The organism is Rhodococcus wratislaviensis, assembly GCF_041228765.1.
GTDB classification, from domain to species: Bacteria; Actinomycetota; Actinomycetes; order Mycobacteriales; family Mycobacteriaceae; genus Rhodococcus_F; species Rhodococcus_F wratislaviensis.
In genome coordinates this window covers 6,617,989-6,675,659 of sequence record NZ_CP150488.1, presented here as the reverse complement: position 1 = coordinate 6,675,659, position 57,671 = coordinate 6,617,989, and the positions used below count along the sequence as shown (strand labels likewise).

Genomic DNA, 57,671 nt, shown 5'->3' with positions numbered 1-57,671 from the left:
GACGACGTGGGCAGCGGTTTCAACCCGCACCTCCTGTCGGACCAGTCGCCGGCGAATTCCGCGGTCAGCGCACTCGTGCTGCCGAGCCCGTTCCGGCCGGTGCCCGATCCCGCCCGCCCGGGCGGAAGCAACTGGATTCCCGACTCCTCGCTCGTGGTCTCCGCGGACGTCACGTCGCAGGAGCCGTTCACCGTCACGTACCAGCTGCGGAACGAGGCGCAGTGGTCCGACGGTGCGCCCATCGCCGCCGAGGACTTCCGTTACCTGTGGCAGCAGATGATCAGTGCCCCCGGCGTGGTCGACCCCGCCGGCTACGAACTGATCGAGGACGTCAGGTCGTCCGGTGGCGGCAAGACGGTCAGCGTCGTGATGAAGGCCGCCTATCCGGCGTGGCGTGAACTCTTCACCGACCTGCTGCCGTCACATCTCATCAAGGATTCTCCCGGTGGCTTTGCGACCGGACTGTCCGAGAACATCCCGGTGTCCGGCGGGCACTTCCACATCAAGTCGATCGACCGCGGACGCGACGAGATCCTGCTCGAACGCAACGACCGGTTCTGGGACAAGCCGGCAACTCCCGACCAGATCCTGATGCGCCGCGACGGCACGCCGTCGCAGCTCGCCGACTCGATGCGCAACAACGACACCCAGATCGTCCAGATTCACGGGGGCACAGCCACTTCCGCCCAGCTCGCGGCGATCCCCACGGTGCGGACCGGTGCGTCGTTCCAGCCGCGCGGACTCGACCTCACACTGAACGGCCGGGTTCCCGAACTCGCGGACGTCCGGGTGCGGAAGAGCCTGCTGGAGCTGCTGGACACCGAACTGCTCGCCGTCGTCGGCGCCGGCAGCGAGGCGGCGGCGGTCCCGGCACGCTCGCAGGTCTACGCCCCCTCCGATCCCGGTTACACCGCCACCGCCCCCGCGCGGCCGAGCCGCGAACAGGTGCTGGCGCAGCTGGCCGAATACGGATACGTCGCCGAAACACCCACGGACACCGTCGTTCCCGCAGGCGCGGCCCCGTCCACCCGGCTCGTCCGCGCCGACGTCCCGCTGACGCTCGTCATCGGGACACCCGAGGGTGACGACACCGCGAGTGCGGTCGCCAACACGGCAGCCGACCAGTTGCGCGGCGCCGGCGTCGACGCCACCGTGACGTCCCTGCCCGCCGAGGAGCTGTACGGGGAGTCGCTGAGCAAGGGCGACATCGGAGCAGTCGTCGGATGGTCGCGCGCCGGGTCCGACCCCGCCACGGCGCTCGCGTCCCGTCACAGCTGTCCGCCCGCAGTGGTCGCGGCAACTCAGCAGAACACCGAAACCACCGGCCCGGAACGGGATGCGGTCTCGGAAGCCGAGGCCCCGTCGAACCTGTCGGGAGTCTGCGACCCCACCCTGCAGCCGTCCATCGACGCCGCGCTGCGTGGGGTCGGCGATGTGCCGCAGGCTCTCGCCGACGCCGACCGCAAACTCTGGGATCTGGCTGCGGTGCTGCCGATCATGCAGGACCGCACGCTGGTCGCGGCGGGACCGGGTGTCGACGGGGTGTCGCTGTCGGGCGCCGTGCCGGTCGGAATATTCAGTGACGCAGCGGACTGGAGCAGGATCAAGGAATGAGTGAGCGGCGACTTCTGCTGGTCCATGCCCATCCCGACGACGAGACCCTCACCACCGGCGGCACCATCGCGCGCTACGCCGCCGAGGGTGCCGACGTTCACGTCCTGACGTGCACGCTCGGCGAGGAAGGCGAGGTGATCGGCGAGGAGTGGGCGCAGCTGGTCGCGGACGCCGCGGATCAGCTCGGTGGGTTCCGGATCGGCGAGCTGACGTCCGCGCTGTCGTGTCTCGGTGCGGGAAGGCCGCGGTTCCTCCTGGGGGCGGGGCACTTCCGTGATTCCGGCATGGCGGGCACGGCGTCGGCGGCCGATCCGCGCGCCTTCGTCAACGCAGACCTCGACTCCGTGACGGCTGCGATGGTGGCGGTCATCCGGGAACTGCGGCCGCACGTCGTGGTCACCTACGACCCCGACGGCGGGTACGGGCACCCCGACCACATCCAGGTGCACACGATCACCACCGCGGCCGTCGAGGCGGCGGGTTCGGCGCGGTACCCGGACCGCGGTGAACCGTGGGACGTCGCGAAGCTGTACTGGACGGTGACCGAGGCGAGCGCGCTCGAGTCGGGAATCTGCCGAATCGGCGACATCCCCGACGGCTGGCGGCTGCCGGAGCCCGGCGAATTGCCGAGCGTCCCGGACACCGATGTGACGACGGTGATCGACGTGCGGGGCGTGCTCGACGCGAAGACGAAAGCGCTGTCGGCGCACGCCACCCAGGTGACGGTGGCGCCGAGCGGTACCGAGTACGCGCTCTCCAACGACATCGCGCAGCCGATCCTGGCGGAGGAGCATTTCGTGCTGGTCCGCGGCGCCGCCGGGGATCGGGACGCCGACGGCAGGGAGCGGGACCTCTTCGCCGGCATCGGTCACTGACCGCAGGTATCTGTGACGAGGGTTGCGTATTACACTGTGGCCCACGTCACGCAGCGGCCCCGGTCGAGTCCGTGTGACACCCGTCAGGAGAGGCGATAGATGTACAACTGGGATGTTCAGAACGCCATCGTCGCGTTCGTCGATACGCTCCGGCCGTCGTGGCCGGCCCAGCACGACCTGTACTACGGCGTGCTGTACGGATTCGCCGACATGCAGAGCCATTTGCTGACCCTGCTGGGCTACCCGCCCGTCGCCTGATCCACTATTGACACATGACCGTCGGCACCGCAGCGAAACCCGGGCACCTCGATGTTCTGGGGAGGGTCACCCTCGCGCTGCTGGTGTTCGACGGTTTTCTGTGCGCCGTCCTCTCGGTGCTCTTCCTGCCGACCTACCTCGGCGCCACACCGTTTCCGATCAGCATCCTCGCCGCCGCGGTCGCGAACCTGGCGCTGGTGATCGCTGCCCGGTCGACGACCGGCCGGGTGGGGACGGGAGTGTTGCCGCTCGCGGGGTGGGGGTTCGGGTTTCTGCTCTGCATGTTCGGCGGTCCGGGCGGCGACGTGCTCCTGCTCGCGTCCGTCTGGACCCTCCTGCTCGTGTTCGGCTCCCTGGTCCCGGCGGCGGTTTACCTGTGGAAAGTCAGCGCGAAGGCGGCCTTCGGATCTGTTTCGCCGTCGGTGGGCGAGGGTACGCGGTAGCCACCAGCAGCCTGCTGAAGGAGCATCGCGATGGCAGATCAGAACTTCACGACCGACGACGCCGGCATCCCGGTATCGAGTGACGAACATTCGCTCACCATCGGGACGGACGGGCCCATCCTCCTCCAGGATCACTACCTGATCGAGAAGATGGCGCAGTTCAACCGCGAACGCGTTGCGGAGCGGCAACCGCACGCGAAGGGAGGCGGGGCGTTCGGACGGTTCGAAGTCACCGAGGACGTCTCCGCCTACACGAAGGCCGACCTCTTCCAGCCCGGAAAGAAAACGGATCTGCTGATCAGGTTCTCATCCGTGGCCGGTGAGCGCGGTAGCCCCGACACGTGGCGCGACCCACGCGGATTCGCGGTCAAGTTCTACACCGACCAGGGCAACTACGACATGGTCGGGAACAACACGCCCGTCTTCTTCATGCGCGACCCGATGAAGTTCCAGGACTTCATCCGGTCGCAGAAGCGGCGTGCCGACAACAACCTCCGCGACCACGACATGCAGTGGGACTTCTGGACGTTGTCCCCGGAGTCGGCTCACCAGGTCACGTGGCTCATGGGCGACCGCGGCATCCCGCGCACCTGGCGGCACATGAACGGCTACTCCAGCCACACGTACATGTGGGTGAACGCCGCGGGTGACAAGTTCTGGGTGAAGTACCACTTCAAGACCGACCAGGGCATCGAGTTCTTCACGCAGCACGAGGGCGACCAGATGGCGTCCATGGACACCGATTACCACACGCGAGACCTGTGGGAGCACATCGAGGGCGGCCAGTACCCGAGCTGGACCTTGAACATGCAGATCATGCCGTTCGAGGATGCCGACGACTACCGGTTCAACCCGTTCGACCTCACCAAGGTGTGGCCGCACAGCGACTACCCGCTGATCCCCGTCGGCAGGATGACGCTCGACCGCAACCCCACCGACTACCACTGTGAGATCGAGCAGGCCGCGTTCGAGCCCAGCAACCTGGTCCCCGGCATCGGCCCGAGCCCGGACAAGATGCTCATCGGCCGGCTGTTCTCCTACCCGGACGCCCACCGTTACCGGATCGGAGCGAACTACAAGGAGCTGCCCGTCAACAGGCCGCACGTGCCCGTCCGCTCGTACTCGAAGGACGGCAACATGCGCCACCACAACCCCGGGGATCCGGTCTACGTGCCGAATTCCAAGGGCGGCCCGCACGCCGACCCGTCGCAGGTCGGGGAGACCGCCACCTGGTACAGCGCCGGCGACATGGTCCGCTCGCCCTACGCGCTCCACAGGGACGACGACGACTGGGGTCAGGCCGGGACGATGGTCCGGGAAGTGCTCGACGACGCCGCCCGTGACCGCTTGGTGGACAACATCGTCGGCCATCTGCTGAACGGCGTCAGCGAACCCGTCCTGGCGAAGGCGTTCGAGTACTGGCGCAACGTCGACAAGACCCTCGGCGATCGGATCGCCGACGGGGTCGGGAAGAAACAGTCGGAGACCGACCCGAAGGCGGGCGAACAGGCCAATGCGGCGCGCAGCAGCGCGCAGGCGAAGGCCTAACGCTCGAACGCCACCGGGTGCCGAGGCTGGTACAGCATCATCTCGCCCGCCCCGGGAATCTTCAGGGACGTGGTGAGGCCGTACCCGTCGTCGCGGATTCCGCGGGTGAACTCGGCGCCCTTGGCTTCGAGTTCCGCGACGGTCGACTCGATGTCGTCGCACATCAGGGAGATTTCGTGGTGCGGCCGAGTCGACCACGGCTCACCGCCCCGCTCGTCCGAGGTGGGGTGCACACCCATCTCGGACGGTCCGGTGCGGAAAATCAGCCAGCCGCCGCCGGCATCGACGTGTGACCAGCCGAGCACGTCGCGGAAGAAGTCGCGGGCCGCCTCGGCGTCGTCGGCGTAGACCAGTGTGTGCACAGCGGTGATCATGTGGGCAGCTTAGTTTCATTCGTCCGTCACACTGGGGGAATGTCGAATGACGAACTGTCCGGACTGACCATCGCCGTCACCGCCGAACGCCGGGCCGCCGAGTTCATCACCCTGCTCGAACGGCACGGCGCCGCCATCGTCCACACACCGGCGATCCACGTGCTGCCGCTCGTCGACGACTCCGATCTGCGGTCCCGTACCGCCGACATCATCGCGTCGCCGCCGGACCTCCTCGTCGTCAGCACCGCCGTCGGATTCCGGGGGTGGCTGGACGCGGCGCGGGCCTGGGACGAGGAGGACGCACTGCTCGCCGCCCTGCGGTCGGCGCGGATCATCACCCGCGGTCCCAAGGCGAAGGGCGCCGTCCGCGGCGTCGGCCTGCGCGAGGAGTGGTCACCGGAGACGGAATCGTCCGAGGAGGTGCACGAACACCTCGTCGCGGAGGGTGTGCGTGGTTTGCGCGTCGCCGTCCAGTTGCACGGCACCATCACCGAATGGGAACCGATGACCGACCTCAGCGTCTCCCTCGCCGGCGCCGGGGCCGAGACCACGGCCGTGTCGGTGTACCGGTGGATCAGACCCGAGAACCAGCAGCCGCTGCTGACACTGCTGGATCAGATCATCCGAGCCGAGGTCGACGCCGTCACCTTCACCAGCGCGCCCGCCGTGTCGTCCCTCCTCAGCACCGCGAAGGACACCGACCGAGTGGAGGCCCTCCTGCACGCGTTCCACGGTCCGGTCGCGCCCGTCTGCGTCGGCTCGGTGACGGCCTCGCCCCTCACCGCCCTCGGCGTCGACACCATGCAGCCCGCCCGCCCGCGGCTGGGCAGCATGGCCAAATACATCATCGAGGAACTCCCGAACCGGCGGTAGCCCGACGAACGGGACGGTCGTTGCGTCAGATCGAACGGGCGTCCCGTTCGTCCGGGGTGGGGGAATCACCCGATCAGCCCGGCGACATGGGCGGCGTCGGACAGCACCGACTCGAGCATGGCGGGGGTGAGCCGGCCGGTGAAGGTGTTCTGCTGGCTGACGTGGTAGCAGCCGAACAGGTGCAGGGGACGGTCGGCGCCGGGGAGTTCGACGTGCGCGCCGTGCCCGAACTTGGGTCGAGGCCGGGGGACGGCCCAGCCGGCGTCGTCGAGGACGGGGAGCAGCGACTGCCAGCCGAATCCGCCGAGCACGATCACCGACCGCAGGTGGGGTCGCAGGATGCGCAGTTCGGCGTCGAGCCAGTGGCGGCAGGTGTCGCGTTCGCCGGGGGTGGGTTTGTTCGCGGGCGGCGCGCAGTGCACCGGGGACGTGATGCGGACGCCGAACAGCTCGAGGCCGTCGCCGATATGGGTGGCGGTGGGCTGGCTCGCGAGTCCCACGGCGTGGAGTGCGGCGTAGAGGAAATCGCCGCTGCGGTCGCCGGTGAACATGCGCCCGGTGCGGTTCGCGCCGTGGGCGGCGGGGGCGAGACCGACGATCAGCAGGGACGCATCAGGTGGACCGAACCCGGGAACCGGACGGCCCCAATAGGTTTCGTCGCGGAACGACGCGCGCTTCTCCCGTGCGACCGTCTCCCGCCATTCGACGAGGCGGGGGCAGGCTCGGCATTCGATCAGCTGGGCGTCGAGACCGGCGATGTCGGTCAGCGCCGCGCCCACACGTCACCTCCGCCGGGTGTCACCGACTCGACGAGCGACCACGCCCGATCGGCGGGCAGGTCGATCACCAGGTATTTTCCGGTGCCCGCGGGAGTGGCGGCGATGACGGTCGCCACCCCGGCCCGCCGTTGGAAGAACGTCTGACGGACGGTCCACCCGATGATCCCGTCGGCTTCGAGACTGTCCCGGGCGCGGTCGAGGGAGCCGCTGCGGGTGATCAGCCACCCCGGCAGCACCGCATGGCCGAGGCCGCGGTACCGGTCCCAGGCCAGCACCACGCCGCCGACGGCGAGCGCGACGATCGCGGCCCACGCGGCCCAGAACACGGGCCGATCGAGGATCACGAAGACCAGGGCGACGGCGAGCGCGATCTCGGCGGGGATCAGGGCCCGCGTGTAACGCCGTCGCTGGGCGACCGGCCCGTGCGGGGTGAGCGGCACCGCGGCCTGACGGTGGTCGCCGATGACGGTGGCCATCACCCGCTCCGCTTCCGCGTGCGGAGCCTGGGGGAGCAGGAGTGAGGACTCCCGCCTCTCGGCGCTGACGCCGGTCATGACGGCATCCAGTCGGGCGCCGCCCGCGAACCGGAGGAGGAGCGGCTCCTTGAGGGTCGTCCCGCGCAGGCGGGCGCGATCCAGGGTGGTCTGGCGGGTCTTCAGCAGACCGTGGCTGACGTGCAGGGTGCGGCCGTTGTCCGTCAGCGTCATGTTGCCGTACGTCAGGAGGTACCGGATGCAGGCCAGCGCGCTGGCGGCGATCAGGAGGACGACGATCCCGACGACGACCGCGATGGCGATCCCGATGCGCTCGGCCGATTCGATGCCCTCGGCCACCGTCGACGAGCGGGCGATCTTCGCGCCGATTCCGTACTGGAACGCGAGACCGACGATCGCCGCGATGGTCACCACGCCGGTCACCGAGAACGGGGCGTAGCGGACCCAGGCCGGTGTCCAGTGGCCGATCTCGGTGACCGCGGGCTCCTGCGTGACAGCGGTCTGCTCGACGTCGGTGGGGGGCCGGCGGGCGAGCAGAGCGGCCCGCAGGTCGGGAACCAGCCCGGTGGAGAGGGCGTTGAGTTCGAACTTCGCCGCGTCGGGTTTGGAACCCACTTGCTGCCCGGTGCCGATCCGCACGATCGACAGTCCGAGCAGGCGATGCAGGACCCCCGCCTCCACGTCGACGGATCGGATGCGGTTGCGTGGTACCGACAGCAGGCGTTTGCGGAACAGGCCCTGCCGCAGTTGCACGTGGACCGGGCCGATGCGGTAGCTCGTCGTGAACCACCGCGAGATGCCGAACACCACGAACGCGACGACGGCGACGAGACTCCACACATGGTTGCCGCTCTGGGTGCCGATCACCAGCGAAATCAGCAACACGGGCAGAAGTTTGACGATCTCGTTGACAGGGTGGACGAGGAGCATCCGGCGGTCCAGGCGCAACCAGGGCTGTTCCTCCTCGGCGGCGACCGCGGCCTCGCCGTGCGCGATGGGCGGAGCGATTCCCGGTTCCGGTGCCGCACTCATGTGGCGTCACCGACATTGGTGCCCGCGATCTCGGTGAGCCGCGCGACGGTGCGGTCGGCGGTGTCCTGATCGAGCGCGGAGATCTTGACGGCACCGGCGGACGACGCCGTGGTGACGGTGACGGTCGCCAGCCCCAGCATCCGGTCGATGGGCCCGCGTTCGGTGTCGACGGTCTGGATGCGGGAGATGGGCGCGATGCGTCGTTCCTGGGTGAACCAGCCGCTGCGGGTGTAGACCGCGGTGTCGCTGATCTCCCAGCGGTGCACCCGGTACCGCCACAGCGGGACGACGGCGACGTGGAGGATCGCGAGCACGATTGTTACCGCGAGGACCGTGACGTGCACCCACACGGGCCACCAGTGGAAGACGAGAGCGACGGCCTGCACGACGAAGAGCGGAAGCCAGAGGAGGGCGGCGTTGATCGCCCACAGTTGCTTGGCCTTGGGGCTCGGCCGCCACAGCGGGTCTGCCATCGTGACGGTGGTGGGCACACTCATGCCCCCACTTTGGCCGTGCCCCGGCATTCTGTCGAGAACCGACCTATCGTGGGAGAACCCCCCGAAGTGAAAGGAGCGCAGACATGACGTCATTCGATGCGGCCGATTCTCCGGAGGTTCCCGAGGCAGACCGGCTGGAGCAAGAACTCGCCGTGGACGACGACAGTTCCGACGAGGTCGAAGAAGTGTCGTCGCTGGAGGTGAACGAGGCGGACGTGGCCGAACAGAGCCGGGCGGTCCCGGTCGACGAGGACTACCCCCGCGGGTAGCGATCCGCACGGCTTGCGGGAGTCTGGGTGGCACCGGTTGTCATCGATGGCGCATGATCGCTGGGTGACCCATTCAGGTGAAGAATCCGGCCGACCCACGATGCTTCCCATGCCCGGTGTCCCGGCGCCGGCTCCGTCCGGCGCGTCTGCGCAGGAAGTGGCGCCCTCCGCCTCCGCTATGCGGCGGGTGCTGCGACGTGCCCGCGACGGCGCCACTCTGAACGTGGACGAGGCGACGACCCTGCTGCAGGCCCGCGGCGGCGACCTGGCCGACCTGTGTTCGTCGGCGGCGAAGGTCCGGGACGCCGGGTTGCTGGCGGCGGGCAGACCCAAGGCTGTCACGTACTCGCGCAAGGTGTTCATTCCGCTGACGCGGTTGTGCCGGGACAAGTGCCACTACTGCACGTTCGTCACCGTGCCCGGCAAGCTGCGGGCCGAGGGGCGCGGCGCGTATCTGGAACCGGACGAGGTGCTGGAGATCGCCCGGCAGGGCGCCGAATTGGGCTGCAAGGAAGCCCTGTTCACGTTGGGTGACCGTCCCGAGGATCGGTGGCCGGAGGCCAAGCAGTGGCTGGACGAGCGGGGCTACGATTCGACGCTGGACTACCTGCGGGCGATGTCGATCCGGGTGCTCGAGGAGACCGGGCTGCTGCCGCACCTGAACCCGGGTGTGATGAGCTGGGAGGAGATCTCCCGCCTCAAGCCGGTGGCCCCGTCGATGGGCATGATGCTCGAGACGACGTCCACCCGGTTGTTCACCGACAAGGGCGAGTGCCACTACGGCAGCCCCGACAAGGATCCGGCGGTGCGGTTGCGCACGCTCACCGACGCCGGTCGGTTGAGTGTGCCGTTCACGACGGGCATTCTGGTGGGCATCGGCGAGACCGTGCGGGAACGGGCGGAATCGATCATGGCGATCCGTAAGTCGCACAAGGCGTTCGGGCACGTTCAGGAAGTGATCGTCCAGAACTTCCTCGCCAAGCCCGACACCGCGATGCGCGATGCCCCGGACGCGGGCCTCGAGGAGTTCGCCGCGACCATCGCCGTGTCCCGGCTGCTGCTGGGCCCGGGGATGCGCATCCAGTCGCCGCCCAACCTGGTGTCGAACACCGAATGCCTGGCGTTGCTGGGTGCCGGTGTCGACGACTGGGGTGGCGTGTCGCCGCTGACCCCGGACCACGTGAACCCGGAGCGGCCGTGGCCGAACCTGGACACCCTGGCCGTGATCACCGCGGAGGCCGGGTTCGAGCTCACCGAGCGCACGGCGGCGCAGCCGCAGTTCGTGCTGGCCGGCTCGCCGTGGATCGATCCGCGGATCACCGGGCACGTGCAGGCCCTCGCGGACCCGCACACCGGGCTGGCCAAGCCCGACACGACGCCGGTCGGGTTGCCGTGGCAGGAGCCGGACGAGTCCTGGGAGTCGGCCGGCCGGGTGGATCTGAACACCGAGATCGACACCGAGGGCCGCAACACCGAGACGCGCAGCGATTTGGGCAGCGCGTTCGGGGACTGGGAGACCGTCCGCGAGCAGGTGCTGGAGTTGAGCGGCCCGGTGCGGGTGGACACGGACGTCCTCGCGGCGCTGCGCAGCGCCGAGCGCGACCCGGCGGGCTGCACCGACGACGAATACCTGGCGTTGGCGACGGCCGAGGGTCCGGGGCTCGAGGCGATGGTGGCGCTGGCGGATGCGCTCCGCAAGGACGCCGTCGGCGACGAGGTGACCTATGTGGTGAACCGGAACATCAACTTCACCAACATCTGCTACACCGGCTGCCGCTTCTGCGCGTTCGCGCAGCGCAAGGGTGACGCGGACGCGTTCACGCTGTCCACCGCCGAGGTCGCGGACCGGGCGTGGGAGGCGCACGTCGCGGGCGCGACGGAGGTCTGCATGCAGGGCGGCATCGACCCGGAACTCCCGGTCACCGGGTACGCCGATCTGGTGCGTGCGGTGAAGGCGCGGGTGCCGTCGATGCACGTGCACGCGTTCTCCCCGATGGAGATCGTCAACGGCGCCTCCCGCGGTGGGCAGAGCATCCGGGACTGGCTGACGGAACTGCGTGAGGCGGGTCTGGACACCATTCCGGGCACGGCCGCGGAAATTCTGGACGACGAGGTGCGGTGGGTGCTGACCAAGGGGAAGCTGCCCACCGCGACGTGGGTGGAGGTGGTGACCACGGCGCACGAGCTGGGTCTGCGGTCGAGTTCGACGATGATGTACGGCCACGTCGACAACCCGAAGCATTGGGTCGGGCATCTGCGGGTGCTGCGCGGAATCCAGGACCGGACAGGCGGATTCACCGAGTTCGTTCCGCTGCCGTTCGTGCATCAGAGCGCGCCGTTGTATCTGGCGGGTGCGTCGCGGCCGGGCCCGACCAACCGGGACAACCGGGCCGTCCACGCCCTGGCCCGGATCATGCTGCACGGGCGGATCCCGAACATCCAGACCAGCTGGGTCAAGCTGGGTGTCACCGGCACCCAGGTGATGTTGCAGGGCGGCGCCAACGACCTCGGCGGCACCCTGATGGAGGAGACCATCTCCCGGATGGCGGGTTCGGAGCACGGATCCGAGAAGACCGTCGCCGAACTGCGGGCCATCGCCGAGGGCATCGGCCGCCCGGCACGCGAACGCACCACCACACACGCACGACGCGAGGGAAGGACGCCGGCCGCATGAGCGAGAAGGACCGGCTGGGCGACGACAAGGTCGTCGGCATCCTGGATCGCGCCGCGCGGGGTATCAACCCCGTGCTCGATCTGGCCCTCACGGATCCGTTCGGCATCAAGAGCTGGACGTTCACCCCGACAGCGGAGGACCGGGGCACCGCGGAGGCGCTGCTCGACGGCATCGCCTGGGTTCTCGACACCGTGCAGTTCCCGGGGACGGCGTCGTGGGAGAGAGCGAGCGACGACGAGCGGGCACGGTGGTGGGTGACGCGGATCGGCGCGTTGAACACGATCGCGGTCGCGTTCCCTGGCATGTTCGGTGTGCTTCTCAATCGGCTCCCGATCCAGGACGTGCTCGGGTTCGCGAATCAGGCCGTCGTTCTCGTCGCCGTGGCCCGGGAACACGGCGTGACGAACCGGTCCGAGCAGGTGGATCTGCTGGCGTCCGTGCTCTGCCGGCGTGAGACGGACGCGCCTGCGGTGCTCGCCGATACGACGCGATCCGATTCGGCGGACGGCCCGTCGATGTGGCACCCGTTCGCGCTGATGGGAGCGCTGTGGAGCACTGCCCGCACGGTGCGCGCGCTCAGTGACGAAATCGACAAGCGTCCTGGGCCGGGCTCGACCTACTCGCTGCTGGGCAACATCCCGGTGGTCGGTGTGGTGGCCGGGTATCTCGGCGAACGGGGCGCGCTGGTCAGAGCCGTGAAACAGGGCGAGCAGTGGATCGCGTCCCGGCCGCCGCTGCCCGCGGCGGTGCGCCGGGTCAGGTAACCCTCACCGCAGAGAGGTCCGCCGGGCAGGCGATAATAGTTTCTTCCGCGGGGTACAAGCGGCCCGTACCTCGTGCTTACTCGTGTCAGAAAGGCAGGGAGAGCGGCAGTGCCCTACACGATTGCTGAACCGTGCGTGGATGTGTTGGACAAGGCGTGTATCGAGGAATGCCCTGTCGACTGCATCTACGAGGGCGGGCGGATGCTGTACATCCATCCGGACGAATGCGTGGACTGCGGCGCCTGTGAACCCGTCTGCCCCGTCGAGGCCATCTTCTACGAAGACGACGTCCCGGACCAGTGGAACGGCTACATCGCCGCGAACGTCGACTTCTTCGACGACCTCGGTTCCCCCGGCGGCGCGGCGAAGCTGGGCAAGGTCGACTACGACCCGCCGTTCGTCAAGGCTCTGCCCCCCATGGGCGAGGACTAGATGTGCCTCGTATCCCGGTAGCCACAGCACTTCCCGACTTTCCGTGGGACTCGCTCGAGTCGGCGAAGGCGAAAGCCTTCGCCCACCCGGGTGGCATCGTCAATCTGTCGGTGGGAACCCCGGTCGACCCGGTTGCCCCGATCATCCAGGACGCGCTGACCGCGGTCGCCGAGGTTCCGGGATATCCGACGACGCACGGCACGGAGGAGCTGCGTAACGCCGCGGTGGAGGCGCTGCGTCGCCGCTACGGAATCACCGGAATCGATCCGGCAGCGGTGCTGCCCGCGATCGGCACGAAGGAGCTCATCGCCTGGCTGCCGCGCCTTCTCGGGCTCGGCGCCGACGACCTCGTGGTCATCCCGGAGCTGGCGTACCCGACCTACGAGGTCGGAGCGCTGCTCGCGGGTGCGCGGGTGATCCGGGCAGACGGTCTCAACCGGCTCGGTCCGGAGGGCGCGTCGCTGATATTCGTGAACTCGCCGTCCAACCCCACCGGCAAGGTGCTCGGTCTCGAGCATCTGCGCAAGGTGGTCGACTGGGCGCGCAGCCGCGGCGCCATCGTGGCGTCCGACGAGTGCTACCTGGGATTGAGCTGGGAAGGCGAAGCCCTCTCGATCCTCGACGAGCGGGTGAACGACGGCGATCTCACCGGGCTCCTCGCGGTGCACTCGCTGTCGAAGACCTCCAACCTCGCGAGTTACCGCGCGGGGTTCGTCACCGGTGACCCGGCGTTGGTGGCCGAACTGCTCGAGGTCCGCAAGCACGCGGGCATGATGGTGCCGTTGCCGATCCAGTCGGCGATGACCGCCGCGCTCAGCGACGACGACCACGAGAACGAGCAGCGTGAGCGGTACCGCCGTCGCCGCGAGATCCTCCTCGCAGCGGTGCGCGGCGCCGGGTTCACCGTCGACAACTCCGAAGCCGGACTGTACCTGTGGGCGACCCGCGGCGAAGCCTGCCGGGACACCGTCGAGTGGTTCGCCGAGCGCGGCATCCTCGTGGCACCGGGGGAGTTCTACGGTCCCGGCGGGGGCACTCACGTGCGCATCGCCCTCACGGCCAGCGACGAACGCATCGCGGCCGCAGCAGAACGACTGGTCTGACCCGAGTCGGCCCGGACGGAGCGGTCACGGTGCAAGTATTGGGCCGTGACCCTCGACGACGTCGCCGACGAACTGTACGGCCTCGACCCCGGTGAGTTCGTCGAGGCGCGCACCGCGCAGGTGACCGCGGCGCGGGAGAACAAGGACCGCGCGCTGGCGACCGAGATCGGGAAACTGCGGAAGCCGACCGTCGTCGGCTGGCTGGTCAACCTGCTCGCCCGCGAGCTGCCCGACGAAATCGCCGCGCTCCTCACCCTCGGGGACGCCCTCCGTGACGCGCAGCGACACCTGTCCGGCCCGGACCTCCGGCGGCTGAACACGCAACGGCAGCAGGTGGTGCGCGCGTTGGCGCGCAAGGCCGGTGAACTCGCCGCCGAGCGAGGCCGGACGGTCGGGGAGGACGCGCTGCGGGATGTCGGCCAGACGCTGCACGCCGCTCTCGCCGACGCCGAGACCGCCGAACAGGTGCGGCGCGGCCGGGTGGTGACGGCGGCGAGCTACAGCGGTTTCGGTCCGGCCGGACTCGCCGTGGTCCAGGGAAAGAGCGCGAAGTCCGAACCTGCCGCCACGCCCCCGGCCGAGAAGCCGGGGAAGAAGTCGAAGAAGAAGTCGGCGGAGCGCGACCGCGACGCCGAACGCGCGGCGGCCGAGGCCGAACTGGCGGACGTCACGTCGCAGGCCGACGAGGTCCGCGGCGAACTGAACGACGCGAGAACGGAACTGGAGCAGGCGCGGTCGACGCTGACGGCGATCGACCATCGGATCGAGGAACTGCGCGCCGAACTCGAACACGCCGAGCAGGAGCGGCAGTTCACCCGGAACTCGGAGAAAGCCGCGGCGGAGGCAGTGCACCGGGGGGAACGCGATCTCGACGCGGCGGAGCGGCGCGTCGACGAAGCGCGGCGCGCAGTCGACGACCTCGGCTGAGGGACGGGCGGAACCTTGACCTGCAGCGCACTCGAGGTTTTACCCTGATTTCATGTCCTTCACTCAGCAGGAACTCGACTACCTGGCGTCACAACGCCTGGGCCGGCTCGCGACAGTTCAGCCGAATGGAACCTTGCAGGTCAGTCCCGTCGGCTTCCACTACAACGCCGGCACGTCCACGATCGACATCCAGGGCTACAACATGGCGGCGAGCCGCAAGTTCCGCAACGTCGCCGACAACGGGAAGGTGGCATTCGTCGTGGACGACGTGCCGTCCGTCGACCCGTGGCGGGTCCGCTGCGTCGAAATCCGCGGGCGCGCCGAGGCCCTCGACGCCGAGGCCGCCGAGGCGAACGATCTCGGCGGACCGACCATTCGCATCCACCCCGAACGGATCACCAGTTTCGGTCTCGGTGCCACCGACCAGGACGTCCATCAACTCGTGTCGAACGCACGCGACGTGTAACGGCGAACTACGCGATGTCCGGTCGGTATCCGGCGGCGAGGACGGCGACGGTGGACGGCGGTGTCAGGACGGTCGCGGTGCCCGTCGGCCGGTTCGCCGGGATCCCGTATCCCTCGGTCGACCACGGGACGACGGTCTCACCGAGCGCGACCGCGGGTCCGCCGTCCGACAACGCGAAGGCGCAGTCGGGCAACGACGACCACGCGGCCTCGTGCGTCCGCTGGTGAGAACCGATCAGCCGCTCCCCGTGCAGCCGGGCGTCCATCTCCTCCGCGCCGGGCAGTCCACCCCCGTTGGCCGACTGCCACGCGACGCGAAAGTCGTTGTACCGCTCGCGCCGGCACAGGGCGCACGGCCGGTGCCCGGCCGCGAGGGCGACCGCCTCGTCGTGGAAGAACAGGACCGTGTAGTGGCCCGCGCTCCACTGGTCGACGGTGCGGGCCGGGTAGTCGGTGACGCAGATGATCCACCGCCTGCCTGCATGGTTGCGCACGACGGTGTGCCCCCGGTGCACGCAGCCCCTGTTCCCCATGAACCGGCCGCGGAGTGGAATCGCGACGATCTCGGATCGGGGTGACACGCGATTCCGTTCGGCCATGTGCCGATGGTAGCCAGCCGACCCGCGCGTCAAAACGGGATGAGTACCCCCGTCCGGCGCTAACCTGGGCTCAAGGGTTCCGCTCGGACGGGTGTCCCCGTCGGCCCGCGGTCCCGGTCACAGTTCCTCACGATCTGAGGGCAGGAGGCAGGCAGCATGGACGCCATCACCCAGGTTCCGGTGCCCACCAATGAGCCGGTCCACACGTACGCGCCGGGCAGTCCCGAACGTTCCCGTGTGCAATCCGCACTCACCGACATCGCTACCAATCCCGTCGACATCCCGCACGTGATCGGTGGCAAACACCGGCACGGCAACGGGGACCGCGTCGACGTCGTGCAACCCCACCGGCACACCGCTGTGCTCGGCACGCTGCGCAGCGCCACCCACGACGACGCGTCGGCGGCGGTCGAGGCGGCCACGGCCGCGGCACCGCACTGGCGGGCACTCTCGTTCGACGACCGGGCCGCGGTCATCCTGCGCGCCGCCGATCTGTTGTCCGGGCCGTGGCGCGAGACGCTCGCGGCGGCGACGATGCTCGGCCAGTCGAAGTCGGTCCAGCAGGCGGAGATCGACGCACCGTGCGAGTTGATCGACTTCTGGCGCTTCAACGTTCACTTCGCCCGCCAGATCCTCGCCGACCAGCCGATCTCGTCACCGGGTGTGTGGAACCGGCTCGAATACCGTCCGCTCGAGGGCTTCGTCTACGCCATCACGCCGTTCAATTTCAGCGCGATCGCGGGCAATCTGCCGACCGCGCCTGCGTTGATGGGCAACACCGTGATCTGGAAGCCGTCGTCGACGCAGACCGTCGCCGCGTACTGGACCATGAAACTGCTCGAGGCCGCGGGAATGCCTCCCGGCGTGATCAATCTGCTCACCGGCAGCGGGCAGGCGGTGTCGGAGGTGCTGCTGAGCGACCCCCGCCTCGCGGGTATCCACTTCACGGGTTCGACCCGGACGTTCCAGCACTTGTGGAGCGAGGTGGGCGCGAACATCGGGAAGTACGCCGGCTACCCCCGGCTGGTGGGGGAGACCGGCGGCAAGGACTTCGTGGTCGCGCACGCCTCGGCCGACGAGGACGTACTGCGGACGGCGCTGGTCCGCGGAGCGTTCGAATACCAGGGCCAGAAATGTTCGGCCGCCTCCCGCGCCTACGTCCCGAAATCGCTGTGGCGGCGGATGCGGGACACGTTCACCGCGGAAGTCGATGCCCTCACCTACGGTGACGTGACGGATCTGGAAAATTTCGGCGGCGCCCTCATCGACCGGCGCGCATACGACAAGAACGTCGCGGCCATCGAACGCGCCCGCAGCGCTGCCGGCCTGGAGATCGCTGTCGGCGGCAAATACGACGACAGCGTCGGCTACTTCGTCCGCCCCACCGTGCTCCTCGCGGACGACCCCGCCGACGAGGCGATGACCACCGAGTACTTCGGGCCGATCCTCACGGTGCACGTGTACGACGACTCGGCCCCGAACGCGTTCGCCGACGTGCTCGCCAAGGTCGATTCGGCGGCCCCGTACGCGCTGACCGGTGCGGTGATCGCCGACGACCGCCAGGCCGTCGAGCAGGCAACGTCTGCTCTCCGGTTCACCGCCGGAAACTTCTACGTCAACGACAAGCCGACCGGTGCCGTCGTCGGGCAGCAGCCGTTCGGCGGAGCCCGCGCCTCGGGCACGAACGACAAGGCCGGGTCCAAGCTCAACCTGCTGCGGTGGGTGTCGGCCCGCACCATCAAGGAGACGTTCGTCCCGGCCACCGACTACCGCTATCCGCACATGGGGTCGGAATGAAAGCGCCACCGGTTCTGGCGAATCCGCTGCGCCCGGCGATCCTCGCGGCGGCCCGGTCGTCCCGGGTCAAGCGGGCGGTCACCGGCGCCCCGGTCACCCGGAAACTCGTCGACCGCTTCGTTGCCGGAGAGAGCCGGGAATCGGTGCTCGCGGCCGTCCGGGAGATCCTCGATTCGGGCCGATCGGTGTCGATCGACTTTCTCGGTGAGGACACGCGTGACGCCGAGGGAGCCCAGGCGACGGTCGACGAGTATCTGGCGCTCGTCGCCGATCTCGGTGCCCTACCCGAAGCGGCGGACGGGACTTCGGGTGTTCGCCGCCTCGAGGTATCGATGAAACTGTCGGCGCTCGGTCAGGCCCTCGCCGGCGACGGTCGCAGGATCGCCACCGACAACGCCCGCACGATCTGCGCCGCCGCGGAGGCGGCAGGGGTGTGGGTCACCGTGGACGCCGAAGACCACACGACCACCGATTCGACGCTGGCGATCGTGCACGAACTCCGCGACGACTATCCCTGGCTCGGTGCGGTGGTGCAGTCGTATCTGCGACGTACCGAGGACGACTGCCGTGCCCTCGCCGGCCCCGGTTCGAGGGTCCGGCTCTGCAAGGGCGCGTACCGGGAACCCGAGTCCGTGGCCTTCCAGGACCGCGCCGCCGTGGACGCGTCGTATCTGCGATGCCTGGGGATCCTCATGGAAGGCGCCGGGTACCCCATGGTGGCCTCGCACGATCCGGCCGTCATCGACGCGGTCGCCCCGCTGGTCGGGTGCACCGGCCGCGCCGCGGACGCCTACGAGCATCAGATGCTGTTCGGGATCCGGGACGTCGAGCAGCGGCGGCTCGCGAACGAGGACAAGCAGGTTCGGGTGTACGTGCCGTACGGAAGTCAGTGGTACGCGTACTTCATGCGGCGACTGGCCGAGCGTCCCTCGAACCTGCGGTTCTTCCTGCGCTCGGTGGTCACCCGGGACTGACCGGCGCTGTCGCGGATCGGTTCCCGCGGTGGTGCGTCGTTGTAGAGTTTCGCGGTGACGACTTCAGGCGGGGGATGGACCAGCGCGGTCCTCTTCGCCGTCGTTCTCGTCCTCGCGACGCTGCTCGGTTCGACGCGCATCGGCGAGGTCCGGCTCACCCGTCCGCCGCGCACGGCGGTGGTGCTGTGGTTGCTGATCGCCGTGCCGTCGCTGCTGCAGATCGTCGTCCCCGCCGTCCTCGACGCCCTCGAGCGTGACCCCACCCAGATCCGGGACCACCAGTGGTGGCGGATCGTCACCTCGGTTGCGGTGCAGGACGGGGGACTGGCCGGAACCGCGGTGAATCTGCTCGTTCTCGCCTGGGTCGCCCCGCTCGCGGTCCGGGTCTGGGGTGGAGTGCGGGCCGTCCTGCTGTTCGTGGCGAGCCAGATCATCTTCGGCCTGTTCACCGCGTTCCTGTTCCCGTCGCCCGGGGCGGGCAACTCGGGTGCCACGCTCGCGCTGGCCGCGTCCCTCGCCGGTCTGGTGGTGATGCAGTCCAAGGAGTGGCGCGCACTCGCCGCGAGCGGCGGCATCGTTTTCGCCGGTGTCCTGCTGGTGGTCGTGGACGACGCCCACGGACTGGCTGTGCTGACCGGGGCGCTGCTGGGTGCGGCACTGGCCACCGTCAGTCCGCCACCGGGAGACCCACCGGAGCGCGTCCGGGCCCTGTGAGAAGCTGACCGTGTGCTGCTGCGATCTCTGAATCCTCTGGCCGTCGCCCAGGGCGACGACATTCCCGATGCCATCCGGATCGGCGACACCACCCTGTCGCGCGGTGATGTGCTCGGTGCGGCGACATCCGTGGCCGAGCGCGTGGCACGCGCGGATCGGGTCGCGATCCTCGCCACCCCCACCGTCACCACCGTCCTCGCCGTCGTGGGCTGCCTCATCGCCGGTGTGACCGCGGTGCCGGTGCCGCCCGATTCCGGCCCCGCCGAACTCGAGCACATCCTGCGCGACTCCGGCGTGCAGGCGTGGCTCGGCGAGTCGCCCGCGGACACGGCGGGCCTGCCCGTCGTTCCGGTCCGCGTCCACGCCCGGTCGTGGCACAGCTACGCGGAACCGCCCGAGTCCTCCATCGCGTTCGTGCTCTACACCTCCGGCACCACGGGACCGCCCAAGGGCGTGCTGATCAGCAGGAAGGCCATCGCCGCCGGCCTCGATGCCCTCGCCGACGCCTGGCAGTGGACCGGCAACGACACACTGGTGCAGGGACTTCCGCTGTTCCACGTCCACGGCCTCATCCTCGGTGTGCTGGGACCGTTGCGTATCGGCAGCCGTCTGGTCCACACGGTCAAACCCACCCCGGCGGCCTACGCCGCGGCACACGGAACGATGTACTTCGGTGTCCCCACCGTGTGGGGGCGCATCGCCGACGATCCCGAGTCGGCGCGCGCGCTGTCGGGTGCGCGCCTGCTGGTGTCGGGCAGCGCCCCGCTGCCCGTGCCGGTGTTCGAGAAGCTGCACGAGCTGACCGGGCTCGCACCCATCGAGCGGTACGGCATGAGCGAGACGATGCTCACGCTCAGCACCCGGGCCGACGGCGAGCGTCGCCCGGGGTGGGTGGGGGTGCCGGTCCGCGGCGTCGAGACCCGGCTGCGCGACGAGCGCGGCGGCGACGTCCCCCACGACGGCGAATCCATCGGCGGTCTGCAGGTGCGCGGCCCGATGCTCTTCGACGGCTACCTGGGCCGGCCCGACGCGACGGCCGAATCGTTCACGGACGACGGCTTCTTCAAGACCGGCGACGTCGCCGTCATCGACCCGGAGGGATTCCACCGTATCGTCGGCCGCGAATCCACGGACCTCATCAAGTCGGGTGGATTCCGCGTCGGCGCGGGGGAGGTGGAGACGTCTCTCCTCGGCCACCCGAGCGTCCGGGAAGCCGCGGTGGTCGGCCTTCCCGACCCGGACCTCGGTCAGCGGCTCGTGGCCTTCGTGGTGGGGGACGACGTCTCGGAAACCGAGCTGATCGAGCACGTGGCCACCGAACTGTCGGTGCACAAGCGGCCCCGCGAGATCCGTGTGGTCGAGTCGCTTCCGCGGAACGCGATGGGCAAGGTGCAGAAGAAGCAGCTGTTCTGAAATCGGTAAGGTGGCGTGCGATACCGGCCCAACACGGATTGGCAGGCGCACAGTGAGTGTCGAGAGCATCGTTCAGAGCACCCGAATCGTCCTCGCCTCGCGGCCGGACGGCGCGCCCACCGCCGACAACTTCCGGCTCGAGGCGGTGAACCTCCCCGATCCCGCCGAAGGTCAGGTGCTGATCCGCGTCATCTACCTGTCCCTCGACCCGTACATGCGCGGCCGGATGAGTGCCGCGGAGTCCTACGCCGACCCCGTCGAGATCGACGAGGTCATGGTCGGCGGCACCGTCGGACAGGTCGTCGAGTCCCGGCACCCGGACTTCGCAACCGGTGACTACGTTCTCGGGTACGCGGGTTGGCAGTCGCACGCAGTGGTCGACGGCAATCACCTCCGTGCACTCGACCGCGACGCCGCGCCGCTGTCGACCGCCGTCGGAGTTCTCGGCATGCCCGGCTTCACCGCGTACTCCGGCCTGTTGAAGATCGGGCAGCCGAAGGCAGGCGAGACGGTGGTCGTCGCGGCGGCCAGCGGTCCGGTCGGATCCGCGGTCGGGCAGATCGCGAAACTGAAGGGCGCCCGGGCCGTCGGGATCGCGGGCGGACCGGAGAAGTGTGCGTACCTGCTGGACGAACTCGGATTCGACGCCGCCGTCGACCATCGGTCCCCGAACTTCGCCGAGGAACTGCGCGCGGCGTGCCCCGACGGCATCGACGTCTACTTCGAGAACGTCGGCGGTGCGGTGGCCGCGGCCGTGCTGCCGCTGCTCAACCTGTATGCGCGAGTTCCGGTGTGCGGCCTCATCGCGCAGTACAACGACACCGAGACCCCCGAGGGGCCGGATCGGCTGCCGGGGTTCTTCACCCGGGTGCTGGTCAAGAGCCTCACGATCCGCGGATTCATCCAGCGCGAGTTCGTCTCCGAGATGTACGCGGACTTCCAGCGCGATGTGTCCGGGTGGATCCGGGAGGGCCGATTCGCCTACCGCGAGGACATCGTCGACGGGCTCGAGAACGCGCCTGCGGCGTTCATCGGTCTGCTCCGGGGCAGCAACTTCGGCAAGCTCGTGGTCCGGGTCGCCGAGGAGGACTGACGGGCCGTATTCGCCCTGGACAGGGCGCTGTCGTGATACAACGGTGACAGAAGCGGACCCTCGTTATGTTTGCGTGATGTCGATGGTGCGGGAGTTCGGTGTCATCCACATATGGGAGTGATCAGATCCATGACGACTCATAGTTCGGGGGCGGGTTCGCAGATCCTCGTCGACGGCAGGCCCGCCTCCGCGCCGCTGCGCGACACACTCACGGTCGCACAGAAGCTGGTCCGGCATTTCGCCGACAACGTGACCCCGTGCGGTTCGCTTCCCGGCGAACAACTGCAGAGCGACGTCATGGATTTCACGATCGTCTGCCTCGGTCTCGGTATCCAGATGCTCGACGAAGGCATCAGCCCGACGGACGAGGACCTCGCGGAGGTGCGCAACAACTCCGCGCGCTGGGCCCGCGAGGGATTCCCGTTGAAGCTCGTGCTCCGCATTCTCCACGAAGGCATTCAGGAGGCCGGGGACCTCGTCGCCTCGAACGCCCGAGAGGAAGACCTGCCCGAACTCCTGGTCATCCAGAAGGTGATGTTCACCCTCCTCGAATGCGTGACCGTCGCCGCCACGACCAGCTACGTGGAGGAACTCGAAGCGGTCAACAGCGAACGGGACGGTGCCGCGGTCAACCTCGTGACGGCGCTGCTCAGCGGCAGAAAGGCGGCGACCGCCGCGCGGCACGCGGGCGTGGAGCTGGCCGACGAGTACGTGGTCCTGGGGCTGTCGATTCCGTCGCATCCCACGGAGGCCGTGACCCACCGGCGCAAAGCCGTCGTCGCCCGGCAGAAGCTCCGGCGGTTGCAGATCGAGCTGGCGGACGCCTCGGGCGGTGCCGCCCTGTGTTCGCTGAGCCCGGACGGCGGAACACTGTTGCTGCCGGGCTCGCCCGAACGGACGTGGATGGTCTCCCTGCTCGACCGCATCGGAGCGGCAGCCGGGGTTCCGCTCACCGCCACGGCAACCCGGGTTCGCACCGCCGGTATCCCCGCGGCGGCGGACCAAGTCCACGAACTCCTCGACCTGGCCGATCAGCTGGCGCTCGAACCGGGTCTCTACGAGATGGACGATCTGGCGCTCGAATACCAGCTCACCCGGCCCGGGCCGGGCCGGACCCACCTGGCGCGACTCCTCGAACCGTTGCAGGGCTCACCCGAACTGATCGAGACGCTCGAGGTGCACATCGGCCACGACCTCAATCGGCAGCGCACCGCGAAGCAGATGCACCTTCACACCAATACGGTGGATTACCGGCTCAAGCGGGTGGCGCAGCTGACGGGCTGCGACCCGACGCGCCCGTCCGGGTTGCGGCAGATCCAGGCGGCGCTCGTGGCCCGCCGGCTCGAGGTCGCGCAACCCGATCGCTGACGTGGCCCTGACCCGGGCGCCCGCCACCGGCGCAGCGTCGTACGCTGCACCGTTCGCTACGATGTGGGCGGGATCATATTCGGTCCGGGTGTGTCGGTGGTCGTCTCGTGACCGAAATGTTAGGGGAGGCAGGCGATGGCCGGAGGGCGGCATTCGAGCGCGGGGCCGGAGCGCGGTGGTCGCTCGCCCGGGTTCTACGCGGTGTGCGCTGCCGTCGTGATCGGGCTCGTGGCCTCCGTGGTCGTCGTCGTTCAGGCAGTCCGCTCCTGGGCCGACGACTGCGATCAGGTCACCGACTACACCCTCGCCGCCGACCCGAGCATCGCGCCCGCCCTGAGCAGCATTCTCGGCGAAGCGAACGACACCGACCTGGGCTGCGCGAACGTCGCCGTCAGCGCAGCGACGTCCGGCGACATCGCGGGACGACTCGGTAAGGGAACCGACGCCCCCGACCTCTGGATACCCGACACCGGGGCCTGGGTGGGCAAGGCGGCGCTCACCGCGGCCGGCCCCGTCGAGGTGATGACGGGGTCGATCGCATCCTCGCCTGTCGTCCTGGCGTCGCGGGAGGAGGACGCGCCCACCTCGCCGACGTGGCTCGCCGCCCTCCAGATCAAGAACATCCAGCTGGGCAACCCCCTCGTGACAGGGGTCGCGCAGGCCCCGATCAATGCCGCGCTGGCCGAAGGTCAGGCCGACCCCGTGTCCGCGGGAACCGTGCGGGCGGCGCTGGTCCCGCTCGCACAGGAGGAGAGTGCGCGCACCGCGGACGAGCCCATCGGCGAGGAGATGCTCCAGGGCGTCGTCGACAACGGTGGAGTCGCCGTGGCCACCGAACAGTCCGTGCTCGATTTCTCCGGTGAGGGCGACGGCGCGCGCACGCTCACCGCGACGGTGCCGCCGACGGGCAGCAACTTCATGAACTTCCCGCTCGTCGTCACCTCGCCCGCACCCGACCGGCATTACAGGGCCACCCAGGTGGCACGTGCCGTCGCCGCTGTTCTGGGCGGTGAGGATGCCCGCGCGGTACTCGCGGAGAACGGATTCCGCGGACCAGACGGGAGTCCGCCCGCCGACGGTCGCGGCGTCGGCCGGGTCACCAAGCTGGCGCTCGAGGACGAGACGGCGCTACAGGACGCCCTCGGTGGTTGGGCGTTGATGGCGTTGCCGATCCGCACGCTCGTCGCGATCGACGTGTCGGGGTCGATGGAGACCCCCGCAGGCAACCGGTCACGCATGGACCTCACGGTCGACGCCGCACTCGCCGGCAACGCGATGTTCCCGGACAGCGTGTCCGCCGGGTTGTGGGCGTTCTCGCAGGGGCTCGGTGGGGGACCGCAGGACTACAAGGAGATGGTCCCGATCCGCCGCTACGACACGGTGGTCGACGGACTCACTCAGCGCCAGCTGATGGCGCAGCAGGCGGGGAAGGTCGACGCACTGATCGGCGGCGGCACCGGTCTGTACGACACGACGCTCGCCGCGTTCCGGACGGTGCAGGAGACATACGACCCGCGCGCCGTGAACAGTGTGATCATCCTGACCGACGGCGCCAACGAGGATCCGGACTCCATCACGAAGGAACAGCTCCTGAGCATCCTGCAGCGTGAGATGGATCCGGCACGCCCCGTCATCATCGTGACGATCGGCATCACCGATGACGCCGACGCGGTCACGCTCGCCGAGATCTCGCGGGTGACCGGAGGGTCGAGCTATGTCGCGAAGGATCCCGCCGACATCGCCAACGTGTTCGTCAACGCGCTGGCCGCCCGCGGTCGCCGCTAGCGGAATCCCGTTCCGGCGCAGTCGGACTTTTCGGCCGCACCCCTAGTCAGCCACCGGTCGGTAGTGCTTTGGTGGAAGGTGGGGGTGGACCCATTCGAGGAGTTCGTCATGGCCAAGCCGTTCAGAGGTGTCGTCAATCTCGATATTCGTGACTCGATCCCGGACTGGGGTCCGTACGAGCAACCGAAGGCGACGCCCGGTTCACCGAACGTCCTCTACATCGTGCTCGACGACGTCGGTTTCGGTGCGATGGGCTGTTACGGCGGGCCGATCGAGACCCCGAACATCGACCGGATTGCCGCGAACGGGCTGCGGTACGGCCAGTGGCACACCACCGCCCTGTGTTCCCCGACACGATCCTGCCTGCTCACGGGGCGGAACCACACCACCAACGGGATGGCGTGCATCAGCGAGTGCGCGGTCGGCTTCCCCGGCGGGAACGGTCACATCCCTCCCGAATGCGCCACCCTCGCCGAGATCTTGGTCGAGCAGGGCTTCAGCACCGCGATGGTCGGCAAGTGGCACCTGTGCGCCGAGGACGAGATGAACCTGGCGTCGACCAAACGGAACTGGCCGGTCGGCCGCGGCTTCGAGCGCTTCTACGGCTTCCTCGGTGCCGAGACCAACCAGTGGTATCCGGATCTGGTGCACGACAACCATCCCGTCGAGCAGCCCGCCACCCCGGAGCAGGGCTACCACTTCAGCGTCGACATCACCGACCATGCGCTCGAATACCTCGGCGACGTCAAGGCGATCGCCCCGGACCGGCCGGTGTTCCTGTACTACGCGCCCGGCTGCGCGCACGCACCCCACCACGCTCCGCAGGAGTGGGCCGACCGCTATCGCGGCAGATTCGATGACGGCTACGAAGCGATGCGCGAGCGGACCCTGGCCCGGCAGAAGGAGATGGGCCTCGTACCCCCGGACACCGAACTGCCGCCGCTCAATCCGATCGGCACCCCGGAAACCCGCACCGGACCAGACGGCCAGCCGTTCCCACCGCTGGACTTCACGCGCCCCTGGGACACCCTGTCCGACGACGAAAAGCGGCTCTTCGCGCGCATGGCCGAGGTGTACGCCGGTTTCCTGTCGCACTGCGACGACCAGATCGGCCGACTGCTGGCCTACCTCGAGGAGATCGAACAGCTCGAGAACACCATCGTCGTGGTGGTCTCCGACAACGGCGCCAGCGGTGAGGGCGGCCCCAACGGTTCGGTCAACGAGAACAAGATCGCCAACAACGTGCCGGACGATCTCGCCGAGAACCTGGCCAAGCTGGACCAGCTCGGCGGCACCGAGACCTACAACCACTACCCGAACGGGTGGGCGATGGCGTTCAACAGCCCGTTCAAGATGTGGAAGCGCTACTCCTTCAACGGCGGCACGTCCGACCCGTGCATCATGTCGTGGCCGGCCGGGATCGAGGCTCGCGGCGAAACCCGCGACCAGTACCACCACGCCATCGACATCGTCCCGACCCTGCTCGACTGCCTCGGTGTCGAACTTCCCGACACGGTGAAGGGCTACACCCAGCACCCGATTCAGGGCGTGAGCATGCGTTACAGCTTCGACGCCGGAAACATCCCCACCGCCAAGCACACCCAGTTCTATTCGATGCTCGGCGGGCGGGGCATCTGGCACGACGGCTGGAAGGCCGTCACCACCCACCCGACACTGAGCGGGTGGAGTCACTTCCCGGAAGACACCTGGGAGCTCTACCACACTCAGGTGGACCGCTCCGAACTCCACGACCTCGCCGAGTCGGAACCAGGCAGGCTCGCCGAGCTCGTCGGCCTGTGGTTCCACGAGGCAGGTGCGAACCAGGCGCTGCCGCTCGACGACCGCTCCGGCGTCGAACTGCTCACCACCCCGCGCCCCCAGCTCGCGCCCCCGCGCAATCGCTACGTGTACCGACCCGGTGGCGCCGAGGTACCCGAGGCGGTGGCCGTCAACCTTCGCAACCGCTCCTTCTCGATCGGGGCGCTCGTCGACCTCCCCGAACCGGGTGCTGCCGGGGTGCTGTTCTCCCACGGCGGCAGGTTCGGTGGGCACTCGCTCTACGTCAAGGACAATCGGCTGCACTACGTGTACAACTTCCTCGGCAGCGAACAGCAGAAGATCGACGCGACCGAGGACCTGCCGACCGGAGAGAACCTCATCCTGGCTGCGTCGTTCGAGAAGGACGGTGAGGACCCGCCCGGTACCGCCCGGGGGGTCCTGAGCCTCTACTACGGCGACCGCAAGGTCGGTGAAGGTCGGATCCGGACCCAGCCCGGCAAGTTCAGCATCGGCGGCGGCGAGGGCCTCAATGCCGGCCGGGACAGCGGCGAACCCGTCACCGACGACTACCCGGGTACATCGCCGTGGGCCTTCACCGGCGGGACGTTGAACCGGGTCGCGATCGACGTCAGCGGCGAACCGTTCGTCGATCTCGAACGCGAAGCCGCCGCCATGCTCTCGCGCGAGTGAGAGCGGAAGCGCCATGACAGAACCCCTTCCGAGCTGGCGTGAGGGTGCCGGCAAGTCGGCCATCCTGGGATTCGTCGGGCGTGTGACGGCGGAGGACGTCCCCGTCGAGGATCGAATCGCGGTCTTCGACAACGACGGCACGCTGTGGTGTGAGAAGCCGATGCCCATTCAGCTCGACTTCATCCTGCGCCGGCTCGTCGTCATGGCCGAGCACGATCAGGATCTTCGCACCCGTCAGCCTTGGCAGGCCGCCTACACACAGGATTACGGCTGGTTGAACGACGTCATCACGCAGCACTACAACGGCGACGACAGCGGGGTGAGAGTACTCGCCGCAGGTGTGCTGGCCGCGTTCGCCGACGTGACCGTCGAGGAGTTCGAGGCCCGGGCGGACCAGTTCCTGCGCACCGCCCGGCATCCCACCCTCGACCGGGACTACCTGGGGTGCAGTTACGCGCCGATGGTGGAGTTGCTCGACTACCTGGCCGTCAACGAGTTCCGGAACTACATCGTGTCCGGCGGCGGCCGCGATTTCATGCGGCCGATCAGTCACGACGTCTACGGCATTCCGCGGCAACGGGTCATCGGCAGCGGGGTGTCACTGGTCTGGAATCACGACGGCCGCAGCGGGGCGATCTTCCGAAGAGCCGAGGCGGACGTTCTCGACGACGGACCCGAGAAGCCGGTGCAGATCTGGAACCGGGTCGGTAGGCGGCCCCTGCTGGCGGCGGGAAACAGCAACGGTGACATCCCGATGCTCCAGTTCGCGGAGGCACCGGACCGGCCGTCGTTGCGGCTGTTGCTGCGCCACGACGACGCCGCCCGCGAGTTCGACTACGTCGCGGGCGCCGAGCAGGCGCTCGAACTGGCCGAGGCCGACCGGTGGACGGTGGTCAGCATCGAGAACGACTGGGCGACGGTGTTCGCGCCACTCCCTGACCAGGTCAGATGAATCCGATGGACTCACTTCGCGTTTCGTCCGCCCAGGAGGCGCTCTGGCTGGCGCAGAAGTTGGCGCCGGGACTGTCGAACAACATCTCCGCGTATCTGGACATTTCCGGCGAGATCGACCCTTCGGTGATGGACGACGCGTTGCGGCGAGTGGCCGAAGAGGCTCGCTCCGTGCTGGTGAATTTCGTCGAGAACGAGGACGGCCCCCGCCAGGTCGTGCGGGACTGCAAGTCCTGGACGCCGTTTTTCATCGACGTCAGTGCCGAGGCAGACCCCGAATCTGCGGCGAAAGCGTCGATGGCCGAGATCGGCGCCGTGCCCTTCGACCTGGAACGAGACGCGCTGTATCGAGCGGGCTTGATCAAGGTTCACGACGCGCGATTCTTTCTGTGCGCCGTGTGCCATCACATTGTGATGGACGGGTTCGGCGTCGCCATTCTTGCGAGTCGAATCGGTGAGATCTACACAGCGATGAAGACGGGAACGCCGATCCCCGACTCCGGATTCGGCGGACCGGAGTTGATCGTCGACGAAGATGCCCGCTATCGACGCTCCGATCGTTTCAGCCGCGACAAAGAATTCTGGAGAAACTACACCGCCGCGCTGCCCGAACCGCTACGACTGTCCCGGCACCCGAGTTCACCGGTTCCCGTGACATTGCATCACAGCCAGACGGTGCCGGACGACGAGACCACGCGATGGCTGACGGCGGCAGAGTCGATCGGGATACCGATGCCGGGGTTCCTGGCAGCAGCGGTGGCCGGACTCTTCCATCGCCTGTCGGGCATGTCGGAATTCATGATGCGATTGGCCGTCGCCAATCGGGTCGGCGCCGCCCGGCGAACACCGGGTTTGGTGTCGAACGCGGTGCCCTTCCGTGTGGAGATCCCACCGCGGTCGCTTTTCGCTGCAGTCGCCCACAACGTGGGTACCGAGATCCGTTCCATCCTTCGTCATTCCCGCTACCAGGGCTCCGATGTCAGGAGAGACAGAGGATTGTCCGGATCCGTGGAAAATCGGTTCGGTCCGATTCTCAATATCATTCCGTTCTTCGAGTCGATCGATTTTGCAGGCAATCCGGCATCCATGCGCGGCGTGTCGTTCGGCCCCGTGGACGACCTCTCGATTTCGATCTACTACGGCGGTCGGGGCAGCGCCGGCATGCACATCGAGATCGACGCGAACGGCGCGCTGTACAGCAGTGAGGATGTCAGGCTGTATGCAGATCTGCTGATGGCATTCGTCCGTGCGGTCGTCGCCGATCCGGGCGGCCGGATAGAGCAGCACGACATCCTCCGGCCCACCGATCGCGAACTGGTTCTGCGGACCTGGAACGACACGACGGTACCGGTACCGGAGGCCACCATTCCCGACCTGGTCGAACGGCGGGCCGCCACGACGCCCGACGCGGTGGCGCTCACTTTCGGCGATCGGCACTGGACATACCGGGACGTCAATGGTCGAGCGAATCGGTTGGCGCGGTATCTCATCGCGCGCGGTGTCGGACCGGAATCCATCGTGGCAGTGGCGATGGAGCGATCCTCCGAATTGATCGTCGCGCTCCTCGCGGTCCTCAAGGCCGGCGGCGGATATCTTCCGATCGACCCGAACTATCCAAGTGCGCGTACCGCTTTCATTCTCGCCGACGCCGCCCCGCTGTTGGTTCTGACCGACGACGAGAATTCGGAATCGTTGCCGAACAACGATATTCCGTGTCTCGTGTTGGACCTGGCCGACGCCGCCGCAGAGGGCATGTCAGCGGCGATCGATCCAGTCGACGACGAGAGGATCGCCCCGCTGAGACCGGGCAATACCGCGTACGTCATGTACACGTCCGGATCGACCGGCACCCCGAAAGGGGTGTGCATCACTCACGGCAATGTGACGTCGTTGTTTGCCGGAACCGATCGGTGGTGCGGTTTCGGAGGCTCGGACGTGTGGGCGTGGTGTCATTCGCAGGCCTTCGACTTCTCGGTGTGGGAGGTGTGGGGGGCGCTGGTACACGGCGGCCGGGTGGTGATAGTGCCGTGGGACGTGGTGCGCTCACCCGCTGAACTGTGGAGTCTGGTGCGTCGGGAGCACGTGACGATCCTCAATCAGACCCCGTCCGCGTTCTACGAGTTCGCAGATGCCGAACGCGAGGACCTTTCCCCGGACTCTGATTCGGTGCTGCGGATGGTGGTGTTCGGCGGAGAGGCATTGGACCCGGACCGGCTACGCGGGTGGTTCCCGGGGGATCGTCCGAACACCCCGATTCTGGTGAACATGTATGGAATCACCGAAACCACTGTGCACGTGAGCCATCTGGAGTTGACGGCAGGCGTGGGCGACGGCGGTCGAAGCCCGATCGGGATGCCGATCGGTAACGTGCGGGTGTTCGTGTTGGGGTCGGGATTGGTGCCGGTGCCGGTAGGTGCGGCGGGGGAGTTGTATGTCTCCGGGTTCGGGGTGGGCCGAGGATATGTAGGCAGGCCGGGGTTGACGGCGGAACGGTTCGTAGCGTGCCCGTTCGGAGAGCCCGGTTCGCGGATGTACCGATCCGGAGACGTGGTGCGGTGGACGTCCGACGGCGTGCTCGATTTCGTCGGACGCGTGGACGAGCAGGTGAAGGTGCGGGGATTCCGGGTCGAGCCCGGGGAGATCGAGACGGCACTGATGTCGCATCCTGCGGTGGCGCAGGCGGCGGTGATCGCCCGTGAACCCCCCACCGGCGCCGGTCGTGCGGACGGGGACACCAGAACCGATACGCAGCTGGTGGGGTATGTGGTGCTCGACAGGGGTACCTCGCTCGTCCGTGACAGGGCGCGGGAGGCCGAGCTGGTTTCGCAATGGCAGCGGGTGTACGACGACCTGTACTCCGGGGACGCGTCCCCGGCCGGTGAACAGACGAACCCGACAGAGTTCGGGGAGGATTTCGGGGGGTGGAACAGCAGCTACACCGGAAAGCCTATCCCCCTCGACCAGATGCGGGAATGGCGCGCGGCGACCGTGGCACGGATCCGCGAGCTCTACCCGACTCGGGTGCTCGAGATCGGAGTCGGAACAGGGCTGTTGCTGTCGCAGTTGGCGCCGCACTGCGAAGAATATTGGGGCACCGACTTTTCCGCTCCCACGATCGACGCTCTGCGATCGCAATTGGCGGACCGGCAGGCCCCGTGGGTCGATCGGGTGCACCTGCGGGTCCAGGCGGCCGACGACCTCGAAGGCGTGCCGCACGGTGTGTTCGACACAGTGGTGCTGAACTCGGTCGTGCAGTATTTCCCGAACGCGGGGTACCTGCTCGACGTGATCGGCGCAGCACTGCAATTGCTTCGGCCCGGGGGCGTGCTGTTCCTCGGTGACGTGCGGAATCTCGCGTTGCTCCGGGAATTCGCGACAGGCGTGCAGGTCGCCCACGCAGATGCCGACTCGACTGCCGCGGTGATACGCGATCGGGTGCGCCGGGGAATTGCCGCCGAGCAGGAGTTGCTGCTCTCGCCGGAGTTCTTCACAGTGTTGCCGAGGCTGTTCCCCGGCATCGGAGCCGTCGACATTCAGCTCAAGGGTATCCGGGTAGTCAACGAATTGAGCTGTTACAGATACGAAGTCGTGCTCCGTAAGAGTCCCCTCGCGACCCGGTCGCTGGCCGATGTGCCGTCCACGTCGTGGCAACGATTCGGCGACCCCACCGCGCTGCGGAAGTACCTGACGGGCCGGCGCCCGGATTGTGTTCGGGTGACCGGGGTGCCGCACGCGGGGCTGGCACCCGACATCGATGCCGCACGCGCTCTCGACGACGCCGCGGACCGCGATCACGTCCCCACTCGGCGTGACGCGGACAGTCGAACGGACGCGATGCTGCCGCAGGACTGTCACGACATCGGCGAGGACCTGGGGTTCGCGGTGTCGGTGACCTGGTCACCGACACCGGGCCTGATGGACGTGATATTCACCGACATCACGACCCGGGTGCACCGAAACGCGCAGGCATCGGTCGCGGTGTCCGATGTCTTCCTGCCCGACGGTCCACTCGGCGACATCACCGCGTACGTCAACGACCCCGGTGCGAGCAGACTGTCGTCCGAAGTTCGACATTTCGTGGCCGGGCGACTGCCGGAGTTCATGGTGCCCGCTGCGGTGGTGGTGCTGGATCGGTTGCCGTTGACCGTGAACGGCAAGCTCGACCGGAAAGCGTTGCCGGCACCGGAGTTCATCGGTGGTGTGTTTCGGGCCCCGCGGTCACCGGTGGAGGAGACTCTCGCGTCTCTCTACGGTGACGTGCTCGGTCTTCCGCGGGTGGGGATCGACGACAGTTTCTTCGACCTGGGTGGGCATTCGTTGTCGGCGACGCGGTTGGTGGGGTTGCTCCGCAACGCGCTGGGGGTGGAGGTGCCGATCCGGGTGGTGTTCGAATCACCGTCGGTCGCGGAGTTGGCGCCCCGGCTGGGCGAGGCCGCGGTGGCGAGGGTGCCGTTGCTGCCCCGGGTGCGGCCGGAGCGGGTGCCGTTGTCGTTCGCGCAGGCCCGGTTGTGGTTCCTGTATCGGTTCGAGGGTCCGTCGGCGACGTACAACATTCCGGTGGCAGTGCGGTTGACCGGCGCCCTCGACATCGAGTCGGTGGTCGCGGCGGTCGGCGATGTCGTGGCTCGGCACGAGAGCCTGCGGACGGTGTTCGAGGAGGACGAAGGGGTGCCGTTCCAGCGGATCCTGCCCGCGGAGAAAGCCCCGATTCCCGTGCACGCGGAGACGATCGATCAGGCCGGGTCGAGGGAAGCCGTTGCGGAGGCGGCGGGATATCGCTTCGATCTGTCCGGCGAGATCCCCATCCGGGCAACGTTGCTGGAATGTGGGTCGCGAGAGCACATCCTGGTATTGGTCCTGCACCATATCGCGGGGGACGGGGGTTCATTGGCGTCCCTGGCCCGCGACATCGCGGTCGCATATGCGGCGCGGACCGAGGGCGAGATGCCGGGATGGGCGCCGTTGCCGGTGCAGTACGCCGATTACACCCTGTGGCAACGGGAAATTCTGGGCAGCGCAGATGATCCGGGGAGCGTGCTTGCCGCACAGGTCGAGTATTGGCGGGCCGAGTTGGCGGGACTGCCCGACTGCATCGAGCTGCCGACCGATCGGCGACGTCCGGCCGAACCGAGTTACCGGGGCGGGACCGTGGAGTTCTCGATCGCACCGGACCGTGTTTCGGCGGTCACGGAGCTTGCCCGCAGATGTGGGGCGACACCGTCGATGGTGTTGCAATCCGTGCTGGCGGTGCTGCTCCACCGGCTCGGCGCGGGGGAGGACGTTGCGCTCGGCGGGCCGATCGCGGGCCGTACCGACGAAGCATTGACCGAATTGGTGGGATTCTTCGTCAACACCTGGGTGCTACGGGTGGATGTGTCGGGGAACCCGGGATTCGATCAGGTCGTCGACCGGGTTCGGGGGAAGGCACTGGGCGCGTACGAGAATCAGGATGCGCCTTTCGAGCGGCTGGTGGAGTTGCTGAACCCGAACAGGTCGACGGCCTACCATCCGTTGTTCCAGGTGTCGTTCGCGATGCAGAACAATGCTTTTCCCGACGTCGAGTTCCCCGGCCTGGGGTGGGAGGTGTTGTCGGCGCCGACCGGTACGTCGCGGTTCGATCTGTCCTTCACTCTCACTCCCGACGGCAGGCAGGGTCTGGCCGGGGTCATCGAGTACTCGAGTGATCTGTTCGACCGGGGCACGGTGGAGCGTATCGCGGCTGGGTATGTGCGGTTACTCGATCGCGTCGTCGAGGATCCGCAGGGGCGGATCGAGGGGTACGAGATCCTCGATCCGGACGATCGCGAGCGGGTACTCCGGAGCTGGAACGACACGAGTGTGCCGATCCCGGACTCGACGATTCCCGGTTTGTTCGGCGCGCAGGTCGCCGCGACTCCGGACGCGGTGGCGGTGACGTTCGGTGAGGAGAACTGGTCCTATCGGGAGTTGGCCAGTCGAGCGAATCGGCTGGCACACTGCTTGATCGGTGCGGGGGTGGGCCCGGAGGTGCTTGTGGCGGTCGCGTTGGAGCGATCACCGGAGTTGATCGTCGCGTTGTTGGCGGTCCTCGAGGCCGGGGGCGGGTACCTGCCGATCGACCCCCGGTATCCGAGTGCGCGTACCGCATTCATCCTCACCGATGCCTCACCAATTCTGGTCCTGACCGACACCACCACCGCACGCACGCTGCCAGACAACGGCATCCCCACATTATTGCTCGACGCGCACTCGGACGAGGTCGGTCGACGGGAGGGCATCGCCCCCGGCGACAACGACCGCAGCAGCCCACTCCGGCCGGACAACACCGCATACGTGATGTACACCTCCGGATCGACCGGCACCCCGAAAGGGGTCACGATCGACCACCACAACGTCGTCAACTGCATGGTGCAGGTGGCCTCCAGTCTCGGTGCACCAGGGCTGGCGCGGGTGCTGGCAAGCACGTCGGTGAGTTTCGACGTGTCGGTGTTGGAGACTTTCGCCGCGTTGTGCGCGGGTGGGAGTATCGACGTGGTCCGGGACGTTCTCGTACTCGGCGAACGCCGCGGCTGGACCGGGAGTGTGATCAGCACCGTCCCGTCGGCGTTCGCGGAGGTATTCGATCAGATCGAGAGCACGGTGAGTGCCGAGACGGTGGTGTTCATCGGTGAGCAGTTGTCAGGTCGATTGCTCAGTGCAGTGGGTGCCGCAATTCCTGGTGTCCGAGTTGTCAATGGGTACGGTCCGACGGAGACCACCGTCTACGTGACGAGCCAGCGTGTGGAGCCGTCGGACGAGTGGGTCGGTGGGTCGGTGCCGATCGGTGTGCCGGTACGGAATTCGCAGGTTTTCGTAGTGGGCGCGGGGCTTCGGCCGGTTCCTGTGGGTGTGGTGGGGGAGTTGTACATCGCCGGGATTCAGTTGGCGCGCGGGTATCTGGGCCGGCCGGGCCTGACTGCGGAGCGGTTCGTCGCATGTCCGTTCGGGGCGGTGGGTGCGCGAATGTATCGATCGGGGGATCTGGCGCGGTGGACGGCTGATGGTGTGCTCGAGTTCGTGGGGCGTGCTGATGAGCAGGTGAAGGTGCGCGGGTTCCGGGTGGAGCCGGGGGAGATCGAAGCGGTACTACTGAAACACCCGGCGGTGGCGCAGGCAGTGGTCATTGCCCGGGACACCCCGGCGACTGCCGGGGTGGGGCGGCAGTTGGTGGGGTACGTCGTTCTCGCGCCCACCGGCACCGTCACGGGTGTGGAGGTGCGGGAGTTCGTGACGGGGCGGCTCCCGGAGTACATGGTGCCGGCGGTGATCATGCTGGTGGATCAGTTGCCGTTGACGGCGAACGGCAAGCTGGACCGGAAAGCGTTGCCGGCACCGGAGTTCACCGGTGGAGTGTTCCGTGCGGCGCGGTCACCGGTAGAGGAGACGCTGGTCTCGCTTTTCGCCGAGGTACTGGACGTTCCGCGGGTGGGGATCGACGACAGCTTCTTCGATCTCGGTGGGCACTCGCTGTCCGCGACACGTCTGGCCGGCCGGATCCGCACGGTGCTGGGGGTGGAGGTGCCGATCCGGGTGGTGTTCGAATCCCCGACGATCGCCGCACTGGCGCCGCGACTCGGTGACGGTGCGGTTCGGACACCGCTGGCTCCGCGCGTGCGGCCCGACCGGGTGCCGTTGTCGTTCGCGCAGGCCCGGCTGTGGTTCCTACACCGCTTCGAGGGCCCGTCGGCCACCTACAACATTCCGGTTGCGGTGCGACTCATCGGTGACCTCGATACCGAGGCCCTGGTGGCAGCGATCGGAGACGTGATTGCCCGGCACGAGAGCCTGCGAACGATGTTCGGCGAAGCCGAGGGTATTCCGTTCCAGGAAATCCTTCCCACCGACCAGGTGCCCGCGGCGGTGCAGATCATCGAGGTCGGGGCCGACGGAATACCCGCGGCAGTGACCACCGCTGCCGCGTATCGGTTCGACCTGGAACACGAGATTCCGATCCGGGCAACCTTGTTGGAATCCGGTTCCCGAGAGCACATCCTGGTGTTGGTGCTCCACCACATTGCGGGGGACGGGGCGTCGCTGACGCCGCTGGCCCGTGATATCGCCGTCGCCTATGCGGCCCACACAGAGTCCCGGGTTCCGGGGTGGGCGCCGTTGCCGGTGCAGTATGCCGATTACACCCTCTGGCAACGAGAGGAATTGGGCAGCGAGCTGGATCCGGGCAGTGTGCTCGCCACCCAGCTCGACTACTGGCGGGCCGAACTGGCGGGACTACCCGACTGCATCGAGCTACCCGCCGACCGGCGACGTCCGGCCGCACCCAGCTACCGCGGCGGTGTGGTGGAGTTCTCGATCGACCCCGAACATGCCACGGCAATCACCGAATTGGCGCACAGCAGTGGGGCAACACCCTCGATGGTGTTGCAATCGATGCTGACGGTACTACTCCGCAGACTCGGTGCAGGGACCGACGTCGCGATCGGCGGGCCGATCGCGGGCCGCACCGACGACGCGTCGGCCGAGTTGGTGGGGTTCTTCGTCAATACATGGGTGTTGCGCGTCGACGTGTCCGGGAATCCGCGATTCGACAAGGTCCTCGAACAGGTGCGGGGGAAGGCCCTGGGTGCATACGAGAATCAGGACGCGCCGTTCGAGCGGCTGGTGGAGCTCCTGAACCCGACCCGATCGACGGCCTGTCATCCGTTGTTCCAGGTGTCGTTCGCGATGCAGAACAACGCTTTTCCCGACGTCGAGTTCCCCGGCCTGGAATGGGCCACACTGCCGGCGCCGACCGGAACGTCGCGCTTCGATCTGTCCTTCACCCTCACCCCCGACAAGCGGCAGGGCCTGGCCGGGGTCATCGAGTACTCGAGCGATCTGTTCGACCGGGAAACCGTCGAGGGCATCGCAGCCCGGTACGTGCGCTTGTCGGAGCTGATCGTCGCGGATCCGCAGGAGCGGATAGAAGGGTACGAGATCCTCGTACCTCATGAGCGCGAGGTGGTACTCCGGACCTGGAACGACACCGCAGCCCCCTTCTCGGAGACCACCGTCGTGGAACTGTTCGAGCGACGAGTGGCGGCGACACCCGACGCCGCAGCGGTGACCTTCTCCGACCGCAGCTGGACGTACCGAGAAATCAACACCCAGGCGAACCGGCTGGCGCACTATCTGATCGGCGCCGGGGTCGGCCCGGAAACCGTGGTGGCCGTCGCACTGAGGCCGTCGGAAGAGTTGGTCGTCGCGTTGTTGGCGGTGCTCAAGGCCGGCGGCACCTACCTTCCCCTCGACCCGAACTATCCCAGTGCTCGCGCCGGGACAATTCTCGCCGACGCCGCTCCGCGGCTGATCCTGTCCGACACAGTCGCCGTGGCCACGCTCCCCGACCACGATAGGGACCAGGTACTGCTCGATGCCGACCTGGACCTCGACAAGGACGCGACCGTTGTCGGGGGGCGCGCTGATCTCGATCCCGCCGACACCGATCGGATCAGCCCGCTCCGCCCCGGTCATGCGGCGTACGTGACGTACACGTCGGGGTCGACTGGTGCTCCGAAGGGTGTCACCGTAAGCCACCGAAGCGTGGTGTCGTCGGTCGCGGGGACTGGCGACCGGGTGGGTGTGGACGCTACGGATGTGTGGGTCTGGTGCCACTCGGTGGCGTTCGATTTCTCGGTGTGGGAGTTGTGGGGTGCGTTGGTACACGGTGGCCGCGTGGTGGTGGCGCCGTGGGACGTGGCGCGCTCACCGATCGAGTTGTGGGAGTTGGTGGTTCGGGAACGCGTGACAGTGCTCGGTCAGACGCCGTCGGCGTTCTACGAGTTCGCGGAGGTCGAGCGTGTGGACTCTGCGGTGGGGGCTGGTTCGGTGTTGCGGACGGTGGTGTTCGGCGGAGAGGTGCTGGATCCCGCTCGGCTGCGGGGCTGGTATCCGGGCGAGGATTCCCTCCATCCACACGTGAGGTTGGTCAACGGTTACGGCCCGACGGAGACGACGGTCTTCGCGGCACTGTATTCGCTACCCGAATCTCAGGGTGCTCGTGCCCGGGTGAGTGTGCCGATCGGCGATCCGGTGGGCGGGGTGCGGGTGTTCGCGTTGGGTGCCGGGTTTATGCCGGTCCCGGTGGGTGTGGTGGGGGAGCTGTACATCGCCGGGGTGCAGTTGGCGCGCGGCTATCTGGGTCGGCCGGGGTTGACGGCGGAGCGCTTCGTGGCGTGTCCGTTCGGGGAGCCGGGTGCCCGAATGTATCGATCCGGCGATCTGGTGCGCTGGACCGCTGAGGGGGTGCTCGAGTTCGTCGGCAGAGCGGACGAGCAGGTCAAGATTCGGGGATTCCGGGTCGAACCCGCGGAGATCGAGTCGGTTCTCCTGCAGCATCCGGCCGTGTCGCAGGCCGCGGTGATCGCTCGGGAAACCCTGATCGGCATCGAGTTGGTGGGGTATGCGGTTCTCGATTCCGGGACCGGGACCGGCACCGACTCCGCGGGGTTGCGGGAGTTTGTGGCTGGGTTGTTGCCGGGGTTCATGGTTCCGGCGGTGGTCACGGTGGTCGAGGGGCTGCCGTTGACAGTAAACGGCAAGCTGGACCGGAAAGCGTTGCCGGCACCGGAGTTCACCGGTGACGTGTTCCGTGCGGCGCGGTCACCGGTGGAGGAGACGCTGGTCTCGCTTTTCGCCGAGGTACTGGACGTTGCGCGGGTGGGGATCGACGACAGCTTCTTCGATCTCGGTGGGCACTCGCTGTCCGCGACACGTCTGGTCGGCCGGATCCGCACGGTGCTGGGGGTGGAGGTGCCGATCCGGGTGGTGTTCGAATCCCCGACGGTCGCCGCACTGGCGCCGCGACTCGGTGATGGTCCGGTCCGGGTGCCGCTGTTCCCGCGCGTGCGGCCCGACCGGGTGCCGTTGTCGTTCGCGCAGGCCCGGTTGTGGTTCCTGCACCGGTTCGAGGGCCCGTCGGCCACGTACAACATTCCCGTGGCGGTGCGATTGACCGGCGACCTCGACACCGCGGCGCTGGCAGCCGCTGTTGCGGACGTCGTCGCCCGGCACGAAAGCCTGCGCACAGTATTCGACGACCCGGACGGTGCACCGATTCAGCGGGTGCTCCCCGCGGAGGAAGTACCAACTCCGGTGCACGTGGAGATGGTCGACCCGCCCAGCGTGATCGCTGCGGTGACGGCAGCGGCGGGGTACCGGTTCGACATCGCACACGAAATTCCCATCCGAACAACATTGTTGGAGACCGGACCCCGGGAGCACATCCTGGTGATGGTCCTGCACCACATTGTGGGGGACGGGGGCTCGTTGGCACCGCTGGCCCGGGATGTGGCTGTCGCGTATGCGGCCCGGACGGACGGACACGCCCCGGGGTGGGTGCCGTTGCCGGTGCAGTATGCCGATTACGCGTTGTGGCAGCGGGAAATTCTGGGCAGCGAGGACGATCCGAACAGTCTCCTGACCGCCCAGTTCGACTACTGGCGGGCCGAGTTGGCGGGACTGCCCGACTGCATCGAGTTGCCGACCGATCGTCGACGTCCGGCGCAACCGAGTTACCGGGGCGGGACGGTGGAGTTCGCGATCGACCCGGACCGTGTCGTGGCGGTCACCGAATTGGCCCGTAGTAGTGGGGGGACACCGTCGATGGTGTTGCAGTCGGTGTTGGCGGTGCTGCTCCACCGGCTCGGTGCCGGGACCGATATTGCGATCGGGTCGCCGATTGCGGGTCGCACCGACGATGCGTTGACCGAGTTGGTGGGGTTCTTCGTCAATACGTGGGTGTTACGGGTGGATGTGTCGGGGAATCCGGGATTCGATCGGGTCCTCGACCGGGTTCGGGGGAAAGCCCTGGGCGCCTATGAGAATCAGGATGCGCCGTTCGAGCGGTTGGTGGAGTTGCTGAATCCGACTCGGTCGACGGCCTATCATCCGTTGTTCCAGGTGTCGTTCGCGATGCAGAACAATGCTTTTCCCGACGTCGAGTTCCCCGGGCTGGGGTGGGAGGTGTTGTCGGCGCCGACGGGTACGTCGCGGTTCGATCTGTCCTTCACTCTAAGTCCCGACGGCAGGCAGGGTCTGGCCGGGGTGGTCGAGTACGCGAGTGATCTGTTCGACCGGGGCACGGTGGAGACCATCGCGGCCGGGTATGTGCGGTTACTCGAACGCGTCGTCGAGGATCCGCAGGGGCGGATCGAGGGGTTCGAGATCCTCGAGCCCGACGAGCGCGAGCGGGTACTCCGGGACTGGAACGGTACGAGTGTACCGATCCCGGACACGACGATTCCCGGCTTGTTCGGACAGCAGGTCGCGGCAACTCCGGACGCGGTGGCGGTGACGTTCGGTGAGGAGAACTGGTCCTATCGGGAGTTGGCCAGTCGAGCGAATCGGCTGGCACACCGCCTGATCGGTGCGGGTGTGGGCCCGGAGGTGCTGGTGGCGGTCGCATTGGAGCGATCACCGGAGTTGATCGTCGCGTTGTTGGCGGTCCTCGAGGCCGGGGGCGGATATCTGCCGATCGACCCCCGGTATCCGAGTGCGCGTACCGCATTCATCCTCGCCGACGCCGCGCCACTGCTGATCCTCACGGACACCCCGACCGCACGCACGCTGCCAGACAATGACATCCCCCGGATACTCCTCGATGTCATCCCGGACGAGGACGGACACGACGAGGACGGACACGGAGAGGGCCTCATCCTCGACGACAGTGATCGCACCACGTCACTGCGACCGGGCAACACCGCGTACGTGATGTACACGTCCGGATCGACCGGTACCCCGAAAGGGGTCACCATCGACCACGCCAATGTGGTCAACCTGGCGTTGCACGGGTGGCCGGATGGACCCGGTGACCGAGTGTTGCTGCATTCGTCGATGGCGTTCGATGCATCGGCGTACGAATTGTGGCCGACGCTGCTCGGAGGAGGCCAGTTGGTTGCCGCTCCGCCCGGATCGCTGGACCTCGAGGTGCTCGAGCGGGTCGTCTCCACTTCTCGCGTGACATCGATGTTCGTGACTACCCCGCTGTTTCACCTGTTGAGTGATGCTTCGGGACATGCGAGGGGAGCGCTCGACCAACCACGTCAGGTGGTGGCGGCGGGCGATGTGTTGTCGCCGAGCGCTGTACGACGTGTCCTCGCTCGCCATCCGCAGGTGACCGTGATCAACGCGTACGGGCCGACAGAGGCCACGGTCTGTGCCACCGCGTACTCGATACCCGGTTCGATGACGTTGGAGGGCAAGGTCAGCGTGCCGATCGGAGTGCCGATCGGCAATGCCCGGGCATTCGTACTGGGCGACGGCTTGATTCCGGTCCCGGTGGGTGTGGTCGGGGAGTTGTATATCGCCGGATCAGGTGTGGGCCGCGGGTACATCGGTCGGCATGGGTTGACGGCGGAACGGTTCGTGGCGTGTCCGTTCGGCGAGCCGGGCACACGGATGTACCGCTCGGGTGACCTGGTGCGGTGGACCACCGACGCTGTGCTGGACTTCGTCGGCCGCGCCGACGAGCAGGTGAAGATTCGCGGAATCCGAGTCGAACCCGGAGAGATCGACACGCTGTTGGTCTCGCACCCCGGGGTGGGGTCGGTGGTGACGGTCGACCGGGTAGGTCCGTCGGGGCAGAAGGTGCTCGTGTCGTACGTGGTCCCGGCGCCCGGGGCCGAGGTGGACATCGAGGCGTTGCGGGTGCTCGCGGCCGGGCGGCTACCGGACTACATGGTGCCGTCGGCGATCATCGTCGTCGACCGGATACCTCTCACACCGGTCGGCAAACTCGACCGCAGAGCACTTCCCGAGCCTGACCTCGCATCCGACACGCCGTTCCGGGCTCCACGAACCATCGCCGAGCAGACATTGGCGACGGTGCTCGCCGATGTCCTCGGCGTCGACCGGGTGGGTGTCGACGACGACTTCTTCCGGCTCGGCGGGGACAGCATCATGTCGACCCAGGTGGTGGCGCGGGCGCGGGCCCTCGGCGTGCTGGTGTCGGCCCGAGACGTGTTCGAGCGACGGACAATCGCCGGGCTGGCCTCCGTCGCGCATCCGGTGCGGGATGAAGACTCCGTCCGCTTCGAGGACGTACCGTTGCCGAGTCCGACCCCGGAACAGCTGTCCGCCGTCGCGGCGCGATATCCCGAGGCCGTGGACGTGTGGCCGCTCGCACCACTGCAAGCAGGTTTGGTCTTTCACGCGATGTCGGCGTCGGAAGCGCCAGATGTGTATGCGGTGCAGACGGTTCTGGGTCTGACCGGACAGGTGGATGCGGACCGCGTGAAGGCCGCGGCGCAGGCGATGCTCAATCGGTATGCGAATTTGCGGGTCGCGTTCCTCACCGACGGGGTGGACGAGCCGGCGCAGGTGGTGCTCGAGGGCCTTGCGGTGCCGTGGTGGGAAGCCGACATCAGTGATGTCGAGGCCGGCGAGCGAGACGACGAGTTGGCGCGGCTTCTGTCGGACGATGCGGACACCGGGTTCGACGTGTCGGCGCCACCGCTCCTGCGTTTCGGGTTGGTCACGATGGGCGACGGTGATGTCCGGCTGGTCGTGTCGTATCACCACGTGCTGCTCGACGGATGGTCGATGCCGTTGCTGATGCGGGAGATGCTGACCGTCTACGGTGCCGACGGGGACGGCGCCGTACTCGAACCCGTGGCCCCGTATCGCCGGTATCTGGGGTGGCTCGCGACGCAGGGTCGGCAGCAGTCGCTGGAGGCGTGGGAAGACGCGCTCGACGGTGTGGAGCCTGCGCTGCTCGTTGCGGGGCGTTCGGAATCGGCACGGGGATCGTCCGTGCTTCGGCGTGAGCTCGACGAGGGTTTGTCCTCGGAGATAACGGAGTTGGCGTCGCGGTTGTCGGTGACGGTGAATACGCTGGTGCAGGTTGCGTGGGCGATCGTGCTGGGCATGCTTACCGGCAGCCGTGACGTGGTGTTCGGCGCGACGGTATCGGGTCGGTCCGGTCTGGTACCCGCCATCGAGTCGATGGTGGGCCTGTTCATCAACACGATCCCGGTGCGGGTCCGGCTCGATCCGGAGGAATCCATTGCCCGGTTGATCGCCCGGGTTCAGGCGGAGCAGGCGACGTTGATCGAGCATCATCATGTTCCCTTGCCGGAGATCCAGCGGGTCGCCGGCAGGGGGGCCCTGTTCGACACCTTGACGGTGTTCGAGTCGTACCCGATCGACCGGCGGAGCCTCGCGTCCCTTGCCGAATCGATCGGCGCCCCCGCGATCACGTCCTTGGATTCGCATGGGGGAACGAATTATTCGCTGACACTCGCGGTGGAAGCCGGTGAGCGGACGTCCGTGTCGCTGTGGCACGATCCAGCCTTGTTCGACGACGACCAGGTGCAGCGGATCGCGGACAGGTTCCACCGGGTTCTGGAATCACTGGTGGCTGCGCCGGAGGCCGGGACGGGAGATGTCGACCTCCTCGCCCCGGAGGAACGAACCCTGCTGGTTCCCGTGCGTGGCGCGGCGGCGGAGGCCGTGAGGACTCTGCCGGAGATCCTCGCTGCGGCCGTCGCACACGATCCGGGTGCGGTGGCGGTCGTGTGCGGGGAGCGCTCGCTCACCTACCGCGAATTGGACGCCGAGACGAGTCGTATCGCGCGGGTGTTGATCGCACACGGGGTCGGTCCGGAATCCACGGTGGCCGTGGCCGTGCCACGGTCGGTGGAGTCGGTGCTGGCGGTGTGGGCGGTGGCGAAAGCCGGTGGTGCGTTCGTTCCTGTGGATCCGTCGTATCCGGCGAGTCGGATCGAGCACCTGATCACCGATTCCGCCGCGGGGTTCGGAATCACGGTCGCCGAGTGCATCGGTACCCTGCCGCGAACACTCGACTGGTGGGTACTCGACGATCCGGAGGTGCGAGCCGAGTATTCCCGTCGGCCCGCTGAATGGGTGACGGATGCGGAACGGGTCGCTCCATTGCGGGTCGATCATCCGGCGTACGTGATCTACACGTCCGGGACGACGGGTGAACCGAAGGGCGTCGTCGTACCGCATCGGGGCCTGGGCAATCTCGCGGTGGAGATGGCGGAGAAGTTCGATGTCACGGCGGACGCACGCGTGCTGCAGGTGGCGTCGCCGAGTTTCGATGCGTCAGTGCTGGAGTACCTGCTGGCGACGGGTTCGGCAGCGGCGACGGTGATTGTTCCCGCGGGCGTGGTCGGTGGTGAGGAGTTGGGCGGGGTCATCGAGAGTGCGGCGGTGACACACGCGTTCCTCACCCCGACGGTGCTGGCCACGGTACCGGTCGAGCGGATGTCGTCGGTGCGATGCCTGCTCACGGGTGCGGAGGCGGTTCCGGTATCGGTGGTGGAGTCGTTCGCTGCGGGACGGCGAATGCACGACCTGTACGGGCCGACCGAGGCGACGGTGGCGGTGGCGATCTCGCCGCCGTTCACCCCGCACGGTCCCGTGACCCTGGGCGGTCCGGTGCGGGGTGCGTCGGTCGTGGTGCTGGACACGTGGCTGCGTCCGGTGCCGCCGGGGGTGCCGGGCGAGTTGTACGTGGCCGGGGACCCGCTGGCCCGGGGATATCACCATCGGGTGGGACTGACCGCGGAGCGATTCGTGGCGAATCCGTTCGGCGGACCGGGCGGGCGGATGTATCGCACGGGCGATGTGGTGCGGTGGGTCGAGTCGGAATCCGATCCGGTGCTGGAGTTCCTGGGGCGTAATGATTTCCAGATCAAGGTGCGGGGTCGACGGGTCGAGCCGGGAGAGATCGACGCCGTGCTCGCGGAGCAGTCCGGGGTCGGATCCGTGGTGACGATCGACCGGAAGGGCCCGTCCGGGCAGACAGTGCTGGTGTCGTACGTGGTTCCCGCACCCGGGGGAGCGGTGGACGCCGAGATCGTGCGGACGGCGGCGGCGGGCCGCATGCCGGAGTACATGGTGCCCTCGGCGATCGTGGTGCTCGAGAAGTTGCCGCTCACACCGGCCGGCAAGCTCGACCGCGGGTCGTTGCCGGAGCCGGAGTTCTCGTCGAACCGGGCGTTCCGGTCTCCGCAGACCGAGACCGAGGAGATCCTCGCCCACGTGTTCGCCGAGGTACTCGGCGTGGAGCAGGTGGGGGTCGACGACGGATTCTTCGATCTGGGCGGCGACAGTATCCGGTCGATCCAGCTGGTGTCGCGCGCGAAGGCGCAGGGTGTGGTGTTCACGGCACGGGATGTGTTCGAGCATCGGACGGTTGCGAGGCTGTCCGAGGTCTCAGTCCTGAACCGCGATTCCGATCACGTCGTGCTCGAGGAGTTGCCCGGTGGCGGAGTGGGTTCGATGCCGTTGACGCCGATCGCGCGGTTCCTCCTCGCGCGGGGTGATGGTTTCCGCCGATTCGCGCAGACGATGGTGCTGGAATTGCCCGACGGTATCGATCGAGCCGGGTTGGTCGCCACCCTCGACGCCGTCCTGGTCCGCCATGACATGTTGCGGTCACGGTTGATCACCGATAACGCCGGGGCGCAGAAACTTCGGGTCGATCCGCCGGACACCGTCCACGTGGACCGTCTGATTCGACGGGTCGAGTGTGATGATGCACCGGGTGATCCGGAGTGGCTGCGGCTGGCATCGGCCGAGTGGGATTCGGCGCTGGGGCGGTTGGATCCGGCGGCGGGCGTGATGGTGCAGTTCGTGTGGCTGGACCGCGTGCCCCGACGCGGCGACGAGCCGGCGGATCGTCCGGGCCGGCTGCTCGTCGTGGCCCACCACCTCGTCATCGACGGCGTGTCGTGGCGAATCGTCATCCCGGACCTGGCGGCGGCATGGGCGCGGGTGCGTACCGGCGAACGGCCCGCACTGCCGGTGACCGGGACGTCGATGCGGCGGTGGGCACACGGGCTGGTGGACGAGGCAGTACGGCCCGAGCGGGTGGCCGAGTTGCCGTTGTGGCAATCGATCCTGGATGGCTCCGACCCGACGTTGGGTTCGCGCAGGTGCGACCCGATCCTCGATGTGCTGTCCACAGTGCAGCACGTGTCGATGCAGGTGCCCGCACACGCGACGGCGTCGCTGCTCACCACGATCCCCAAGGTTTTCCATGCGGGAGTCGACGATGGTCTCCTGGCCGGGTTGGCGATGGCGTTGACCCGCTGGCGCCGTCGCCGTGGGGTGATCGAGTCGTCGTCGTTGATATCCCTGGAGAATCACGGTCGCGAGGCGCACGTCCTCCCCGGGGCCGATCTGTCCCGCACGGTCGGCTGGTTCACCACTGCCTTCCCGATACGTCTCGACATCGCCGGCGCCGATCTCGACGACGCGTTCGCCGGCGGGTCCGCAGCGGGCACCGTGATCAAAGCGACAAAGGAACAGGTGCTGGCCCTGCCCGACCGGGGAATCGGATACGGGCTACTTCGCCATCTGAATGCGGACACCGCCCCGGAACTCGACAAGTATCCGGGCGGACAGATCAGTTTCAACTATCTGGGACAGATCTCGGCTGCGGATGTTCCCGAGGAATTCCGCGAACTCGGATGGATGCCCGCGATCGAAGGAAACGAGCTCTCCGCGACGAGGGAGCCGGACCTGCCGGCGGTGGCCACAGTGGACATCAACGCGATGGTGACCGATGGTCCGGACGGTCCGCACCTCGGCGCGACGTTCGGATTCCCCACCGGAGTGCTCTCCCGCGACGACGTTCAGGAACTGGCCGACCTGTGGTGCGACGCACTCTGGGCGCTGGCGCGGCACGCGGAGGGGCCCTGGGCCGGCGGGCTGACACCGTCCGATGTGCCGCTGGTGCCGGTGTCGCAGCGCGACATCGAGACCTGGGAGGACCGGTTCCCGGGGGTGGTGGATGTCTGGCCACTGACCGCCATGCAGTCCGGCGTGTTGTTCCACTCGATGCTGGCCGGCGCGTCGTTCGACGCGTACACCACCCAGCTCGTTCTGCATCTCGGCGGAACGGTCGATCCAGAAAGGATTCTCGCTGCGGGGCAGGCAGTGCTGGATCGCCACGCGAACCTGCGGACCGCGTTCGTCCACGAATCCGACGGCGGTCCGGTACAGGTGGTCCTGGACTCGGTCGCGTTGCCATGGTGCGAGGTCGACCTGAGGAACTTCCCGGAAGGCGCGCGGGACAGCCAGTTCGAACAGCTTCTCGTCGAGGATCAGGCTGCACATTTCGATCCCGCGACGCCGCCTTTGATGCGGTTCACGCTCGTGACGATGGCACAGGATCGGTACGAGCTGGTGATCACCCATCATCACGTACTTCTCGACGGATGGTCGATGCCACTGCTGGCCAAGGAATTACTCGCGCTGTACGTTTCGGGAGGCGGCGCCGCCGCGTTACCGAGAGCCGCCGGATACCGGAATTTCCTGGTCTGGCTGGCCGAGCGCGACCCCGTCGAATCTTCTCGAATCTGGGCCGAGGCCCTCGAGGGGGTCGACGAGCCGACCCTACTGGCACCCGCGCACCCGGAGCGGGACACCGCTTCGGGGGAGGAGCACGTGTCGGTCGAACTACCTCCCGATCTCTCCGCGAGTGTGTCGGCGCGGGCCGCCGAACTGGGTGTCACGCTGAACACCGTCATTCAGGGGGCGTGGGGGATTCTGCTCGGCCAGTTGTGCGCCCGGCGGGATGTCGTGTTCGGCGCGACGGTCTCCGGCCGGCCGGCCGGACTGGCCGGCGTCGAGTCCATGGTGGGCCTGTTCATCAACACGCTGCCGGTGCGCGTGCAGTCCAGACCGGGCGACACTGCTGCGGAGTTGTTGACCCGGTTGCAGGAGCAGCAGGCTACCTTGTTCGACCACCACTACCTCGGGTTGACGGAGATCCACCATGCGGCCGGGGTGCGAGAACTCTTCGACACCCTGGTCGTGTTCGAGTCGTACCCGGTCGATCGCGCCGCGTGGGCTGCCGCAATCCCTGTCGACGGAATGACCGTCACCGGTGCCCGTGCGATCGACGCGTCGCACTACCCCATGACTCTGATCGCGAGCGTCGACTCCCAACTTCGGTTGACCGTGGCGTATCTACCGAACCTGTTCGGAGCGGCAGAAGTGGACACGATCGCCCGTAGGCTCATCCGTATCCTGCAGGCAATCGCCGCCGACCCCCAGGGTGCGGTCGACCGCATCGACATCTTCGAAGCAGGTGAGCGTCGGCTGGTGCTGGACGTGCGCAATGACACCACGGTCGCCGTGCCGGAGGTGACACTGCCCGACCTGTTCGCGCTCCAAGCGGCCCGCACACCTGATGCGGTGGCCTTGACGTCCGGCGACGAGCAGTTGACATATCGCGAGGTCGAGGAGCGAGCGAACCGGTTGGCTCGGAGACTGATCGCGCACGGAGTCGGTCCGGAATCCCTCGTCGGTGTCGCCGTACGACGTTCGATCGATCTCGTGGTGGGAATCTACGCGGTCGTGACGGCGGGTGGAGCGTATGTGCCGATCGACCCCGACTACCCCATCGAACACACCCGGCACGTGATGGAGTCCGCGGCACCGGTGTGTGTGCTGACACTGTCCACCGATCGCGTGCAGATCCCTGCCGACATCCGCGTCGTGGAGATCGACGGCAGGGAAAGAACTGACATCGACTCCTCACCTGTCCGCAACGAGGATCGCATCGCCCCGTTGAGACCGGACAACACGGCGTACGTGATCTTCACGTCCGGGTCGACGGGTCGTCCGAAGGGGGTCGCTGTCAGCCACGCCGCGATCGTGAACCAATTGCAGTGGATGCGTGACCACTTCGGCTTCGACCACCACGACGTGGTGCTGCAGAAGACTCCCGCGACATTCGATGTCTCCGTGTGGGAGATGTTCCTGCCGCTCCAGATCGGGGCACGTCTGGTGATCGCCAAGGCGGAGGGGCACCGCGATCCGATGTATCTCGCGGAGATGATCAGATCACAGAAGATCACCACCGGTGACTTCTCTCCGTCGATGCTCGCCATGATCCTGGACAAACTCGAACGGGCTGATTGCGAATCGTTGCTGCGCGTCCTCTGCGGCGGTGAGAATCTGTCGCCCGCGACGGCACACAATTTCATCGAGCGAAGTGGCACTGCGGTACACAACGTGTACGGGCCGACCGAAACCGCCATTCAGGTCACTCATCACCGATGCGGTCCTGCGGATGCCACGAGCGTGCCCATCGGTACGCCGGTGCGGAACACGCGGGTGTTCGTGCTGGGTCCGGGGCTTCGCCCGGTTCCGGTGGGTGTGGCGGGGGAGCTGTACATCGCCGGGGTGCAGTTGGCGCGCGGCTATCTGGGTCGGCCGTGGTTGACCGCGGAGCGGTTCGTGGCGTGTCCGTTCGGGGTGGCGGGTGCGCGGATGTATCGGTCGGGGGATGTGGTGCGCTGGACCGCTGACGGTGAGCTCGAGTTCGTGGGGCGTGCGGATGCGCAGGTGAAGGTGCGCGGGTTCCGGGTGGAGCCGGGAGAGGTCGAGACGGTGCTGCTGTCACATCCCGTGGTGGCACAGGCGGTAGTGGTCGCCCGCGCCACCGGCAGCGGCGCCGAGTTGGTGGGGTATGTGGTTCTCGAACCGACCGAGACGGTGACAGGTGCAGGGTTGCGGGAATACCTGGCCGGGAGACTGCCGGAGTTCATGGTTCCGGCGACAGTCATGGTGGTGGACGGGTTGCCGTTGACACCGAACGGGAAGTTGGATCGGCCGGCGTTGCCGGCACCGGAGTTCTCCGGTGGCGCATTCCGTGCGCCGAGTACGCAGGTGGAAAAGACTCTGGCGTCGCTCTTCGGTGAGTTGCTCGACGTTGAGCGGGTGGGGATCGACGACAGTTTCTTCGACCTGGGCGGGCATTCGTTGTCGGCGACACAGTTGGTGAGTCGCATCCGGTCGGTGTCGGGTGTGGAGGTGCCGATCCGGATGGTGTTCGAATCCCCGTCGGTGGCGGAGTTGGCGCCCCGACTGGGCGAGGCAGCGGTGGCACGGCCGCCGCTGCTGCCGCGGGTGCGACCGGAGCGGGTGCCGTTGTCGTTCGCGCAGGCCCGGTTGTGGTTCCTGCACCGGTTCGAGGGCCCGTCGGCCACGTACAACATTCCCGTGGCGGTGCGATTGACCGGCGACCTCGATACCGCGGCGGTGACAGCCGCTGTTGCGGACGTCATCGCCCGGCACGAAAGCCTGCGAACGGTGTTCGGTGACGACGAGGGTGTGCCGTTCCAGCGGATCCTGCCGGCCGATCAGGTTGCCGCGACACTGCCGGTTCCGATCGTCGATGTCGACGACAGCACTGTGCTGGACGCGGTCGCGGAGGCCGTGGGCTGTCGATTCGACTTGTCCACGGAGATTCCGTTGCGGGCGTGCATTTTCAGGGTTTCCGAATCGGATCATGTGCTGGTGATGGTCCTGCACCACATTGCGGGGGACGGGGGCTCGTTGGCGCCGCTGGCCCGGGATGTGGCTGTCGCGTATGCGGCCCGGACGGACGGACACGCCCCGGGGTGGGTGCCGTTGCCGGTGCAGTATGCCGATTACACGTTGTGGCAGCGGGAAATTCTGGGGAGCGAGGACGATCCGGACAGTCTCCTGGTGGCGGAGTTCGACTATTGGCGGGCCGAGTTGGCGGGACTGCCCGACTGCATCGAGTTGCCGTCTGATCGTCGACGTCCGGCGCAACCGAGTTACCGGGGCGGGACGGTGGAGTTCGCGATCGACCCGGACCGTGTCGTGGCGGTCACCGAATTGGCCAACAGGAGTGGGGGGACACCGTCGATGGTGTTGCAGTCGGTGTTGGCGGTGCTGCTCCACCGGCTCGGCGCGGGGGAGGACGTTGCGCTCGGCGGGCCGATCGCGGGCCGTACCGACGAAGCATTGACCGAGTTGGTGGGGTTCTTCGTCAATACGTGGGTGTTACGGGTGGATGTGTCGGGGAATCCGGGATTCGATCAGGTCCTCGACCGGGTGCGGGCGAAGGCGCTGGGCGCGTACGAGAATCAGGATGCGCCGTTCGAGCGGTTGGTGGAGTTGCTGAATCCGACTCGGTCGACGGCCTATCATCCGTTGTTCCAGGTGTCGTTCGCGATGCAGAACAATGCTTTTCCCGAGGTCGAGTTCCCCGGGCTGGAATGGACCACGCTGCCGGCGCCGACCGGTACGTCGAGGTTCGATCTGTCCTTCACTCTCACTCCCGACGGCAGGCAGGGTCTGGCCGGGGTGGTCGAGTATGCGAGTGATCTGTTCGACCGGGGCACGGTGGAGCGTATCGCGGCTGGGTATGTGCGGTTACTCGATCGCGTCGTCGAGGATCCGCAGGGGCGGATCGAGGGGTACGAGATCCTCGATCCGGACGATCGCGAGCGGGTACTCCGGGACTGGAACGGTACGAGTGTGCCGATCCCGGACTCGACGATTCCCGGTTTGTTCGGCGCGCAGGTCGCCGCGACTCCGAATGCGGTGGCGGTGACGTTCGGTGAGGAGAACTGGTCCTATCGGGAGTTGGCCAGTCGAGCGAATCGGCTGGCGCACCGCTTGATCGGTGCGGGGGTGGGCCCGGAGGTGCTGGTGGCGGTCGCGTTGGAGCGATCACCGGAGTTGATCGTCGCGTTGTTGGCGGTCCTCGAGGCCGGGGGCGCATACCTCCCCATCGACCCGAATTATCCGGGCGCACGAATCGGGACCATCCTCACCGACGCCGATCCGCTGTTGGTCATCAGCGACACCATGACCGAAAAAGTGTTGCCCGACAACGGCATCCCGCGATTGCTTTTCGATTCCGTGTCCGACGAGGGCGGGCATTCGGAGGAGGGAAGCCCCGGCGCCCACGACCGCGCGAGACCGGACAACACCGCGTACGTGATGTACACCTCCGGATCGACGGGTGTTCCGAAGGGTGTCGCCGTGAGCCATCGAAGTGTGGTGTCGCTGTTCGCCGGCACTGCAGGGTGGGCGGGTTTCGAGACTGGGGACGTGTGGGGGTGGTGTCATTCGGTGGCATTCGATTTCTCGGTGTGGGAGTTGTGGGGTGCGCTGCTACACGGTGGCCGGGTGGTGGTCGCGCCGTGGGACGTGGTGCGCTCACCGATCGAGTTGTGGGAGTTGGTGGTTCGGGAACACGTGACAGTGCTCGCTCAGACGCCGTCGGCGTTCTACGAGTTCGCGGACATCGAGCGTGAGGAGCCCGCCGTGGGGGCGGATTCGGTGCTGCGGATGGTGGTGTTCGGCGGAGAGGTGCTGGATCCGGACGGGTTGCGGGGCTGGTATCGGGGCGAGCGCCCGAATCCACCGATTCTGGTCAACGGGTACGGGCCGACCGAGACAACGGTCTTCGCGGCAACCTTCGTGCTTCCGGACTGGGCTGAACTCGCCGACCGGGCGAGTGTGCCGATCGGGGCACCGGTGGGCAACACGTCGGTCTTCGTACTGGGTGCGGGCTTGATGCCAGTTCCGGTGGGTGCGGTGGGGGAGCTGTACATCGCCGGGGTGCAGTTGGCTCAGCGGTACGTGGGACGGCCGGGGCCGACGGCAGAGCGGTTCGTCGCGTGCCCGTTCGGGGAGCCGGGTGCACGGATGTATCGATCCGGGGATCTCGTGCGGTGGACTGCCTGCGGTGTCCTCGAGTTCGTCGGCAGAGCGGACGAGCAGGTCAAGATTCGGGGATTCCGGGTCGAACCCGCGGAGATCGAGGCGGCTCTGCTGCAACATCCGGCCGTGACTCAGGCCGTGGTGATTGCCCGGGACACCGCCACCGCCACCGGCCTGGTCGGCTACGTGGTCTCCGACACCGCCGGCCCCGACACCGGTGTCGAGGTCCGTCGATTCGTGGCCGGGATGCTGCCGGACTTCATGATTCCGGCGGCGATCATCGCCGTCGACCACCTGCCCTTGACGGTGAACGGGAAACTCGATCGGAGAGCGTTGCCGGCACCGGAGTTCACCGGTGAGGTGTTCCAGGCACCACGGTCACCGGTGGAGGAGACGCTGGCGTCGCTGTACGCCGAGGTGCTCGGGGTTTCCGGGGTGGGGATCGATGACGGATTCTTCGACCTGGGTGGGCATTCGTTGTCGGCGACGCGGTTGGTGGGACGGATTCGGTCGGTGCTGGGCGTGGAGGTCCCGATCCGGATGGTTTTCGAGTCCCCGACGATTGCCGAACTCGCACCCCGACTGGGTGAGGACATCGAACCCGGCCTGCTCGACCCGTTCGCGGTGATCCTGCCGATCCGAAGTGAAGGAACCGGACCGCCGCTGTGGTGTATCCACCCGGGTGGCGGTCTGAGCTGGTGCTACATGGGCCTTCGCGCCCACCTCCCCGACAGGCCCGTCTACGGTCTGCAAGCGCGGGGATTCGATGGAGTCACGCCGCTGCCGGACTCGATCGACGAGATGGCCGCCGACTATCTCGACCAGATCCTCACCGTTCAGGAAGACGGCCCGTTCCTCCTGCTGGGATGGTCGTTCGGTGGCCTTGTCGCCCATGCGATCGCCACCGCACTGGAACGCCGAGGGCTCGAGGTTGCGCTCCTCGCGATGATGGACAGCGTGCCCGGTGCCGGTGATCTCCCCACCGGCGAGGCGGCGCCGTCGGATGAGGACATTCGACGGTCGATCCGGTCGTGGGCGCAGAGCCGCTACGGTGAGATCGTCGATTCGCCCGACTACGCGCCCATCTGGGACGCCGCACGGGCAATCTATCGGAACGACCTGCGGCTGTCCGTTGACCACGCACCGCAGATCTATCACGGTGACGTGGTGTTTCTCCATCCGACATCGACGGATGACGGATCGATTTCGGACGAGTCCTCGTCCGATCGGTGGCATGCATACGTCACCGGCGACATCGTGACTCACGACATTCACAGCACGCATGCCGATATGGACCAGCCCCGTCCCCTCGCCGAGATCGCGCGGATCATCAACCACGAATTGGCCACACCGGGTCGGCGCACACGACAACCGGAAGGCTGATGACGGGAGGGCCGCTCACTACTGGCGATCGCACGGGAATCCACTGCGAACACCCTCCCGAACAGGAACACTCACACGATGGACACTGTCAGGTTCTTCGAACTCGCAACCGAAGTGTTCGAAGTCCTCGGCGTCCTCGCGATGGTTGTCGGGTTCGTCTTCGCCTTCTTCCTCGCGGTGCGCGCGTGGAGGAGGACCGGCGACGGTGCTCAGGCGTTCAAGACCCTGCGGGAATCGCTCGGGGGCGCGATCCTGCTCGGCCTGGAACTGCTCGTCGCGGCTGACATCGTCAAGACGGTCACCTCCACGCCGTCGCTGACCGATGCCGCCGTCCTGGGAGTGATCGTGCTGATCCGCACCGTGCTGAGCCTGTCCATCGAGATCGAAATCGACGGTGTCGCACCGTGGCGGAAGGCGTTGGTGACCGGTCCGCAGGTGCTCGCCCGCGCGGCACGTTCGTCCGCTGGCCAGGAGCCGGCTTCGGACCGGTGAGTTGCCGGCCCGAACCGGTCACACGGTCTGCGGCCGCTTGCGCAGCCGGGTGTTGAGCACACCGAGCGCCGCGATGACGAGGAACAGGACGCACGTCGAGATCAGCTGGGTGCGGGCATCGGAGTCGAAGAGCATGAGCACGACGAAACCGGCGAGCATTGCGAGCGTGAGGTAGCTCAGCCACGGGAACAGCCACATCCGGACGGTCAGCTTGCCCTCGCGTTCGAGCCGGGGGCGCAGCCTCAGATGCGACACGACGATGAAGATCCAGATGACCAGGAGCGCCGAACCGACGGCGTTCAGGAGAAGTCCCAGGAGGTCGTCCGGCAGCCACCAGTTGAGCAGCACGCTGACGAAACCGAAGAACACCGACAGCAGAACCGCATTGAGGGGCACCCCGGAATTCGAGATCCGTGCCATGAACGCGGGACCGTCGCCGCGCCGGGACAGCGAATACGCCATCCGCGACGTGCCGTAGATGTTGGCGTTGAACGCCGACAGCAACGCGACCACGACCACCAGTTCCATGAACCCGGCCACGTACGGGATGTGCGCCTGGTTGAGGACCGCCACGAACGGTCCGCTCTTCAGGTCCGAGGAATCCCACGGAAGAACGAGGACCATGATCGAGATCGAACCGAGGTAGAACACGCTGATTCGCCAGACGACGCTACGCACCGCCACGGCGATCGAGCGCTCGGGATCCTCGGATTCGGCGGCGGCGATGGTCACGATCTCGATGCCGCCGAAGGCGAATGCCACGACCAGCAGGCCCGCGGCGACACCGGCGAAGCCTTCGGGCATGAAGCCGCCGTGGCCGAAGAGGTTGGTGGTTCCCACCGGCTCGGTGTCCGGCAGCAGGCCGAACACCAGCAGCACACCGATCACCAGGAACGCGATGATGACGGTGACCTTGATGGCGGCGAACCAGAACTCGAACTCGCCGAAGTTACTGACCTTCGCCAGGTTGACGGCCGCGAAGAAGATCACGAACACGAGGGCGACGACCCATTGCGGAACGCCGGGCAGCCAGCCGCTCACGATGCCGGAGGCGCCGGTGATCTCGGCGCCGAGCACCATGATCAGCATGAACCAATAGAGCCAGCCCATGACGAATCCGGCCCATTCGCCGATGCCGATCCGCGCGTAGTGCGAGAAGGACCCGCTGGCGGGGATCGCCGCTCCCATCTCGCCGAGCATGCGCATCACGAAGACGACGATGATGCCGGCGAGCAGGTAGGAGACGAGGACGGCGGGACCGGCGGTCGCGATACCGACACCGGTACCGAGGAACAGCCCGGCACCGATCGCGGAACCGAGGCCCATCATCGTGAGATGACGGACCTTCAGGCCCCGGCCCAGTGTGCTGGTCGAATCGGTCATGGTGCCGGGTGTTCGCGTACCGCTCACGGGATCAGTCGTTTGCGTGCAGAGCGGCGTTCAGTTCGACGCCGGTGCCCTTCCACGGCACGACCTCGACGGCTCCCGACACGGAGTTGCGACGGAACAGCAGGTTGGACTGGCCGTTGAGTTCCTTGGCCTTCACGACGGTGCCGTCCGGCCCGGTGACCTTGGTTCCCGCGGTCACGTACAGGCCGGCTTCGAGGACGCAGTCGTCGCCGAGCGAGATGCCGAGACCGGCGTTGGCGCCGAGCAGGCAGCGCTTGCCGACGGAGATGGTTTCCTTGCCGCCACCGGACAGGGTGCCCATGATCGAGGCGCCGCCGCCCACGTCGGATCCGTCGTCGACGACGACGCCCGCGGAGATACGGCCTTCGACCATGGAGTTGCCGAGCGTGCCGGCGTTGAAGTTGACGAAGCCCTCGTGCATCACGGTGGTACCGCTGGCCAGGTGGGCGCCGAGGCGGACGCGGTCGGCGTCGGCGATGCGGACGCCGGACGGGACGACGTAGTCGACCATGCGCGGGAACTTGTCGACACCGAACACGGTGACCACGCCGCGGATGCGCAGGCGCGACCGCACCTTCTCGAAGCCCTCGACCGCGCAGGGACCGAAGTTGGTCCACACCACGTTGGACAGCAATCCGAACAGACCGTCGAGGTTGACGCCGTGCGGGGTCACGAGGCGATGCGAGAGGAGGTGAAGGCGCAGGTAGGCGTCGTGGGCGTCGACCGGCGGCGCCGACAGGTCGGCGATGGTGGTGCGCACCACGACCTGGTCGACCTCACGCGCTTCGTCGGGTCCGGCGAGGAGTGCCAGATCGGAGGGGATGTCGCCACCCTCGATCCGCACGGTGCCCGCGGCGTCGAAGTTTCCCAGCTCGGGCGCCGGGAACCAGGTGTCGAGGACCGTGCCGCCGACGGTCACGTTGGCGATGCCTACTGCTGATGCTCCCTGTGTGCTCACGGCAGTAAAGGTTACTGCCTCATTACTCGGGCATTCCCAGCGGTCGTTATCGGGGCGTGATCGAATCGAAACCGAGCGGGTTCCGGCCATGTGGGGGACCATGCACGGGGCACGTGAGACACACCGGGAAAGGTAGTGGGAATGCGCATTTCGCACTGGGGTCGATTCATCGGAGGAGGCGTGCGGGCCGTGGCCGCGGGCGCACTGCTCGCCGGGGCCGTGTCGGTGGTGGCGCCGCAGACCGCGTCCGCCGCTCCGGTGTGCCCGGGCGCCGGCCAGGCACCGGTCCTCGTCGGGCGGGTGCCGGGAGCGGCGCTCGAGGGCGTCGCCGTGGACGGCGGCGGCCGCCTCTACACGACGGACCTTC

Annotated in this window: 32 protein-coding genes (2 of these 32 only partly in view); 25 read left to right on the top strand and 7 right to left on the bottom strand. The window is 67.5% G+C overall.

Going from position 1 to position 57,671, the window contains the following annotated elements; genetic code table 11:
* The 5 genes from WKC72_RS30800 to WKC72_RS30780 all read left to right on the top strand — a co-directional run.
* Window positions 1–1,614, top strand: the 3' portion of a protein-coding gene (locus WKC72_RS30800; protein ID WP_370180672.1) for an ABC transporter family substrate-binding protein. The gene continues 207 nt to the left of window position 1, outside the view; the window shows 1,614 of its 1,821 coding nt (coding positions 208–1,821); its start codon lies off the left edge, out of view; its stop codon occupies window positions 1,612–1,614.
* Entirely contained in the window at window positions 1,611–2,489 is an 879-nt protein-coding gene (gene mshB / locus WKC72_RS30795; protein WP_128639211.1) for an N-acetyl-1-D-myo-inositol-2-amino-2-deoxy-alpha-D-glucopyranoside deacetylase, read from the top strand. Before WKC72_RS30800 ends, mshB begins: the two co-directional genes overlap by 4 nt.
* Window positions 2,490–2,588: 99 nt before the next feature.
* Window positions 2,589–2,747 (top strand): hypothetical protein, encoded by a 159-nt coding sequence (locus tag WKC72_RS30790; RefSeq protein ID WP_167344029.1) that lies wholly within the window; start codon window positions 2,589–2,591, stop codon window positions 2,745–2,747.
* 14 nt (window positions 2,748–2,761) lie between these two features.
* Entirely contained in the window at window positions 2,762–3,190 is a 429-nt protein-coding gene (locus tag WKC72_RS30785; RefSeq protein ID WP_370180671.1) for a hypothetical protein, read from the top strand.
* 30 nt (window positions 3,191–3,220) lie between these two features.
* Complete coding sequence (locus WKC72_RS30780; RefSeq protein ID WP_037231634.1) at window positions 3,221–4,738, top strand: catalase; 1,518 nt, start codon at window positions 3,221–3,223, stop codon at window positions 4,736–4,738.
* Here WKC72_RS30780 and WKC72_RS30775 read toward each other — a convergent pair.
* Window positions 4,735–5,112: a VOC family protein gene (locus WKC72_RS30775; RefSeq protein ID WP_037231636.1), complete on the bottom strand. Its 378-nt coding sequence runs from the start codon at window positions 5,110–5,112 to the stop codon at window positions 4,735–4,737. The genes WKC72_RS30780 and WKC72_RS30775 overlap by 4 nt on opposite strands.
* 39 nt (window positions 5,113–5,151) lie before the next feature.
* Between WKC72_RS30775 and WKC72_RS30770 the strand changes: the two genes are divergently transcribed.
* Complete coding sequence (locus tag WKC72_RS30770) at window positions 5,152–5,985, top strand: uroporphyrinogen-III synthase (protein ID WP_037231639.1); 834 nt, start codon at window positions 5,152–5,154, stop codon at window positions 5,983–5,985.
* Window positions 5,986–6,050: 65 nt separating this feature from the next.
* Here WKC72_RS30770 and WKC72_RS30765 read toward each other — a convergent pair whose 3' ends face one another.
* The 3 genes from WKC72_RS30765 to WKC72_RS30755 are packed head-to-tail and all read right to left on the bottom strand — an operon-like array spanning window position 6,051 to window position 8,787.
* Window positions 6,051–6,764, bottom strand: coding sequence for a uracil-DNA glycosylase (locus WKC72_RS30765; RefSeq protein WP_112299135.1), 714 nt, complete (start codon window positions 6,762–6,764; stop codon window positions 6,051–6,053).
* Window positions 6,749–8,290: a PH domain-containing protein gene (locus WKC72_RS30760; protein ID WP_370180670.1), complete on the bottom strand. Its 1,542-nt coding sequence runs from the start codon at window positions 8,288–8,290 to the stop codon at window positions 6,749–6,751. Before WKC72_RS30760 ends, WKC72_RS30765 begins: the two co-directional genes overlap by 16 nt.
* Window positions 8,287–8,787: a PH domain-containing protein gene (locus WKC72_RS30755; RefSeq protein ID WP_112299137.1), complete on the bottom strand. Its 501-nt coding sequence runs from the start codon at window positions 8,785–8,787 to the stop codon at window positions 8,287–8,289. The genes WKC72_RS30760 and WKC72_RS30755 overlap by 4 nt, the downstream gene beginning before the upstream one ends.
* A gap of 83 nt (window positions 8,788–8,870) precedes the next feature.
* On the opposite strand from WKC72_RS30755, the gene WKC72_RS30750 reads away from it, so the two are divergent.
* From WKC72_RS30750 to WKC72_RS30720, 7 genes are all read left to right on the top strand, one after another.
* Window positions 8,871–9,056: a hypothetical protein gene (locus WKC72_RS30750; protein WP_005239177.1), complete on the top strand. Its 186-nt coding sequence runs from the start codon at window positions 8,871–8,873 to the stop codon at window positions 9,054–9,056.
* 46 nt (window positions 9,057–9,102) lie between these two features.
* On the top strand, window positions 9,103–11,730 hold the full coding sequence (locus WKC72_RS30745; RefSeq protein ID WP_370180669.1) for a bifunctional FO biosynthesis protein CofGH: 2,628 nt from the start codon (window positions 9,103–9,105) through the stop codon (window positions 11,728–11,730).
* A complete protein-coding gene (locus tag WKC72_RS30740; protein WP_370180668.1) occupies window positions 11,727–12,494 on the top strand; it encodes a hypothetical protein in 768 nt (255 codons plus the stop codon). The genes WKC72_RS30745 and WKC72_RS30740 overlap by 4 nt, the downstream gene beginning before the upstream one ends.
* Window positions 12,495–12,602: 108 nt before the next feature.
* Window positions 12,603–12,926: a ferredoxin gene (gene fdxA / locus WKC72_RS30735; protein WP_005263360.1), complete on the top strand. Its 324-nt coding sequence runs from the start codon at window positions 12,603–12,605 to the stop codon at window positions 12,924–12,926.
* 2 nt (window positions 12,927–12,928) lie between these two features.
* Complete coding sequence (gene dapC, locus WKC72_RS30730) at window positions 12,929–14,029, top strand: succinyldiaminopimelate transaminase (protein WP_037231658.1); 1,101 nt, start codon at window positions 12,929–12,931, stop codon at window positions 14,027–14,029.
* Window positions 14,030–14,074: 45 nt separating this feature from the next.
* On the top strand, window positions 14,075–14,956 hold the full coding sequence (locus WKC72_RS30725) for a hypothetical protein (protein ID WP_370180667.1): 882 nt from the start codon (window positions 14,075–14,077) through the stop codon (window positions 14,954–14,956).
* Window positions 14,957–15,008: 52 nt separating this feature from the next.
* Window positions 15,009–15,422, top strand: a complete 414-nt coding sequence (locus tag WKC72_RS30720; protein WP_370180666.1) for a PPOX class F420-dependent oxidoreductase — start codon at window positions 15,009–15,011, stop codon at window positions 15,420–15,422.
* 7 nt (window positions 15,423–15,429) lie between these two features.
* Here WKC72_RS30720 and WKC72_RS30715 read toward each other — a convergent pair whose 3' ends face one another.
* Entirely contained in the window at window positions 15,430–16,020 is a 591-nt protein-coding gene (locus WKC72_RS30715; RefSeq protein WP_370180665.1) for a hypothetical protein, read from the bottom strand.
* Between the two features lie 156 nt (window positions 16,021–16,176).
* On the opposite strand from WKC72_RS30715, the gene pruA reads away from it, so the two are divergent.
* The 11 genes from pruA (at window position 16,177) to WKC72_RS30660 (ending at window position 54,936) form a co-directional block, all read left to right on the top strand.
* A complete protein-coding gene (gene pruA / locus WKC72_RS30710) occupies window positions 16,177–17,817 on the top strand; it encodes an L-glutamate gamma-semialdehyde dehydrogenase (RefSeq protein WP_112299143.1) in 1,641 nt (546 codons plus the stop codon).
* Window positions 17,814–18,791: a proline dehydrogenase family protein gene (locus WKC72_RS30705; RefSeq protein ID WP_370180664.1), complete on the top strand. Its 978-nt coding sequence runs from the start codon at window positions 17,814–17,816 to the stop codon at window positions 18,789–18,791. Before pruA ends, WKC72_RS30705 begins: the two co-directional genes overlap by 4 nt.
* A 54-nt stretch (window positions 18,792–18,845) precedes the next feature.
* Window positions 18,846–19,505: a rhomboid family intramembrane serine protease gene (locus tag WKC72_RS30700; protein WP_370180663.1), complete on the top strand. Its 660-nt coding sequence runs from the start codon at window positions 18,846–18,848 to the stop codon at window positions 19,503–19,505.
* A 12-nt stretch (window positions 19,506–19,517) separates the two neighbouring features.
* Window positions 19,518–20,918 carry an acyl-CoA synthetase gene (locus tag WKC72_RS30695; protein WP_370180662.1) on the top strand — a complete coding sequence of 467 codons (1,401 nt, stop codon included), beginning with the start codon at window positions 19,518–19,520 and terminating at the stop codon, window positions 20,916–20,918.
* Window positions 20,919–20,970: 52 nt separating this feature from the next.
* Entirely contained in the window at window positions 20,971–22,011 is a 1,041-nt protein-coding gene (locus WKC72_RS30690) for an NADP-dependent oxidoreductase (protein ID WP_037231677.1), read from the top strand.
* A gap of 129 nt (window positions 22,012–22,140) precedes the next feature.
* Window positions 22,141–23,379 carry a PucR family transcriptional regulator gene (locus WKC72_RS30685; protein WP_370180661.1) on the top strand — a complete coding sequence of 413 codons (1,239 nt, stop codon included), beginning with the start codon at window positions 22,141–22,143 and terminating at the stop codon, window positions 23,377–23,379.
* Between the two features lie 135 nt (window positions 23,380–23,514).
* Window positions 23,515–25,164, top strand: a complete 1,650-nt coding sequence (locus WKC72_RS30680) for a substrate-binding and VWA domain-containing protein (RefSeq protein ID WP_268791045.1) — start codon at window positions 23,515–23,517, stop codon at window positions 25,162–25,164.
* 108 nt (window positions 25,165–25,272) lie between these two features.
* Window positions 25,273–27,633, top strand: coding sequence for an arylsulfatase (locus WKC72_RS30675; RefSeq protein WP_037231704.1), 2,361 nt, complete (start codon window positions 25,273–25,275; stop codon window positions 27,631–27,633).
* A gap of 13 nt (window positions 27,634–27,646) precedes the next feature.
* Window positions 27,647–28,585 carry an HAD family phosphatase gene (locus WKC72_RS30670; RefSeq protein WP_037231681.1) on the top strand — a complete coding sequence of 313 codons (939 nt, stop codon included), beginning with the start codon at window positions 27,647–27,649 and terminating at the stop codon, window positions 28,583–28,585.
* Between the two features lie 5 nt (window positions 28,586–28,590).
* Complete coding sequence (locus WKC72_RS30665; RefSeq protein WP_370180660.1) at window positions 28,591–54,444, top strand: non-ribosomal peptide synthase/polyketide synthase; 25,854 nt, start codon at window positions 28,591–28,593, stop codon at window positions 54,442–54,444.
* A 78-nt stretch (window positions 54,445–54,522) separates the two neighbouring features.
* On the top strand, window positions 54,523–54,936 hold the full coding sequence (locus tag WKC72_RS30660; RefSeq protein ID WP_112302124.1) for a DUF1622 domain-containing protein: 414 nt from the start codon (window positions 54,523–54,525) through the stop codon (window positions 54,934–54,936).
* 18 nt (window positions 54,937–54,954) lie between these two features.
* Here the strand turns inward: WKC72_RS30660 and WKC72_RS30655 are convergent, their stop codons facing one another.
* Window positions 54,955–56,319: an amino acid permease gene (locus tag WKC72_RS30655; protein ID WP_037244319.1), complete on the bottom strand. Its 1,365-nt coding sequence runs from the start codon at window positions 56,317–56,319 to the stop codon at window positions 54,955–54,957.
* 31 nt (window positions 56,320–56,350) lie between these two features.
* On the bottom strand, window positions 56,351–57,304 hold the full coding sequence (dapD, locus tag WKC72_RS30650) for a 2,3,4,5-tetrahydropyridine-2,6-dicarboxylate N-succinyltransferase (protein WP_112302125.1): 954 nt from the start codon (window positions 57,302–57,304) through the stop codon (window positions 56,351–56,353).
* 141 nt (window positions 57,305–57,445) lie between these two features.
* On the opposite strand from dapD, the gene WKC72_RS30645 reads away from it, so the two are divergent.
* Window positions 57,446–57,671, top strand: partial view of an SMP-30/gluconolactonase/LRE family protein gene (locus WKC72_RS30645; protein ID WP_112302126.1) — the 5' portion only. 728 nt of this gene lie beyond the right edge of the window; the window shows 226 of its 954 coding nt (coding positions 1–226); its start codon is at window positions 57,446–57,448; its stop codon lies off the right edge, out of view.

Bases quoted from the DNA above. Each gene is read 5' to 3' on its own strand.
- WKC72_RS30760 (WP_370180670.1), bottom strand. From the start codon at position 8,290: ATGAGTGCGGCACCGGAACCGGGAATCGCTCCGCCCATCGCGCACGGC.
- WKC72_RS30660 (WP_112302124.1), top strand. From the start codon at position 54,523: ATGGACACTGTCAGGTTCTTCGAACTCGCAACCGAAGTGTTCGAAGTC.
- WKC72_RS30780 (WP_037231634.1), top strand. From the start codon at position 3,221: ATGGCAGATCAGAACTTCACGACCGACGACGCCGGCATCCCGGTATCG.
- mshB (WP_128639211.1), top strand. From the start codon at position 1,611: ATGAGTGAGCGGCGACTTCTGCTGGTCCATGCCCATCCCGACGACGAG.
- WKC72_RS30740 (WP_370180668.1), top strand. From the start codon at position 11,727: ATGAGCGAGAAGGACCGGCTGGGCGACGACAAGGTCGTCGGCATCCTG.
- WKC72_RS30785 (WP_370180671.1), top strand. From the start codon at position 2,762: ATGACCGTCGGCACCGCAGCGAAACCCGGGCACCTCGATGTTCTGGGG.
- pruA (WP_112299143.1), top strand. From the start codon at position 16,177: ATGGACGCCATCACCCAGGTTCCGGTGCCCACCAATGAGCCGGTCCAC.
- WKC72_RS30675 (WP_037231704.1), top strand. From the start codon at position 25,273: ATGGCCAAGCCGTTCAGAGGTGTCGTCAATCTCGATATTCGTGACTCG.
- WKC72_RS30655 (WP_037244319.1), bottom strand. From the start codon at position 56,319: ATGACCGATTCGACCAGCACACTGGGCCGGGGCCTGAAGGTCCGTCAT.
- WKC72_RS30705 (WP_370180664.1), top strand. From the start codon at position 17,814: ATGAAAGCGCCACCGGTTCTGGCGAATCCGCTGCGCCCGGCGATCCTC.
- WKC72_RS30790 (WP_167344029.1), top strand. From the start codon at position 2,589: ATGTACAACTGGGATGTTCAGAACGCCATCGTCGCGTTCGTCGATACG.
- WKC72_RS30720 (WP_370180666.1), top strand. From the start codon at position 15,009: ATGTCCTTCACTCAGCAGGAACTCGACTACCTGGCGTCACAACGCCTG.
- WKC72_RS30755 (WP_112299137.1), bottom strand. From the start codon at position 8,787: ATGAGTGTGCCCACCACCGTCACGATGGCAGACCCGCTGTGGCGGCCG.
- WKC72_RS30715 (WP_370180665.1), bottom strand. From the start codon at position 16,020: ATGGCCGAACGGAATCGCGTGTCACCCCGATCCGAGATCGTCGCGATT.
- WKC72_RS30770 (WP_037231639.1), top strand. From the start codon at position 5,152: ATGTCGAATGACGAACTGTCCGGACTGACCATCGCCGTCACCGCCGAA.
- WKC72_RS30665 (WP_370180660.1), top strand. From the start codon at position 28,591: ATGGACTCACTTCGCGTTTCGTCCGCCCAGGAGGCGCTCTGGCTGGCG.
- WKC72_RS30685 (WP_370180661.1), top strand. From the start codon at position 22,141: ATGACGACTCATAGTTCGGGGGCGGGTTCGCAGATCCTCGTCGACGGC.
- WKC72_RS30680 (WP_268791045.1), top strand. From the start codon at position 23,515: ATGGCCGGAGGGCGGCATTCGAGCGCGGGGCCGGAGCGCGGTGGTCGC.
- WKC72_RS30775 (WP_037231636.1), bottom strand. From the start codon at position 5,112: ATGATCACCGCTGTGCACACACTGGTCTACGCCGACGACGCCGAGGCG.
- WKC72_RS30670 (WP_037231681.1), top strand. From the start codon at position 27,647: ATGACAGAACCCCTTCCGAGCTGGCGTGAGGGTGCCGGCAAGTCGGCC.
- WKC72_RS30745 (WP_370180669.1), top strand. From the start codon at position 9,103: ATGGCGCATGATCGCTGGGTGACCCATTCAGGTGAAGAATCCGGCCGA.
- WKC72_RS30750 (WP_005239177.1), top strand. From the start codon at position 8,871: ATGACGTCATTCGATGCGGCCGATTCTCCGGAGGTTCCCGAGGCAGAC.